The organism is Streptomyces sp. NPDC002057, assembly GCF_040296665.1.
In the GTDB taxonomy this organism is placed as follows: domain Bacteria; phylum Actinomycetota; class Actinomycetes; order Streptomycetales; family Streptomycetaceae; genus Streptomyces.
Genome location: NZ_JBEOXR010000006.1, coordinates 111,962 through 167,579 on the forward strand (window position 1 = coordinate 111,962; position 55,618 = coordinate 167,579).

54 protein-coding genes and 1 riboswitch (2 of these 55 cut by a window edge) are annotated in these 55,618 nt (G+C 73.1%); of the genes, 33 read left to right on the forward strand and 21 right to left on the reverse strand.

The annotated features are described in order from the left end of the window. Both ABT129_RS07600 and ABT129_RS07605 read left to right on the forward strand, forming a co-directional pair. Positions 1-584: the final stretch of an LLM class flavin-dependent oxidoreductase gene (locus ABT129_RS07600; RefSeq protein WP_351897822.1), read on the forward strand. The gene continues 628 nt to the left of window position 1, outside the view; 584 of the gene's 1,212 nt are visible here — the last part of the coding sequence; the start codon falls outside the window, past its left edge; the stop codon is at positions 582-584. Positions 585-717: 133 nt separating this feature from the next. Then, complete coding sequence (locus ABT129_RS07605; protein WP_502981689.1) at positions 718-1,836, forward strand: NAD(P)-binding domain-containing protein; 1,119 nt, start codon at positions 718-720, stop codon at positions 1,834-1,836. A 69-nt stretch (positions 1,837-1,905) separates the two neighbouring features. Here the strand turns inward: ABT129_RS07605 and mltG are convergent, their stop codons facing one another. Both mltG and ABT129_RS07615 read right to left on the reverse strand, forming a co-directional pair. After that, a complete protein-coding gene (gene mltG / locus ABT129_RS07610) occupies positions 1,906-2,796 on the reverse strand; it encodes an endolytic transglycosylase MltG (protein WP_351897824.1) in 891 nt (296 codons plus the stop codon). 291 nt (positions 2,797-3,087) lie between these two features. After that, positions 3,088-4,965, reverse strand: coding sequence for an ABC transporter ATP-binding protein (locus ABT129_RS07615; protein ID WP_351897826.1), 1,878 nt, complete (start codon positions 4,963-4,965; stop codon positions 3,088-3,090). Positions 4,966-5,055: 90 nt separating this feature from the next. Between ABT129_RS07615 and ABT129_RS07620 the strand changes: the two genes are divergently transcribed. The 3 genes from ABT129_RS07620 (at position 5,056) to ABT129_RS07630 (ending at position 10,179) form a co-directional block, all read left to right on the forward strand. Beyond that, positions 5,056-5,535 carry a MarR family winged helix-turn-helix transcriptional regulator gene (locus tag ABT129_RS07620; protein ID WP_351897829.1) on the forward strand — a complete coding sequence of 160 codons (480 nt, stop codon included), beginning with the start codon at positions 5,056-5,058 and terminating at the stop codon, positions 5,533-5,535. Positions 5,536-5,574: 39 nt separating this feature from the next. After that, a complete protein-coding gene (locus ABT129_RS07625; protein WP_351897831.1) occupies positions 5,575-8,499 on the forward strand; it encodes an FAD-binding and (Fe-S)-binding domain-containing protein in 2,925 nt (974 codons plus the stop codon). A gap of 240 nt (positions 8,500-8,739) precedes the next feature. Next, positions 8,740-10,179, forward strand: a complete 1,440-nt coding sequence (locus ABT129_RS07630; protein WP_351897834.1) for a Gfo/Idh/MocA family protein — start codon at positions 8,740-8,742, stop codon at positions 10,177-10,179. A gap of 58 nt (positions 10,180-10,237) precedes the next feature. Here ABT129_RS07630 and ABT129_RS07635 read toward each other — a convergent pair whose 3' ends face one another. Further along, positions 10,238-11,854 carry a peptide-N4-asparagine amidase gene (locus ABT129_RS07635; protein ID WP_351897836.1) on the reverse strand — a complete coding sequence of 539 codons (1,617 nt, stop codon included), beginning with the start codon at positions 11,852-11,854 and terminating at the stop codon, positions 10,238-10,240. Between the two features lie 231 nt (positions 11,855-12,085). On the opposite strand from ABT129_RS07635, the gene ABT129_RS07640 reads away from it, so the two are divergent. Both ABT129_RS07640 and ABT129_RS07645 read left to right on the forward strand, forming a co-directional pair. Then, positions 12,086-13,891, forward strand: a complete 1,806-nt coding sequence (locus ABT129_RS07640) for an ABC transporter transmembrane domain-containing protein (protein ID WP_351897838.1) — start codon at positions 12,086-12,088, stop codon at positions 13,889-13,891. After that, the gene (locus ABT129_RS07645) at positions 13,888-15,669 is read left to right on the forward strand and encodes an ABC transporter ATP-binding protein (protein ID WP_351897839.1); all 1,782 of its coding nucleotides are present in this window, start codon (positions 13,888-13,890) and stop codon (positions 15,667-15,669) included. Before ABT129_RS07640 ends, ABT129_RS07645 begins: the two co-directional genes overlap by 4 nt. 178 nt (positions 15,670-15,847) lie before the next feature. Here the strand turns inward: ABT129_RS07645 and ABT129_RS07650 are convergent, their stop codons facing one another. Continuing rightward, positions 15,848-16,639 (reverse strand): metal-dependent hydrolase, encoded by a 792-nt coding sequence (locus ABT129_RS07650; protein WP_351897841.1) that lies wholly within the window; start codon positions 16,637-16,639, stop codon positions 15,848-15,850. Between the two features lie 86 nt (positions 16,640-16,725). On the opposite strand from ABT129_RS07650, the gene ABT129_RS07655 reads away from it, so the two are divergent. Then, positions 16,726-19,284: a DEAD/DEAH box helicase gene (locus ABT129_RS07655; RefSeq protein ID WP_351897843.1), complete on the forward strand. Its 2,559-nt coding sequence runs from the start codon at positions 16,726-16,728 to the stop codon at positions 19,282-19,284. Between the two features lie 21 nt (positions 19,285-19,305). Beyond that, positions 19,306-20,169 (forward strand): acyl-CoA thioesterase, encoded by an 864-nt coding sequence (locus tag ABT129_RS07660; RefSeq protein ID WP_351897846.1) that lies wholly within the window; start codon positions 19,306-19,308, stop codon positions 20,167-20,169. A 25-nt stretch (positions 20,170-20,194) separates the two neighbouring features. On the opposite strand, the gene ABT129_RS07665 is transcribed toward ABT129_RS07660, so the two are convergent. Further along, positions 20,195-21,265 carry an RNA ligase (ATP) gene (locus ABT129_RS07665; protein ID WP_351897848.1) on the reverse strand — a complete coding sequence of 357 codons (1,071 nt, stop codon included), beginning with the start codon at positions 21,263-21,265 and terminating at the stop codon, positions 20,195-20,197. Between the two features lie 127 nt (positions 21,266-21,392). After that, a complete protein-coding gene (locus ABT129_RS07670; protein ID WP_351897850.1) occupies positions 21,393-21,614 on the reverse strand; it encodes a DUF6011 domain-containing protein in 222 nt (73 codons plus the stop codon). 36 nt (positions 21,615-21,650) lie between these two features. Here ABT129_RS07670 and ABT129_RS07675 point away from each other — a divergent pair, with 36 nt between their 5' ends. Continuing rightward, the gene (locus ABT129_RS07675) at positions 21,651-22,133 is read left to right on the forward strand and encodes a glutathione peroxidase (protein WP_351897851.1); all 483 of its coding nucleotides are present in this window, start codon (positions 21,651-21,653) and stop codon (positions 22,131-22,133) included. Next, positions 22,126-22,902, forward strand: coding sequence for a putative protein N(5)-glutamine methyltransferase (locus ABT129_RS07680; protein ID WP_351897853.1), 777 nt, complete (start codon positions 22,126-22,128; stop codon positions 22,900-22,902). Before ABT129_RS07675 ends, ABT129_RS07680 begins: the two co-directional genes overlap by 8 nt. Before the next feature lie 20 nt (positions 22,903-22,922). On the opposite strand, the gene ABT129_RS07685 is transcribed toward ABT129_RS07680, so the two are convergent. Further along, complete coding sequence (locus ABT129_RS07685; RefSeq protein ID WP_351897856.1) at positions 22,923-24,296, reverse strand: cytochrome P450; 1,374 nt, start codon at positions 24,294-24,296, stop codon at positions 22,923-22,925. A 142-nt stretch (positions 24,297-24,438) separates the two neighbouring features. Between ABT129_RS07685 and ABT129_RS07690 the strand changes: the two genes are divergently transcribed. Both ABT129_RS07690 and ABT129_RS07695 read left to right on the forward strand, forming a co-directional pair. Then, positions 24,439-24,906 (forward strand): VOC family protein, encoded by a 468-nt coding sequence (locus ABT129_RS07690; protein ID WP_351897858.1) that lies wholly within the window; start codon positions 24,439-24,441, stop codon positions 24,904-24,906. A 118-nt stretch (positions 24,907-25,024) separates the two neighbouring features. Further along, a complete protein-coding gene (locus tag ABT129_RS07695; protein WP_351897861.1) occupies positions 25,025-25,210 on the forward strand; it encodes a hypothetical protein in 186 nt (61 codons plus the stop codon). 107 nt (positions 25,211-25,317) lie between these two features. Here the strand turns inward: ABT129_RS07695 and ABT129_RS07700 are convergent, their stop codons facing one another. Further along, a complete protein-coding gene (locus ABT129_RS07700) occupies positions 25,318-26,562 on the reverse strand; it encodes an acyl-CoA dehydrogenase family protein (protein ID WP_351897863.1) in 1,245 nt (414 codons plus the stop codon). 163 nt (positions 26,563-26,725) lie between these two features. On the opposite strand from ABT129_RS07700, the gene ABT129_RS07705 reads away from it, so the two are divergent. After that, the gene (locus ABT129_RS07705; protein WP_351897865.1) at positions 26,726-27,373 is read left to right on the forward strand and encodes a TetR/AcrR family transcriptional regulator; all 648 of its coding nucleotides are present in this window, start codon (positions 26,726-26,728) and stop codon (positions 27,371-27,373) included. Between the two features lie 39 nt (positions 27,374-27,412). Here the strand turns inward: ABT129_RS07705 and def are convergent, their stop codons facing one another. Continuing rightward, complete coding sequence (gene def / locus ABT129_RS07710; RefSeq protein ID WP_351897868.1) at positions 27,413-27,973, reverse strand: peptide deformylase; 561 nt, start codon at positions 27,971-27,973, stop codon at positions 27,413-27,415. Positions 27,974-28,099: 126 nt separating this feature from the next. On the opposite strand from def, the gene ABT129_RS07715 reads away from it, so the two are divergent. From ABT129_RS07715 to ABT129_RS07735, 5 genes are all read left to right on the forward strand, one after another. After that, positions 28,100-29,347 (forward strand): Mur ligase family protein, encoded by a 1,248-nt coding sequence (locus tag ABT129_RS07715; protein ID WP_073902087.1) that lies wholly within the window; start codon positions 28,100-28,102, stop codon positions 29,345-29,347. Positions 29,348-29,366: 19 nt separating this feature from the next. Next, positions 29,367-30,095, forward strand: coding sequence for a type 1 glutamine amidotransferase (locus ABT129_RS07720; RefSeq protein WP_351897870.1), 729 nt, complete (start codon positions 29,367-29,369; stop codon positions 30,093-30,095). Positions 30,096-30,253: 158 nt separating this feature from the next. After that, entirely contained in the window at positions 30,254-31,279 is a 1,026-nt protein-coding gene (locus ABT129_RS07725; protein ID WP_351897872.1) for a 6-phosphofructokinase, read from the forward strand. A gap of 104 nt (positions 31,280-31,383) precedes the next feature. Then, a complete protein-coding gene (locus tag ABT129_RS07730) occupies positions 31,384-32,334 on the forward strand; it encodes a cytochrome c oxidase assembly protein (RefSeq protein WP_351897874.1) in 951 nt (316 codons plus the stop codon). A 161-nt stretch (positions 32,335-32,495) separates the two neighbouring features. Then, complete coding sequence (locus tag ABT129_RS07735) at positions 32,496-32,708, forward strand: hypothetical protein (RefSeq protein ID WP_351898107.1); 213 nt, start codon at positions 32,496-32,498, stop codon at positions 32,706-32,708. 30 nt (positions 32,709-32,738) lie between these two features. On the opposite strand, the gene ABT129_RS07740 is transcribed toward ABT129_RS07735, so the two are convergent. After that, entirely contained in the window at positions 32,739-33,788 is a 1,050-nt protein-coding gene (locus ABT129_RS07740) for a DUF3048 domain-containing protein (RefSeq protein ID WP_351897877.1), read from the reverse strand. A 79-nt stretch (positions 33,789-33,867) separates the two neighbouring features. Between ABT129_RS07740 and ABT129_RS07745 the strand changes: the two genes are divergently transcribed. Then, positions 33,868-34,593 carry a lysophospholipid acyltransferase family protein gene (locus ABT129_RS07745; RefSeq protein WP_351898095.1) on the forward strand — a complete coding sequence of 242 codons (726 nt, stop codon included), beginning with the start codon at positions 33,868-33,870 and terminating at the stop codon, positions 34,591-34,593. A gap of 64 nt (positions 34,594-34,657) precedes the next feature. Then, entirely contained in the window at positions 34,658-35,692 is a 1,035-nt protein-coding gene (locus ABT129_RS07750; RefSeq protein WP_351897878.1) for an NAD-dependent epimerase/dehydratase family protein, read from the forward strand. Positions 35,693-35,746: 54 nt separating this feature from the next. Here ABT129_RS07750 and ABT129_RS07755 read toward each other — a convergent pair whose 3' ends face one another. The 8 genes from ABT129_RS07755 to ABT129_RS07790 form a co-directional block, all read right to left on the reverse strand. Further along, a complete protein-coding gene (locus ABT129_RS07755; protein ID WP_351897881.1) occupies positions 35,747-37,327 on the reverse strand; it encodes an alpha/beta hydrolase in 1,581 nt (526 codons plus the stop codon). Positions 37,328-37,508: 181 nt separating this feature from the next. Continuing rightward, positions 37,509-38,252, reverse strand: a complete 744-nt coding sequence (locus ABT129_RS07760) for an urease accessory protein UreD (protein ID WP_351898098.1) — start codon at positions 38,250-38,252, stop codon at positions 37,509-37,511. After that, a complete protein-coding gene (ureG, locus tag ABT129_RS07765; protein WP_351897883.1) occupies positions 38,249-38,926 on the reverse strand; it encodes an urease accessory protein UreG in 678 nt (225 codons plus the stop codon). Before ureG ends, ABT129_RS07760 begins: the two co-directional genes overlap by 4 nt. 36 nt (positions 38,927-38,962) lie before the next feature. Then, positions 38,963-39,625, reverse strand: coding sequence for an urease accessory protein UreF (locus ABT129_RS07770; protein ID WP_351897885.1), 663 nt, complete (start codon positions 39,623-39,625; stop codon positions 38,963-38,965). A gap of 13 nt (positions 39,626-39,638) precedes the next feature. Beyond that, on the reverse strand, positions 39,639-41,360 hold the full coding sequence (locus ABT129_RS07775; RefSeq protein WP_351897888.1) for an urease subunit alpha: 1,722 nt from the start codon (positions 41,358-41,360) through the stop codon (positions 39,639-39,641). Then, entirely contained in the window at positions 41,353-41,694 is a 342-nt protein-coding gene (locus ABT129_RS07780) for an urease subunit beta (RefSeq protein WP_351897890.1), read from the reverse strand. Before ABT129_RS07780 ends, ABT129_RS07775 begins: the two co-directional genes overlap by 8 nt. A gap of 14 nt (positions 41,695-41,708) precedes the next feature. Further along, positions 41,709-42,011 (reverse strand): urease subunit gamma, encoded by a 303-nt coding sequence (locus ABT129_RS07785; protein WP_351897893.1) that lies wholly within the window; start codon positions 42,009-42,011, stop codon positions 41,709-41,711. 163 nt (positions 42,012-42,174) lie between these two features. Next, the gene (locus tag ABT129_RS07790) at positions 42,175-42,795 is read right to left on the reverse strand and encodes a TetR/AcrR family transcriptional regulator (protein ID WP_351897895.1); all 621 of its coding nucleotides are present in this window, start codon (positions 42,793-42,795) and stop codon (positions 42,175-42,177) included. Positions 42,796-42,897: 102 nt separating this feature from the next. On the opposite strand from ABT129_RS07790, the gene ABT129_RS07795 reads away from it, so the two are divergent. Next, the gene (locus tag ABT129_RS07795; RefSeq protein ID WP_351897897.1) at positions 42,898-43,908 is read left to right on the forward strand and encodes an ABC transporter permease; all 1,011 of its coding nucleotides are present in this window, start codon (positions 42,898-42,900) and stop codon (positions 43,906-43,908) included. A gap of 239 nt (positions 43,909-44,147) precedes the next feature. Here the strand turns inward: ABT129_RS07795 and ABT129_RS07800 are convergent, their stop codons facing one another. Then, positions 44,148-44,426, reverse strand: coding sequence for a type II toxin-antitoxin system Phd/YefM family antitoxin (locus ABT129_RS07800; RefSeq protein ID WP_351897900.1), 279 nt, complete (start codon positions 44,424-44,426; stop codon positions 44,148-44,150). Positions 44,427-44,491: 65 nt separating this feature from the next. Here ABT129_RS07800 and ABT129_RS07805 point away from each other — a divergent pair, with 65 nt between their 5' ends. The 3 genes from ABT129_RS07805 (at position 44,492) to ABT129_RS07815 (ending at position 46,429) form a co-directional block, all read left to right on the forward strand. After that, positions 44,492-45,115 (forward strand): ClpP family protease, encoded by a 624-nt coding sequence (locus ABT129_RS07805; protein WP_351897903.1) that lies wholly within the window; start codon positions 44,492-44,494, stop codon positions 45,113-45,115. A gap of 7 nt (positions 45,116-45,122) precedes the next feature. Beyond that, complete coding sequence (locus ABT129_RS07810) at positions 45,123-45,428, forward strand: hypothetical protein (protein ID WP_351897906.1); 306 nt, start codon at positions 45,123-45,125, stop codon at positions 45,426-45,428. 390 nt (positions 45,429-45,818) lie between these two features. Further along, a riboswitch (cyclic di-AMP (ydaO/yuaA leader) is annotated at positions 45,819-45,949 on the forward strand. A gap of 3 nt (positions 45,950-45,952) precedes the next feature. Beyond that, positions 45,953-46,429 carry a C40 family peptidase gene (locus tag ABT129_RS07815; protein WP_351897909.1) on the forward strand — a complete coding sequence of 159 codons (477 nt, stop codon included), beginning with the start codon at positions 45,953-45,955 and terminating at the stop codon, positions 46,427-46,429. A 67-nt stretch (positions 46,430-46,496) separates the two neighbouring features. Here ABT129_RS07815 and ABT129_RS07820 read toward each other — a convergent pair whose 3' ends face one another. Next, complete coding sequence (locus ABT129_RS07820; protein ID WP_351897912.1) at positions 46,497-46,934, reverse strand: ATP-binding protein; 438 nt, start codon at positions 46,932-46,934, stop codon at positions 46,497-46,499. Positions 46,935-47,215: 281 nt separating this feature from the next. Continuing rightward, positions 47,216-48,403, reverse strand: a complete 1,188-nt coding sequence (locus tag ABT129_RS07825; RefSeq protein WP_351897915.1) for an 8-amino-7-oxononanoate synthase — start codon at positions 48,401-48,403, stop codon at positions 47,216-47,218. A 143-nt stretch (positions 48,404-48,546) separates the two neighbouring features. Here ABT129_RS07825 and bioB point away from each other — a divergent pair, with 143 nt between their 5' ends. The 8 genes from bioB to ABT129_RS07865 form a co-directional block, all read left to right on the forward strand. Beyond that, the gene (gene bioB, locus ABT129_RS07830; protein ID WP_351897918.1) at positions 48,547-49,809 is read left to right on the forward strand and encodes a biotin synthase BioB; all 1,263 of its coding nucleotides are present in this window, start codon (positions 48,547-48,549) and stop codon (positions 49,807-49,809) included. A 5-nt stretch (positions 49,810-49,814) separates the two neighbouring features. Then, positions 49,815-51,095: an adenosylmethionine--8-amino-7-oxononanoate transaminase gene (locus ABT129_RS07835; RefSeq protein WP_351897920.1), complete on the forward strand. Its 1,281-nt coding sequence runs from the start codon at positions 49,815-49,817 to the stop codon at positions 51,093-51,095. A gap of 20 nt (positions 51,096-51,115) precedes the next feature. Continuing rightward, positions 51,116-51,868 carry a dethiobiotin synthase gene (gene bioD, locus ABT129_RS07840; protein ID WP_351897923.1) on the forward strand — a complete coding sequence of 251 codons (753 nt, stop codon included), beginning with the start codon at positions 51,116-51,118 and terminating at the stop codon, positions 51,866-51,868. Between the two features lie 153 nt (positions 51,869-52,021). Further along, on the forward strand, positions 52,022-52,366 hold the full coding sequence (locus ABT129_RS07845; protein WP_351897925.1) for a VOC family protein: 345 nt from the start codon (positions 52,022-52,024) through the stop codon (positions 52,364-52,366). Between the two features lie 11 nt (positions 52,367-52,377). Further along, complete coding sequence (locus ABT129_RS07850) at positions 52,378-53,049, forward strand: class I SAM-dependent methyltransferase (protein WP_351897928.1); 672 nt, start codon at positions 52,378-52,380, stop codon at positions 53,047-53,049. A 79-nt stretch (positions 53,050-53,128) separates the two neighbouring features. Further along, positions 53,129-53,554: a GNAT family N-acetyltransferase gene (locus ABT129_RS07855; RefSeq protein WP_351897930.1), complete on the forward strand. Its 426-nt coding sequence runs from the start codon at positions 53,129-53,131 to the stop codon at positions 53,552-53,554. Between the two features lie 286 nt (positions 53,555-53,840). Further along, complete coding sequence (locus tag ABT129_RS07860; protein ID WP_351897932.1) at positions 53,841-55,184, forward strand: hemolysin family protein; 1,344 nt, start codon at positions 53,841-53,843, stop codon at positions 55,182-55,184. Then, a protein-coding gene (locus tag ABT129_RS07865; RefSeq protein WP_351897934.1) for a hemolysin family protein crosses the window boundary here: on the forward strand, positions 55,181-55,618 show its start. It continues 582 nt past the right edge of the window; 438 of the gene's 1,020 nt are visible here — the first part of the coding sequence; the start codon lies at positions 55,181-55,183; the stop codon falls past the right edge of the window. The genes ABT129_RS07860 and ABT129_RS07865 overlap by 4 nt, the downstream gene beginning before the upstream one ends.

Consider the following 55,618-nt stretch of genomic DNA (forward strand, 5'->3'; position numbering starts at 1 on the left):
GCGAGCCGCCGTGGCAGGTCAAGGAGAAAATCGACTGGATTCGCTCCCTCGCGGAGGAGCGCGGCCGGACGGTCCGCTTCGGGATCCGGCTGCACACGATCTCCCGCGACTCCTCCCGCGAGGCCTGGGCGACCGCCGACCGGCTGCTCTCCGACCTCGACCCCGAGACGGTGGCCGCCGCGCAGGCGCTGCTCGGCCGGAGCGAGTCGGTCGGCCAGCAGCGGATGCTGGCGCTGCACCAGGGCGGCTCCCTCGGCCGCGACCAGCTGGAGATCTCGCCGAACCTGTGGGCGGGGGTGGGGCTCGTACGGGGTGGGGCCGGTACCGCGCTGGTCGGCAGTCACGCCGATGTCGCGGACCGGATCGAGGAGTACCACGACCTGGGCGTGGAGCACTTCGTCCTGTCCGGCTACCCGCACCTGGAGGAGGCGTACTGGTTCGGCGAGGGCGTCCGGCCGGAGCTGGCGGCGCGCGGCCTGCTGCCGACGGCCCTGCCCTCCCCGCTGCTCGGCGTCCCCGCCGCGAACGGCCGCCCGGCCTCTGCCCCGGGAGGCGCGCCGCTGCTCGTCCCCGGCGGGCGGTAGGAGGCGGGCCGGTAGCAGGCCGACCGGTGGCAGGCAGGCGGGCCGGTGGGGGCGCGGGAAGATCCGCGCCCCCGCCCCTGTTGGTAGAACCGTGAACGAATTCGGGGTCGAAACGGTGGCGGGGGTCGAGGCCGTGGCAGCGGACGCGCGGCGGCCCAGGACGGTGGACGTGGTGGTCGTCGGCGCCGGACAGGCGGGCCTCTCGGCCGCCTTCCACCTGCGCCGGGCCGGCCTGGAGCCCGACCGGGACTTCGTCGTCCTCGACCACGCCCCGCGGGCGGGCGGCGCCTGGCAGTTCCGCTGGCCCTCCCTCACGTACGGCAAGGTCCACGGGATGCACGCGCTGCCCGGCATGGAGCTGACCGGCGCCGACCCCGCCCGCCCCTCGTCGGAGGTGATCGGCACGTACTTCGACACCTACGAGCAGACCTTCGACCTGCGGATCCACCGCCCCGTCGACGTCACCGCCGTCCGGGAGGGCGAAGCCGGTCGGCTGCTCGTGGAGACCTCCGAGGGTCCCTACGCCACCCGCGCCCTGATCAACGCCACCGGCACCTGGGACCGCCCCTTCTGGCCGCGCTACCCCGGCCAGGAGACCTTCCGGGGCAGCCAGCTGCACACCGCCGGCTATCCGGGCCCGGAGGGGTTCGCGGGGAAGCGGGTGCTCGTCGTAGGCGGCGGGGCCTCCGGCACGCAGCACCTCATGGAGATCGCGGACGTCGCCGCCGAGACCTTCTGGGTGACGCGGCGCGAGCCCGTCTTCCGCGAGGGCCCCTTCGGCGAGGCGGAGGGCCGGGCGGCCGTGGCGCTCGTCGAGGAGCGCGTACGGCTCGGGCTGCCTCCCCAGAGCGTCGTCTCGGTCACCGGGCTCCCCGTCAACGACGCGATCCGCGCGGCACGCGCGCGCGGGATCCTGGACCGGCTGCCGATGTTCGACCGGATCACCCCGACCGGTGTGGCCTGGGACGACGGCGGGACCGTCGACGTGGACGTGATCCTCTGGGCGACGGGCTTCCGGGCGGCGATCGACCATCTGACCCCGCTGCGGCTGCGCGAACCGGGCGGCGGCATCCGGGTCGAGGGGACGCGCGCGGTCCGGGACGAGCGCGTCCACCTCGTCGGCTACGGCCCCTCGGCGTCGACGATCGGCGCCAACCGGGCGGGCCGCGCGGCCGTCGCCGACATCCGCCGCCTGCTCCGCCGCGACCCGGCCACCGGCACTCCGGCGGCCACCCCGGTCGTCACGGCCTGACTCCGGCCGTACCTGAGGCCCCGGGTTCCGGGGCCTCAGGTACGGCCCCCGGGTTCCGAGGCCCCGGCCTCAGCGCTTCTCGGCGCTCCGGTTGGCGTTGAACTCGGCCACGTTCACCTGGTGGGCCGCGTAGTCGGCGGTGAAGCGGGTGTCCCCCGGGGCCACCGTGACGAAGTAGAGCCAGTCGCCGTCCGCCGGGCGGATCACCGCATCCACCGCCTCGTCCCCCGGATTCCCGATCGGGGTCGGCGGCAGGCCCTTCCGCTCGTAGGTGTTGTACGGGCTCCGCAGCCGGGTGTCCTCGTACGTGGTGTCGACGGTGCTGCGGCCGAGGGCGTAGTTGAGCGTCGAGTCCATCTGGAGGGCCATGCCCCGTTCGAGCCGATTGTGGACGACCCGGGCGACCTTCGCCATGTCCTCCGGGTTGTCGGCCTCGGCCTGGACGATGCTGGCCGCGATCACGGTCTGGTGGACGCTCAGTCCGTGCGCCTTCGCCCCCTCGACCACCCGGGCGGTCCCGAAGCGCCTGCCCGCCGTGTCGACCATGAACCGGAGCAGCCCCTCGGGGGTGGTGGCCCGGAGCACGGGATAGGTCGCGGGGAAGAGGTAGCCCTCGGGGTTGCCGCCGGCCTCGGCGGGCAGCGGGAGCCCGGTGCCGGGGGCGGTCGCGGTCCTCCGGGTGGTCCCCTCGGCCAGGCCGAGCGCCCGGTCGACGGCCGTGTAGACCTGGCCGGCCCGCCGGCCCTCGGGGACGAGCAGCGTGCGGGGCTGTTCGACGACCGGCTCGTCCCGGAGGAGCAGCAGGGGGACGGCGATCGCCACGGCCGCGGCGAGGACGGCTCCGAGCAGGAGCGCGGTCCGGCCGCGCCGGGTGAGCCGGGGGCGGCGGGGCGGCCGGGGCAGGGAGAGGCGGCGGGAACGGCGCGGGGGTGCGTACGGGGACGGCGGCCGGTACGTCATGGCCGCACGCTAACCCCACCTCCGCGTGAATCCCGGGACCCCGCGCACGCGGCGGCGCCGCCGGTCCCCTGGGACGGGGGACCGACGGCGCCGGGGCACTGCGATCGTCAGACGAGCCAGCCCAGGAAGTGGAGGACGCCGGCGAGCAGATCGGTGATGACGTTCATGGTGGTGCTTCTCCTCGTACAGGTACATCGGTGTGGGACGACGCGGTCACGGTCTGCAGCCCGTCGATCGCGCACCGCAATCATCCGACGCCGTACGGGAGTTGGGCAACGGATCCCGGAACGATCACACGTTCTGGGGAACAACCGCTCCCACGTTCGTTTGTTCGGTACCGCCGACGGCACCCCCGGCGCCCGTCACGCTCTGGGCGTCCCGCCGGAGCAGGGCCGCGTACCGCCCGTCCCGGGCGAGCAGCTCGTCGTGGGTGCCCCGCTCCGCGATCCGCCCCGCCTCCAGGACGACGATCTGGTCGGCGTCGCGCACGGTGGAGAGCCGGTGGGCGATGGTGAGGGTGGTGCGGCCGGCCGACAGGGCGTCGATGGCCTGCTGCACGGCATGCTCCGTACGGGTGTCGAGGGCGCTGGTCGCCTCGTCGAGGATCAGTACGGGCGGGTCGCGCAGGATGGTGCGGGCGATGGCCAGGCGCTGCTTCTCGCCGCCCGAGAAGCGGTAGCCGCGCTCGCCCACCAGGGTGTCGTACCCGTCGGGGAGCGAGGCGATGTGGTCGTGGATCTGGGCGGCGCGGGCCGCGGCCTCGATCTCCTCGTCGGTGGCGTCCGGCTTGGCGAAGCGGAGGTTGTCGGCGACGGAGGCGTGGAAGAGGTACGTCTCCTGGGAGACGACGCCGACCGCGCGGGCGAGGGTGTCGAAGTCCAGGTCGCGCACGTCGACCCCGTCGAGGGTGACGCGGCCGCCGGTGACGTCGTACAGCCGGGGCACGAGGTAGCTGAGGGTGGACTTGCCGGAACCGGTGGGGCCGACGACGGCCAGGCTGCCCCCGGCGGGGACGGTCAGGTCGACGGAGTCCAGGGTCGGGCGGCCCGGGGCCTCGGGGTCGTAGCGGAACTCGACCTTCTCCAGGACGACCTCGCCGCGGACCACGGGGAGCCGGACGGGCTCGGCGGGCTCGGTGATGTCGACCGGCAGGTCGAGGTACTCGAAGATGCGCTGGAAGAGCGCGAGGGACGTCTGCATCTGCACGCCGGTGGAGAGCAGGCTGACGGCGGGCCGGAAGAGGCCCTGCTGGAGCGAGACGAAGGCGACGAGCGTGCCGAGCGAGATCGCGGCCCCGCCCGCGCCGAGGGCGACGCCGGCGGCCCAGTAGATCAGGGCGGGCATGGCGGCCATGACGATGCCGATGGTGGACATCCGCCACCGTCCGGCCATGGAGGAGCGCACTTCGAGGTCGACGAGGCGCTCGGACTCCGCGGCGAAGGACCTGGTCAGCGAGTCGGAGCGGCCCATGGTGCGGCCCAGCAGGATGCCGCTGACCGAGAGGGACTCGGTGACGGTCGCGGCCATGGCGGCCATCTGCTTCTGGCGCTGGGTGGTGATCCGCTTGCGCTCGTTGCCGACGCGCCGGCTGATCCAGACGAAGACCGGCAGCAGGAGCAGCGAGACGAGGGTGAGGCGCCAGTCGAGGGCGAGCATGGCGGCGACGGTCGCGACGACGGCGGTGAGGTTGGAGACGAGCGAGGTGGCCGTGGAGGTCACGGTCGCCTGCATGCCGCCGATGTCGTTGGCGATGCGGGACTGGACCTCGCCGGTGCGGGTGCGGGTGAAGAAGGCGAGGGGCATCCGCTGGAGCTGCTCGTACACCCCGGTGCGCAGGTCGTGCATGACGCGCTGGCCGACGGTGGTGGAGATCAGGGTCTGGAGCACGCCGAAGACGCTGGTCAGGACGGCGGTGGCGATCATGCCGAGGGCGAGCAGGCTGAGCAGCCCGGTGCGGCCCTGCGGGATCGCGGTGTCCAGGATCTCCCTGAGCAGGAAGGGGGAGGCGACCGTGACGAGCGAGGCGGCGCCGACCAGGAGGCCGACGAGCACCAGGCGGGCGCGGTAGGGGCGGAAGAGCCGCAGGATGCGCCGCACCTGCGCGGGCTCCTTGGGCTGGCCGGGGTCGCGCGGTGGGGGCGTCCAGTCGGACTGGTCGTGGGGGCGCATGGGCTCCTTCGAGGGTTCGGTGATGTCGATGAGAGCTTAGCTCATTGTTACCTATACTCACAATGAACAGGGTCCTGATATTGTTCCCGTATGAGCACCTCCGCCGTCCCGACCGGATCCGACCGTCCGGGTGGACCCGACGCCGACGGCCTCCTCGCCGAGCAGCTGCTGCGGCTCACCCGGCGCCTGCACCGCATCCAGAAGCGCCACCTCGAGCCGGTCGGGATCACCCCCGCCCAGTCACGCCTGCTGCGCACGGTCGCGCACTTCGGGGAGCCGCCCCGGATGGCCGATCTCGCGGCCCGCCTGGAGGTCGTCCCCCGCGCCGTGACCAGTCTCGTCGACGGTCTGGAGGCCGTCGACCGGGTGCGCCGGGTGCCCGATCCGAACAACCGGCGGGTGGTGCGGATCGAGCTGACCGACGCGGGCCGCGCCACGCTGCGGGAGCTGCGCAGCGCGCGCCGGGCGGCCGCAGAGGACATCCTTGCTCCATTGACCGCCGCACAGCGCGAGGTGCTCGGGGGTCTGCTGACCGCCCTGGTCGACCCCGGCCCGGAGGGCGGCTGCTGACCCCTCCGGAGCGCGGACGCGCCGAAGGGGAGCCGTGACATGCCGCTGTTCGAGCCGAACCCGCAGGCCCTTCGCCCCGGCACGAAGCGGACCCCGGCTCCCGACCGCGTGCCGGAGCTCCACGCCCGGGGCACGCCGAGACGGCTGCGCGAGGAGCTGACCGAGCTCCTCGGTCCGGGCAAGGTCCTCTCCACGATCTCCGACCTGGTGCGGTACGCCTCGGACGCCAGCCCGTACCGCTTCGTCCCGCAGGTCGTCGTGGTCGCCGAGGACATCGACGACATCTCCGCGATCCTGTCGTACGCGCACGGCAAGGGCCGCGAGGTCGTCTTCCGGGCCGCCGGGACCAGCCTCAACGGACAGGCGCAGGGCGAGGACATCCTGGTCGACGTGCGCCGCCACTGGACGGGCGTCGAGGTCCTGGACGGCGGCGCGCGGGCCCGGATCCGCCCCGGCACCACCGTCGTGCGGGCCAACGCCGCCCTCGCCCCGCACGGGCGGGTCCTGGGGCCCGATCCGGCCAGCGCCATCGCCTGCACGATCGGCGGGGTCGTCGCCAACAACGCCTCGGGGATGACGGCCGGGACGACCAGGAACTCGTACCGGACCGTCTCCTCGCTCACCTTCGTCCTGCCGAGCGGCACCGTCGTCGACACCGCCGACCCGGACGCCGACGAGCAACTGGCGCACGCCGAGCCGCGACTGTGCGCGGAGCTGATGGCGCTCAAGGCGGAGATCGAGGCGGACACCGAGCTGACCGACCGGATCCGCGCCAAGTACGCCATCAAGAACACCAACGGCTACCGGCTCGACGCCTTCCTCGACGGCGACACCCCGGTCCGCATCCTGCGCGGGCTGATGGTCGGCTCCGAGGGCACCTTCGGGTTCATCTCCGAGGTCGTCTTCGACACCCTGCCGCTCGACCGCCAGGTCTCCACGGCCCTGCTCTTCTTCCCCTCCCTGCCGGCGGCCGCGGCCGCCGTGCCCGGGTTCAACGAGGCCGGTGCGCTGGCCGTCGAGCTGATGGACGGCAACACGCTGCGGGCCTCGGTGAGCGTGGCCGGCGTGCCCGCCGACTGGGCGGAGCTGCCCCGGGAGACGGCGGCGCTCCTGGTCGAGTTCCGGGCACCGGACGCGGCGGCCCTCCACGCGTACGAGCGGGCGGCGGACGAGGTGCTCGCCGGGCTCGACCTGGTGGCCCCGGTGGCCTCCGTGGAGAACACGTTCACCCGCGACCCGAAGCGGATCTCCGGCTACTGGAAGGCCCGCAAGGCCTTCGTGACGGCGGTCGGCGGCACACGCCCCTCGGGTACGACCCTGATCACCGAGGACTTCGCGGTGCCCCCGGCCCGGCTCGCCGAGGCCTGCGCCGACCTGCTCGACCTCCAGGCGCAGCACGGCTTCGACGCGGCCGTGGCCGGCCACGCGGCCCACGGCAACCTCCACTTCCTCCTCGCCTTCGACGCGGCCGACCCCCGGGACGTCGGGCGGTACGCGGGCTTCATGGACGAGTTCTGCAAGCTGACCGTGGAGCGCTTCGACGGCTCGCTGAAGGCGGAGCACGCCACCGGCCGCAACATCGCTCCCTTCCTGGAGCTGGAGTGGGGGACGAAGGCGACCGACCTGATGTGGCGGATCAAGGAGGCCATCGACCCCGACGGGGTGCTCGCCCCCCGGATCGTCCTGGACCGCGACCCGCACGCCCATCTGCGGGGCCTCAAGACGATCCCGGCCGTGGAGCGGATCGCCGACCCGTGCATCGAGTGCGGATTCTGCGAACCGACCTGTCCCAGCCACGACCTGACGACCACTCCGCGCCAGCGGATCGTGCTGCGCCGGGAGATGATGCGGCAGAACGACGGCTCCCCCGTCGAGACGCGCCTCCTGGAGTCGTACGGCTACGACGCCGTCGACACCTGCGCCGGCGACTCCACCTGCAAGCTGGCCTGCCCGGTCGGCATCGACACGGGCGCGCTGATGAAGGAGTTCCGGCACCAGCGGCACACCGCGCGCGAGGAGCGGGTCGCCGCGCTCGCCGCGAAGAACTTCCGGGCGGCCGAGGCCTCCGCCCGCCTCGCGGTCGCCGCCGCCGACAGGATCGGCGACCGGGTCCTGGAGTCGGTGACAGGGCTGGCCCGCCGGGCGGTCAGCACCGACCTCGTACCGGAGTGGCTGCCGCAGATCCCGGGGGCGGCGGCGCGGCGGCTGCCCCGCACCCACCGTCCGGCGGCGGTCGCCGTCTACTACCCGGCCTGTGTGAACCGCATCTTCGGCAACCCGGACGGCACCCGCGGCCCCTCCCTCCCGGAGGCCGTGGTCGCGGTGTCGGCGCGGGCCGGGAAGCCGGTGTGGATCCCGGACGACGTGGCCGGAACGTGCTGCGCGACGATCTGGCACTCCAAGGGGTACGAGCGGGGCAACGAGGTGATGGCGAACCGGATCGTCGAGGCGGCCTGGGGGTGGACGGCGGGCGGGACGCTGCCGCTGGTGGTGGACGCCTCCTCGTGCACGCTCGGCATCGCGCACGAGGTGGTGCCGTACCTGACGGAGGAGAACCGGGCGCTCCACGCCGGGCTGCGGGTGGTCGACTCGCTGGTGTGGGCGGCGGACGAGCTGCTCCCCCGGCTCGACGTGCGCCGCCGGGTCGGCTCCGCCGTGGTCCATCCGACGTGCTCGATGCGGCACCTGGGCGACGAGGAGAAGCTGACGGAGCTGGCCCGCGCCTGCGCGGAGGAGGTCGTCGTCCCCGCCGACGCCGGCTGCTGCGCCTTCGCCGGCGACCGGGGGATGCTGCACCCGGAGCTGACAGCCTCGGCGACCGCCCGCGAGGCGGCCGAGGTGACGGCCCGGCCCTTCGACGCGCACTTCTCGGCCAATCGGATGTGCGAGATCGGGATGGACCGGGCGACCGGCCGGAGCTACGGGTCGGTGCTCCTCGCCCTGGAACACGCGACGCGTCCCTGACCCGTCGTCACACCCCGGTCACACCCGGTCGGAGGGCCCCTCACCCCGTGCGGTGAGGGGCCCTTCGCCTGTTCGGGTGATGGTCGGCGCCCGGTGATGCCCGGCACGAGATCCGGAACAGTAAAGTCCAACCACCCATGACGAGAGTCCTGTCGGCGCCCTTGCGGACCGCCGGTCGCCGGGGCCAGGGTCCTGTGCGGGATTCATGAAACAGCCGTGCACGCAGCTCCGGGAGGTTCCATGAACGAGCAGACACCGCACACCCCGAGCCGTCGCAAGGTCCTCAGGACCACGGCGGCCGCGGCCGGGACGGGCATCGGTATCGGCGCCCTCGGCAGCCTGAACGCCCCGGCCGCCGCCGCGGCCGTCCCGGCGGCACCCGAGTCGGCCACCGCCGAGGCGCCGTCCGACGCCACGACCGCCCGCAAGCGCCTCGGGCCCACCATGGCCGGGGTCCCCTTCCCCGGCCGCTCCACCGTCCGCGTCGCCCTCGTCGGCCTGGGCAACCGCGGCAACGGCATGATCGGGCTCTACCTCGCGCTGCCCTGGGTGCGGGTGGTCGCCGTGTGCGACCCGGTGCGCGAGAAGGCCGAGCGGGCCTCGGCGAAGGTCGTCGCCGCCGGACAGCCCGCCCCCGCCGTCTACACCAAGGGCGAGGAGGACTACAAGAACCTCTGCGCCCGCTCCGACGTCGACTTCGTGCACGTGGCCACCCCCTGGGACAGCCACTACGCGATCGCCCGCGCGGCGATGCTGGCCGGCAAGCACGTCGGCGTGGAGTGTCCGGTCGCGATGACGCTCGACGAACTGTGGGGGCTCGTCGACGTCTCGGAGCAGACCCGCCGCCACTGCATGCAGCTGGAGAACTGCTGCTACGGCCGGAACGAGATGCGGGTGCTCCGGATGGCGCACGCGGGCAAGTTCGGCACGCTCCTGCACGGCGCGGGGGCGTACAACCACGACCTGCGCGCGCTGATGTTCTCGCCCACGTACTACGAGGGCCCCTGGCGCCGGCTCTGGCACACCAGGCTGAGGGGCGACCTCTACCCGAACCACGGCTTCGGGCCCGTCGCCAACTACATGGACATCAACCGGGGCGACCGGGCGGTGAGCATCAGCAGCTTCGGCACACCGGCCCTCGGCCTCGCCGAGTACCGCGAGGAGAACATGCCGGCCGGCGACCCGAGCTTCAAGGAGACGTACATCGGGAGCGACCGGACGATCAGCCTGGTCCAGACGGCCAAGGGCCGGGTGATCCGTCTGGAGCACGACGTCTCCACCCCGCACCCGTACAGCAGGGTGAACAGCCTGGGCGGGACCCGCGGCGTCTTCGAGGACTATCCGGCCCGGGTCTACATCGAGCCGGACCACAAGGACGACCAGTGGGGCGACTTCGCCGCGTACGCGGGCGAGTTCGACCACTGGCTCTGGAAGGAGCACGCCAACCCGCCGGGCGGTCACGGCGGCATGGACTACATCATGGTCTACCGCCTGATGCAGTGCATGCGGCTCGGTCTGCCGCCGGACTTCGACGTGTACGACGCCGCCACCTGGACGGCGCCGGTGCCGCTCAGCCACGCCTCGATCAGGGCGAAGGGCGCGCCGCAGGAGATCCCCGACTTCACGCGGGGCGAGTGGCGCAAGGCGCGTTCGGGCGTGGACTCGGTGAAGCCCGCCTGATACCGCGTGGTGCCCGGCCCGCTCCGCGACGGCGGCTGCGGGCCGGGCACCGCGGTGCTCAGCAGCGCCGCAGGTCCCGGGTGACGGTGCCCTGAACGGTCGTCAGGCTGCGGTCGTGACAGCCGTCGGAGCCGTACAGCCGGTAGCGCGCGTGCGTGGTGCCGACCGCGTGCCGCTGGTCGCGCGGGACGCCGGTGGTGTACGTCGCGTCCCCGGTGTACGTGTCGTCGAGCCGCGACCAGGAGAGGCGCCGTCCGTCGCGCAGGACGCTCGTGTCGGCGCGGTCCGCGAGGGTGAGGACCGTGCGCAGCCGGTCGCCCGCGCCGATCGTCGTCTCGCCGTCCATGGTGTACGTCCGGTCGGCGCGGGTGACGGTCCGGCCGCTGGTCACGGTCTCGCGGTCGGTCCAGCGCGCGGTGAACGCGTCCGGGTTCTCGCCCTCGCCCCAGCGGTGGACGGAGGTGTGGGCGACGGTCCGGTCGACGGTGGTGGCGACGCGGCCGTGCGAGGTGTTCAGATGCCCGGCGACGGTGAGCCGGTGGCCGGCGTCCGTGTCGAGCCGGTGGAGGGTGTCCGCGGTGCCCGCCGTGTGGACGGAGGAGTTGCGCGGGGCGGTCTCCTCGTGGCGGTCGAGGCCGCCGGTGACGACCCTGCTGCCCTCGTCCTGCCAGAGCAGCACGTTGGTGGGGGTGGACCAGCCCGTCTGCCCGGCGGGGACCCCGGCGACGGTGACCTCCACGCGGTGGGCGCGGCCGTCGTTGAGGAGGGCCGCGAAGGGGGTCAGGTCGTAGACGACCGGCTGGACGTCGAAGGCGCGCGGCGCGGGGGTGACGTACCAGAGGAAGGGGTTGGACCAGCCGCCGGTCCAGACGGTGGGGAAGGGGGCGGCGATGCCGGCGAGGCGTCCGTCGACGGAGACCCGGACCTCCCGGTGCGGGCCGTCGCCGGCCCGGCAGGAGTAGGGGGCGGCGTCCGGGACGGAGAGGTACCAGTACTCCTCGCAGCCGCCTCCGGAGCCGGTGGCGTACACCTCGGCGAGGACGCGTTCGGTGTTGCGCGGGGTGGTGAGGGTGGCGCCGGTGAGCGGGAGGACCCGGTCGGGGGTGCCGGCGGCGGGCTTCACGCGTCCCCGCGCGGTGTGGAAGGTGAGGGTGACGCGGACGTCGAGGACGCCGGTGTACGTCTCGTTCACGACATTGCCGATGAGCATCTCGACGGGGCCGGGGCGGCTGAGGGTGTCGCGGTAGCGGGTGACGTCCTTCTCGACCGACCAGGTGATGCCGTCGGGCGAGGGCTGCGGGGTGGAGGTGCGGAGGATCTCGACGCCGCCGACGCTGAGGTGACCGAGGCGGTCGTACTGGCGGCCCTTCACGCTGCCTTCGAGGCGGAGGACGACCTTGTTCCAGCCGGTGCCGCACTCCTTCGGCGGGGTGTAGTTCCCCTGGTAGGGGGTGAAGTCGCGGAACCGGGCGGCGGCGAGGGTGACCTCGCAGCTGCGGGTGCCGGGGGTCTCGACGGGAGGGGCGGCGGTGACCGGGTCGTGCCAGTCGGTGGTGAACTCGGCGGGCGGGGTCGGACCGTCCCGGCCCTCGGCGGCGGCCGGGTGGGCGGTGAGGAGCGCGCCCGCGGCGAGAATCAGACCGCTGAGCATGCTCATGATCTTGAGTGATCTCATGGGGCGGAAGTGAAGCGCGGTCGGTCCCGTGCGGTCCAGAGGACGATGATCGGATATGGCGCGATCTGTTCCCTCGTGGGGAAAATCGATTGCCGCTCCGCGAGGAAAAAGCGAACCTTGCACGGTTTCCCCACCGTCGCCCATCCCGCCGTCGCATCCCGCCGTCGCCCACCCCCGGCGCGCGTTCCCGCAGACCAGACCGCAGACAAGACCCGGAGACCCTGGGACGCCATGCAGATTCGAGATCTTCCCTACGCCGACCCAGGGGTCCCCGATGTCCGCTCGGGCACCCGGTTCCTCGTCTGGCTCGGCCGCCAACAGCTCGCCGGGCAGGTGAAGTCCATGCTCTGGGGGCTCCTGCACCACCTGGGCATCGCCGGGCTGCCCCTCGGCATCGGGCTCGCCGTACAGGCCGTCGTGGACCGCGAGGGCGGACGGCTCGCCCTCGCGGGAGGGCTGCTCGTCGTCATGGGCGCCGCGATCTCCCTCGGCGACGTGATGCTGCACCGCACCGCCGTCACCAACTGGATCACGGCGGCCGCCCGGGTCCAGCAGCTCCTCTCGCGCAAGACCGCCGAACTCGGCTCCGTGCTGACCCGGCGGGTCGCCGCGGGCGAGGTCGTCGCCGTCTCCACCGCGGACGTCGAGAAGATCGGCTGGTTCGTCGAGGCCCTCTCGCGGTTCGCCGCCGGCGCCGTCACCCTGGTGATCATCTGCGTCGGCCTGACCGTCTACCAGCCGGCCCTCGGCGTCGTCGTCGCCGTCGGCATCCCCGTCCTCGCCCTGGCCGTGCTGCCGCTCCTCCCCCGTGCCACCGCCCGCGCGGACGTCCAGCGCGAGAAGGCGGGCAAGGCCACCGAGCTGGCCTCCGACACCGTCGCCGGACTCCGTGTGCTGCGCGGCATCGGCGGCGAGGAGCTGTTCCTCGACCGCTACCGGGCCGCCTCCCAGGAGGTCCGCAGGGCCGCCGTGCGCAGCGCGCGCATGTGGGCCCTCATCTCCGCCGTCCAGGTCGTGCTGCCGGGCGTCCTGCTCATCGTCGTGGCCGTACACGGGGCACGGCTCGCGCTCGCCGGCCGGATCACCGTCGGCGAGCTGGTCACCGTCTACAGCGCGGTGGCCCTGACCTACCACCCGCTGCGGAACTTCGAGGAGATCGCCATGGCCTTCTCCTTCTCCCGGCCGTCCGCGAAGCGGGCCGCCCGGGTGCTCGCGCTGACCCGAACGACCACGACCACCGCGGGGGACGAGGACCGCAAGGCCACCGGCGACCTGTACGACCCGCTCACCGGGCTGCTCGCTCCCGCCGGCCGCTTCACCGCGGTCGTCTGCGGCGACCCGGACGTGGCGGGGCGGCTCGCCGACCGGCTCGGCGGCCATCCGACCGAACCGGACCCGGACCACACCTCGGTGCTCCTCGGCGGGGTCCCGCTCGACGAACTGCCGCTGGAGACCGCCCGGACGGTCGTCCTCGTCCAGGACAAGGACCCGGTCCTGCTCTCGGGCACGCTGGACGAGCTGCTCGACGTGCCCCGCTCCGGCGAGGTCCTCCCGGGGCGGGCCCTGGCCGCCGCCCGCTGCGACGACGTCCTCGACGCGCTGGCGCAGGCGTCCGTGGACTCCGACGGCGATCCGATGCGCACCCGCATCACCGAGCGGGGCCGGTCGCTCTCCGGCGGCCAGCGCCAGCGGCTCGCGCTCGCCCGGTCCCTGGTCACCGACCCGGAGGTGCTCGTCCTCGACGAGCCGACCTCGGCCGTCGACGCGCACACCGAGGCCCGGGTCGCCGAGGGCGTCGGCGAGCTGCGCGAGGGCAGGACCACCGTGGTCCTCGCCTCCTCGCCGCTGCTCCTGGACCGCGCCGACCGGGTCGTCCTGGTCCACGAGGGCCAGGCGGTCGCCGTCGGCACCCACCGCGAGCTGCTCGCCCGGGAGCCCCGCTACCGCGCGGTCGTCACCCGTGAGACCGACGAGGAGCTCGCCGCCCCGGCGCCCCGCGTCGGCGAACTCGAAGCACTGGAAGGGGAAACGGCATGATCGGCCTGGCGCCACCGGAGTACGACCCGGCGGCCCCGAAGACGGCGACGACGCTCCCCGTCGCCGCCCACACGACCGTCCGCACCTACGTACGCGAGCTGCTGCGCCGCCACCGCCGGGCGTTCGCGCTGCTCGTCGGGGTGAACGCGGTCGCCGTGATCGCCTCGATGGCCGGCCCGTACCTGCTCGGCTCGATGGTGGACGAGCTGGCCACCGGGGCGCGCGAGCTGCGTCTGGAGCGGACGGTCGCGCTGTTCGCGGTCGCGCTGCTGATCCAGACGGTGTTCACGCGGCTCGTCCGGCTGCGCGGGGCGATGCTCGGTGAGGAGATGCTCGCCGACCTGCGGGAGGACTTCCTCGTCCGCGCGGTCGGTCTGCCGCCCGGCGTGCTGGAACGGGCCGGCACCGGCGACCTGCTCTCCCGGATCACGACGGACGTCGACCGGCTCTCCAACGCGATGCGCGAGGCCGTGCCGCAGCTGGCGATCGGCGTCGTGTGGGCGGGGCTGCTGCTCGGCGGCCTCGCGGTGACGGCCCCGCCGCTGGCGCTCGCCGCCCTGATCGCGGCGCCGCTGCTGATCGTCGGCTGCCGCTGGTACTTCAGGCGGGCGCCGGCCGCGTACCGCTCGGAGTCCGCGGGGTACGCGGCGGTGGCCGCCGCCCTCGCGGAGACGGTCGACGCGGGCCGCACGGTCGAGTCGCACCGGCTCGGCGCGCGCCGGATCGCCCTGTCGGACCGGCGGATCTCCGAGTGGGTCGCGTGGGAGCGGTACACGCTCTTCCTGCGCTCGGTGCTCTTCCCGGTCGTCAACGTCACCCATGTGACGGTCCTCTGCTCCGTCCTGCTGCTCGGCGGGGTCTTCGTCCTCCAGGGCTGGATCGACGTGGGGCAGCTGACCACGGGTGCGCTGCTCTCGCAGATGCTGGTGGACCCGATCGGGATCGTGCTGCGCTGGTACGACGAGCTCCAGGTCGCGCAGGTGTCGCTGGCCCGGCTGGTCGGCGTCCGGGAGATCGAGCCGGAGGCGGGCGACGCGGAGGTGCGGCCCGAGGGCCGGGCGGTCCGCGCGGACGAGGTCCGGTTCGGCTACCGCGAGGGCGTCGACGTGCTGCACGAGGTGTCCCTGAAGGTGGCGCCCGGCACCCGGCTCGCCCTGGTCGGCCCGTCCGGCGCGGGCAAGTCCACCCTCGGCCGGCTCCTCGCGGGCATCTACGCGCCCCGGACCGGTTCGGTGACGCTCGGCGCCGCCGAGCTGGCGCGGATGCCCGCCGAGCGGATCCGGGAGCACGTGGCCCTGGTCAACCAGGAGCACCACGTCTTCGTGGGATCGCTCCGCGACAACCTGCTCCTGGCCAGGGCGGGGGCGAGCGACACCGATCTGTGGGCGGCGCTGACGGCGGTGGACGCGGAGGTCTGGGCCCGGGGCCTCGACGAGGGCCTGGACACGGAGGTCGGCTCGGGCGGCCGGTCCCTGACCCCGGCGCAGGCCCAGCAGATCGCGCTGGCCCGGCTGGTCCTCGCGGACCCGCACACCCTGGTCCTGGACGAGGCGACGTCGCTGCTCGACCCGCGGGCGGCCCGTCACCTGGAGCGCTCGCTCAGCCGGGTCCTGGACGGGCGTACGGTCGTGGCCATCGCGCACCGGCTGCACACCGCGCACGACGCCGATCTGATCGCGGTGGTCGAGTCGGGCCGGATCAGCGAGCTCGGCAGTCACGCGGAGCTGGTCGCGGCGGACGGGGCGTACGCGGCGCTGTGGAGGTCGTGGCACGGCTGACGGGACACGGGGAGGGGGGGGGGGGGGGGGCCCCCCCCCGCCGCCCCCCCCCCCCCCCCCCCCCAAACAAGCACGCCCCGGCGGGGGGGGGGGGGGGCGGGGCGTGGTTTGTCCCCGGCTGTGTGCCCGGGGGGGGGGGGCCCCCCCCCCCCCCGGGGGCCCCCCCCTCCCCGTACCGCTAGATGAAGCCGAGCGCGGAGGCCCCGCCCACCCCGCCCAGGACCATGAACACGGGCATCAGGACCTTCAGCTCGACCCAGCTGCCGGCCCGGAAGCGCATCGCCTTCGGCGGGCCGATCGGGTACCAGCGCTTACGGCCGATCGGGAGGGGCCAGAGGATGGGGCAGCCGGAGACGGTCAGGGCGTCGCCGATGTCGTGGACGAGGGCGCCGAGCAGGATCGGCAGGCCGAGCCACAGGTACTCCTGGCCGGGGCCGGTGAAGAACCAGTCCGAGCCGCTGCCGGGCTTGTCGAGGACGCCGGCCAGGATCCAGGCGCTGGTCGCGCCGAGCAGCCAGACCAGGACGTCGCTGGAGACCCGGGCGGCCCGCCACAGCAGGCCCTCCACGGCGAGGACGAGGTGGACGAAGAGGATCGCGAGGACCGCCCAGCGGCCGCCGGCGACCGCCGCCCAGGAGGCACCGCCGCCCATCAGGACCGCCCAGAGCCAGGTGTGGGTGAGGGTCCGGTGGCCGCCGGTCCTGCGCGGGTCGGCGGTGGAGCGGGTCGCCTTGTAGACGGCGTACGAGACCTTGTCGACGACCTCGCAGACGCCCTTGGAGACCGGTCCGAAGGCGCGCGAGATGGTCGCGGACTTGTGGTCGAGGTCGGGGGCGAGCGCCGCGCCCGCGCAGATGAGCGCGCCGACGACGAGAACCGGCCAGGGCATCGGGCGATCGTAGGCCGCCGCGAGCGCTCCGACCCCGAGCCAGGCCGCCGCTCCGGACAGCGAGTGTGCCGGTCCCATCATGGTTGGCCCGCCCCGTTTCTCCCCTGCCGGCGCTCAGTTGACGACCGGTCGACGGACGAGCCTATCGTCCGTGATCTTCGCCGCCGATGGCCGGTTCCCTCATCCGAACGGAATCCAGGCAAGATGGGGGCGTGACCCTTATCGATCAGCTGCCGCCGACCGCCGACCCCGACGCCCTCTTCGAGGCCTTCTCCTCCTGGGCCGAGGACCGGGGCATCACGCTCTACCCGGCCCAGGAAGAGGCGCTGATCGAGGTCGTCTCCGGGGCCAACGTGATCCTGTCCACCCCCACCGGCTCGGGAAAGTCGCTGGTCGCGGCGGCTGCGCACTTCGCCGCGCTCGCGAACGACCAGGTCACGTTCTACACCGCGCCGATCAAGGCGCTGGTGTCGGAGAAGTTCTTCGACCTGTGCAAGCTCTTCGGCACCGAGAACGTCGGCATGCTGACCGGCGACGCCTCCGTGAACGCGGACGCCCCGATCATCTGCTGTACGGCCGAGGTGCTGGCGTCGATCGCGCTGCGGGACGGCAGGTACGCGGACATCGGCCAGGTCGTCATGGACGAGTTCCACTTCTACGCCGAGCAGGACCGCGGCTGGGCCTGGCAGATCCCGATCCTGGAACTCCCCCAGGCACAGTTCGTCCTCATGTCGGCCACGCTCGGTGACGTGGCGATGTTCGAGAAGGACCTGACCCGGCGCACGGGCAAGCCGACCTCGGTGGTCCGCTCGGCGACCCGGCCGGTGCCCCTCTCCTACGAGTACGTGCTCACCCCGATCACCGAGACCCTGACGGAGCTCCTGGAGACCAGGCAGGCGCCGGTCTACATCGTCCACTTCACGCAGGCGCAGGCCGTGGAGCGCGCGCAGTCGCTGATGAGCATCAACATGTGCACGCGCGAGGAGAAGGACAGGATCGCCGAGCTGATCGGCAACTTCCGCTTCACCACCAAGTTCGGCCAGAACCTGTCGCGTTACGTCCGGCACGGCATCGGTGTGCACCACGCGGGCATGCTGCCGAAGTACCGGCGGCTCGTCGAGAAGCTGGCCCAGGCGGGCCTGCTCAAGGTGATCTGCGGGACGGACACGCTCGGCGTGGGCGTGAACGTGCCGATCCGGACGGTGCTCTTCACGGCCCTCACCAAGTACGACGGCAACCGGGTGCGCACGCTGCGTGCCCGTGAGTTCCACCAGATCGCGGGCCGGGCCGGCCGGGCCGGCTTCGACACCGCCGGTTACGTGGTCGCCCAGGCCCCCGAGCACGTCATCGAGAACGAGAAGGCGCTCGCCAAGGCCGGCGACGACCCGAAGAAGCGCCGCAAGGTGGTCCGCAAGAAGGCGCCCGAGGGCTTCGTCGCCTGGAGCGACACCACCTTCGAGCGGCTCATCGACGCCGAGCCGGAGCCGCTCACCTCCCGCTTCAAGGTCACCAACATCATGCTCCTCTCGGTGATCGCCCGGCCGGGCAACGCCTTCGAGGCGATGCGCAAGCTCCTGGAGGACAACCACGAGCCGCGCAAGGCCCAGCTGCGGCACATCCGCCGGGCCATCGCGATCTACCGTTCGCTGCTCGACGGCGGTGTGGTGGAGCAGCTCGCCGAGCCGGACGCCGAGGGCCGCACGATCCGCCTCACGGTCGACCTCCAGCAGGACTTCGCGCTCAACCAGCCCCTGTCGACGTTCGCGCTCGCCGCCTTCGACCTGCTGGACCCGGAGTCCCCCTCGTACGCCCTGGACATGGTCTCGGTCGTGGAGTCGACGCTCGACGACCCGCGCCAGATCCTCGCCGCCATGCAGAACAAGGCGCGCGGCGAGGCGGTCGGGCGGATGAAGGCGGACGGCGTCGAGTACGAGGAGCGGATGGAGCGGCTCCAGGAGATCTCGTACCCGAAGCCGCTGGAGGAGCTGCTCTGGCACGCGTACAACGTCTACCGGACCTCGCACCCGTGGGTCGGCGACCACCCGGTGTCGCCGAAGTCGGTCATCCGTGACATGTACGAACGGGCCCTGACCTTCACCGAGTTCACCTCCTGGTACGAGCTGGCGCGGACCGAGGGCATCGTGCTCCGCTACCTCGCGAGCGCGTACAAGGCGCTCGACCACACCATCCCGGACGACCTGAAGACCGAGGACCTGGAGGACCTGATCGCCTGGCTGGGCGAGATGGTGCGCCAGGTGGACTCCTCGCTGCTCGACGAGTGGGAGCAGCTGGCCAACCCGGAGATCCAGACGGCCGAGGAGGCCCAGGAGAAGGCCGACCAGGTCAAGCCGGTCACGGCGAACGCCCGCGCCTTCCGCGTCCTCGTGCGCAACGCGATGTTCCGCCGGGTGGAGCTGGCCGCGCTGGACAACGTGGCCGCGCTCGGCGAACTGGACGGCGAGTCCGGCTGGGACGCGGACGCGTGGGGCGAGGCGATGGACGCGTACTGGGACGAGTACGACGACCTCGGTACGGGTCCGGACGCGCGCGGCCCGAAGCTGCTGAACATCGAGGAGGACGCCGCCCACGGCCTGTGGCGCGTCCGCCAGACCTTCGCCGACCCGAACGGCGACCATGACTGGGGCATCGGCGCGGAGGTGGATCTCGCGGCCTCCGACGAGGAGGGCCGCGCGGTGCTCCGCGTGACGTCCGTCGGACAGCTGTAGAGACGTTCTGAGGAGACGAAGGTGACCAACCCCGCCGAGAGGCTCGTCGACCTGCTCGACCTGGAGCGGATCGAGGTCGACATCTTCCGCGGGCGCAGCCCGCAGGAGTCGCTGCAACGGGTCTTCGGCGGCCAGGTCGCCGGGCAGGCCCTGGTGGCGGCCGGCCGCACCACGGAGGGCGACCGGCCGGTGCACTCGCTGCACGCCTACTTCCTGCGGCCGGGCCGCCCGGGGGTGCCGATCGTGTACCAGGTGGAGCGGGTGCGCGACGGGCGCTCGTTCACGACCCGCCGGGTCACGGCGGTGCAGGAGGGGCGGACGATCTTCAATCTGACGGCCTCGTTCCACCTGCCGGAGGAGGCCGGGTTCGAGCACCAGCTGCCGCCGCGGCACATGACGGACCCGGAGAGCCTGCCGAAGCTCGCGGACGAGATCCGCGACCACCTCGGCGCGCTGCCGGAGGCGCTGGAGCGGATGGCCCGGCGGCAGCCGTTCGACATCCGGTACGTGGACCGGCTGCGGTGGAGCAAGGACGAGGTCGAGGACGCGGACCCGCGCAGCGCGGTGTGGATGCGGGCCGTGGGGCCGCTGGGCGACGACCCGCTGGTCCACACCTGCGCCCTGACGTACGCCTCGGACATGACGCTCCTGGACGCGGTGCGCATCCCGGTCGAGCCGCTGTGGGGCCCGCGCGGTTTCGACATGGCGTCGCTGGACCACGCGATGTGGTTCCACCGGCCGTTCCGGGCGGACGAGTGGTTCCTGTACGACCAGGAGTCCCCGATCGCGACGGGCGGCCGGGGACTGGCCCGGGGCAGGATCTACGACCGCGAGGGCCGGCTCCTGGTCTCGGTGGTCCAGGAGGGCCTGTTCCGGAAGCTGTGAGCCCCCGGGACGGTCCGCGGCCGGGTCACTCGAACTCGGTGCCGCCCTTGCGGGTCAGGTAGGCCGGGCTGACCGCCTTCGCGATGGCCCGGCCGCCGACGACCGGGCTGTACCGCTCGACCGCGGGCCTGATGACGACGCCCTCCCGCAGGTGGGCCTCCCGGCCGGAGACGGTCTCCCGGCCGCTCGCGTGCGCGAGGACGGTGTCGAGGTCGTACGGGCCGGAGTAGAGGCGCGGTACGAGCGGGACCTCGCCCGCCTCCAGGACCTCGGCCGGGTCCAGCCAGCGGACCTGGCCGTCGATCTCGGCCGACACGTCGAAGAGCGCGTACCCCACGGTCTCGGACCGGGCGTCGGCGCCGTAGGCGAGGTCCTGCACCCCGGAGCCGTACACCTCGCCGAAGAGCCCGACGCGGCGGGCGCCGAGACGTTTCGCCAGCCGCTCGGCGACGGCGGCCAGACCGTGGCCGTGGACGGCGCGCCAGTAGAGGTTGCGCGGGTCCTCCTGGAGGGCGAGGCCCTTCGACCCGAAACCCTTCGAGGAGACCTGGACCCGCCCGTCCTCGGCGCCGTAGGTCAGCAGACAGGCCGTGCCGTGGAGCTTCTCCGTCAGGACGACGGGCTCGCCGGGCTCGAAGATCCCCGGATAGCGCTGGAGGTTCTCGATGTCGACCCAGGGCAGCAGTTCGGGCGCGACCTCCACGTCCCCGCTCATCGTCGGCGGTATCGGCGGCACCCACTTGACGATCCCGAGCCTCTCCGCGAAGTCGGCCCCCTCGGCCGCCGCCCGCGCGAGGTCGACCTCGGCGAGGGCTCCCGGCCGGCACACGATCCCCTGCGACAGCTCGCCGCGCAGCCGCACCGCCTTGACCCGGTCCGACTTCCCTCCGGCGAGGCGCCCGGTCAGCCCCAGCTCCTCGATGAGCGCTGCGGGCAGCACGGACTGCTCGGGGATGTACACGGCGGCCTCACCGGTCCGGTAGGCCCCCTTGGCGACGACGGCCCGGTAGAGGCCGACCTGGGCCAGTTCCAGGGCGTCGGCGTTGGGATGCGGATGGACGGTCAGGACTTCGGCGGTGACGCGCAGGGTCGACACGGTTCAGGACTCCGGTTGCTCGGGTTTGCCTCTCATCGGCGTCGACTGTGCCGGAAGGGAAAGGGCTGGGCCATCGATTTGCGCGCTGGTAGCGTCTCCGGGTTCCGGACCGGCTCCCCCACCGCCCCTACGGGGCCTGGTCGATGCCCGGCAGGGTGTCCTGCTCGACCTCGTGGCGGCGGCTGCGGATGTCCGGGGCCGGCGGGTGCAGTTTGGCGTCGCAGGTCGGGCCGAGGCCGGTCCGGCGGGAGTCCGCGCCCGTCAGCGGGCGGCCGCAGAGGCGGCAGCGGACCAGGCGCGGTCCCGCCTCCGAGGAATCGATCGCGATTGCCAGTGGTTCGTCTCCCATGCTGAGATCAAACCCTATTCCGACGAGGAGCACTCCATGAGCCTGTACGACATTCCCCTGAAGACCCTGGCCGGCGAGCCGGTCTCCCTCGCCGACTACCGGGACGGCGCCGTCCTCGTGGTCAACGTCGCCTCCAAGTGCGGTCTGACCCCGCAGTACGAGGGTCTGGAGCGGCTGCAGAAGGAGTACGGCGAGCGCGGCCTCACCGTGCTCGGCGTGCCCTGCAACCAGTTCGCGGGCCAGGAGCCCGGCAGCGCGGAGGAGATCCGGACCTTCTGCGCGACGACGTACGGCGTGTCCTTCCCGCTCCTGGAGAAGACCGACGTCAACGGCGACGCCCGCCACCCGCTCTACGCGGAGCTGGTGAAGGTCGCCGACGCCGAGGGCGAGGCCGGTGACGTCCAGTGGAACTTCGAGAAGTTCCTGATCGGCCGCGACGGACAGGTCACCCGCTTCCGTCCGCGCACCGAGCCCGACGCCCCCGAGATCGTCGCGGCCATCGAGGCCCAGCTTGTCTGACTCGGGCGTCGTCGAACGGCTGCGGGCCGCCGGCTGCGTCTTCGCCGAGGAGGAGGCGGCGATGCTGCTCGCCTCGGCCGCCGGGCCCGCCGAACTGGACCTGATGGTCGAGCGGCGGGCCTCGGGCCTCCCCCTTGAGCACGTCGTGGGCTGGGCCGACTTCGCCGGGCTGCGGATCGAGGTCGACGGCGGGGTGTTCGTGCCCCGGCGGCGTACGGAGTTCCTCGTCGGGCACGCGGTGGGGCTGGCCCGGCCGGGAGCCGTCTGCGTCGACCTGTGCTGCGGCTCCGGCGCGGCCGGCGCGGTGCTGCTCGACCGGGTCGGGGGCGCGCGGGTGCACGCCTCGGACATCGAGCCGGCGGCGGTGCGGTGCGCCCGCCGGAACGTCGAGCCGCGCGGCGGCCGGGTGTACGAGGGCGACCTCTTCGCCCCGCTCCCCGGCGGGCTGCGGGGCCGGGTCGAGGTGCTCGTCGCCAACGTGCCGTACGTGCCGACCGGCGAGGTCGGCCTGCTGCCCTCCGAGGCGCGGGACCACGAGCCGCTCGTCACGCTCGACGGCGGCGTGGACGGTCTCGACGTGCTGCGGCGGGTCGCCGCCGAGGCGCCGGAGTGGCTGGCGCCGGGCGGTCACCTGCTCGTGGAGACGAGCGAGCGGCAGGCCGATCGGGCCGCGGCGGCCGTCGCGGAGGTCTCGGGAGGCCTGCTGGTCGCCGAGGTGCTGACCTCGGACGAGTGGTGGGCGACGGTGGTGGTGGCGACCCGGCGGTAGGGCCGCCGGGAGCCGACCCCCTAGACCGTCCTGGGCGTGAGCCGGCAGCGCGCCGGACCGGCCGCCTGGAGGGTGATCGCCGGTGCGACGGGCACCTCCTTGTCGACGGCCTCGACGTCGTACCGCTGGAGGATCATCGCCAGGGCGATCACCGACTCCAGCATCGAGAAGTGCTGGCCGATGCAGGCGCGCGGGCCGCCGCCGAAGGGGAACCAGGCGTAACGCGGCCGGGCGGCCTCCGCCTCGGGCGTGAAGCGCTCCGGGTCGAAGCGCTCGGCGTCCTCCCAGTAGGCGGGGTGGCGGTGGGTGACCCAGGGGGCGACGATGACGTCCGCGCCCGCCGGGATGGTCACGCCGCCGACCTCGGTGGCGGCGACGGCCCGGCGCCCGATGACCGGCGCGGCCGGGAAGAGCCGCATGGCCTCCTTGAGGACCCGGGTGACGTACGGCAGGGCGTCGAGGTCGGCGGCGCCGGGGGTACGGCCGGCGAGCACCCGGTCGACCTCCTCGTGGGCCCGCTTCCGCTGCTCCGGGTGGAGGGCCAGGAGGTGGAGGGCGAAGCCGAGGGACGTGGCGGTCGTCTCGTGGCCGGCGAGCAGGAAGACGAGCACCTGCTCCCGCAGCTCGGTCGCGTCGAAGCTGCCGTCCTCGGCGCTCTCCGCCTCGACGAGGAGGGTCAGGAGGTCCTGGCCGTCGCCGGGGGCGGCGCCGGAGCCGCGGCGCTCGGCAATGATGCGGTCGCAGACCTCGTACAGCGCCTGGTGGACGTTCGCGGCCCGGCGGTTGGCGGGGGTCGGCCAGTCGCGGGGGACGTTGAGCGGGGAGTAGCCGCGGCGCAGGACGTAGGCGCCGACCTCGGGGAAGTTCTCCTCCACGATCCTCACGGCGGCGTCGACGTCGGTGCCGAAGAGGATGCGGGCGACGGCGCGCAGGGCGAAGCGGGTCATCTCCTGGAGGACGTCGACGGATTCGGCGCCGGAGTCCCGCCACTCCTGGGTGAGGGTGGTGATCTCGGCGGCGACGGCGGAGGCGTAGCCGTCGACGCGGCGGCGGGTGAAGAGGGGCTGGACGAGCCGGCGCTGGCGGAGGTAGTCCTCGTCCTGGCTGGTGAGCAGGCCGTTGCCGAAGGACTCGCGGATCTCCTGGTAGAAGGCGTTGTCCTTGCGGAAGTTGGCCGATTCTCCGGCGAGGACCTGCTGAGCGCCCTCGGCGGAGAAGACGCCGTAGACGGTGGCGCGGATGCCGGGCGGTCCCGCCGTGATCCGTACGACGTCGCCGTGCTCGCGCCGGGCGCGCAGGAAGGTTCCCAGGGAGTCGCTCTTCAGGTCGAACATGGAGCCGAGCAGTGGGAGTCCCGCGAGTTCGGGCGCTTCGGTACCGGTGGTGATGGCCATGAACGGCTCCCCTCGATCGTCACCTGCCGGGTGATTGTCCCCCAGGTGGTGACTCACGGGTAGGGATGTCCGAACGGCGGTCCGAATCTGGCTCGTTGGCTCGAACCGGTCGACTGTCGGTGGCGTCTGGGAGGCTCGCCGCATGGAACGCCCCGAGCTCACGCTGCAACTGACCATCGACTGCGCCGACCCCCAACGCCTCGTGCCGTTCTGGCTGGTGGCCCTGCGGTACGTCCCCGATCCGCCGCCCGAGGGCCATGCCAGCTGGCGGGCGTACTGGGAGGCGATCGGCGTCCCCGAGGAGGAGCTCGGCGAGGACGCCGGGGAGCTGCCCGAGTCCATCGTGGACCCGAAGGGGGTGGGCCCCCGGGTCTGGTTCCAGCGCGTCCCGGAGCCGAAGACCGCCAAGAACCGCGTCCACCTCGACCTCAAGGTCGGCGGCGGCCGCGCGGTCCCTCTCGCGCTGCGCCGCGAGCGGGTGGACGGCGAGGTGGCCCGCCTGACGGCGCTCGGCGCGACGATCCTGTACGCGATGGACGAGCCGAACGGCATGGACTACTACGCGGTGGTCCTCCAGGACCCGGAGGGCAACGAGTTCTGCGTGGTGTGACAGTGGCCACAGCGTGGGGCGCCCGCGGCCCGGACGCCGGAGGCCGACGGGGTGGCGTGGCGGACCCCACGTCCGCGGGAGGCGGGGTCTGTCGTACCCAGCGCCTAGGCTGGGTGCCATGTCCGACACCGACCCGCACAGAGGGACCCCCGGCCCCACCGCCCTGAACGACGCGATCCGCACCCTGTGGGTGCGCGCCGGAGAGGAGCGGCGTCCGCTGACCGCGGACGAGCAGCGGATCTACCAGGTGCTCGTCGCCGCCTGGACCGACGCGGTGCAGGCCGAGCAGGAACTCGCCGCCTGAGCCGCGGACGCCGCCGAACCCGATCAGGCCCGCACCGTACCGTTGCGGGCCTCTTCCGTACCGTCCCGGCCGCGCTCCTCGCCGGCGCCCCGGCCCGACCGGCCGGACTACTTCGCGATCGCCCGGCTGATCACCATGCGCTGGATCTCGCTCGTGCCTTCGAAAATCGTGTAGATGGCCGCGTCGCGGTGCATGCGCTCCACCGGGTACTCGCGGGTGTAGCCGTTGCCGCCGAGGATCTGGATCGCCTGGGCCGTGACCTGCTTGGCCACCTCGCTCGCGTACAGCTTGGACATGGAGCCCTCCGCCGCGGTGAAGGGCTTGCCCGCCGTGGCCATCCAGGAGGCGCGCCAGACGAGGAGGCGGGCCGCGTCGATCTGGGTGGCCATGTCGGCGAGCTGGAAGGCGACGCCCTGGTTCTCGATGATCGGGCGGCCGAACTGGACGCGGGTCTTCGCGTAGTCGAGGGCGACCTCGTACGCGGCGCGGGCGGTGCCGACGGCCATGGCGCCGACCGCCGGGCGCGAGGCCTCGAAGGTGGCCATGGCCGCGTTCTTCCCGCTCCCCCAGCCTTCGGCCGGGGGTGCCCCCACGCCACCCCCCGCCCGGGCCTTCTCACGGCTGCGGGCCAGGCGCTCGTCGAGCTTCTCCTTGCCGCCGAGGAGGCAGTGGCCGGGTATCCGGACGTCCTCCAGGACGACCTCGGCGGTGTGGGAGGCGCGGATGCCGTGCTTCTGGAACTTCTGGCCCTGGGAGAGGCCGGGGGTGTTCGGCGGGACGATGAAGGAGGCGTGGCCCCTGGAGCCGAGCTCCGCGTCGACGACGGCGACGACGACGTGGACGTTGGCGATGCCGCCGTTGGTCGCCCAGGTCTTGGTGCCGTTGAGGACCCATTCGTCCGTGGCCCCGTCGTAGACGGCGCGGGTGCGCATGGAGGCGACGTCCGAGCCGGCGTCGGGCTCGGAGGAGCAGAACGCGGCGACCTTGACGTCGTTCGCGTCGCCGTACATCTGCGGGACCCAGGTGCCGATCTGCTCCTCGGTGCCGTTGGCGAGGACGCCGACGGCGGCGAGGCCGGTGCCGACGATGGAGAGGGCGATGCCGGCGTCGCCCCAGAAGAGCTCCTCCATCGCCATGGGGATGCCCAGGCCGGTCGGGTCGAAGAACTGCTGGGCGTAGAAGTCGAGGGAATAGATGCCGAGCTTGGCGGCTTCCTGGATGATCGGCCAGGGAGTCTCCTCACGCTCGTCCCATTCGGCGGCCGCGGGGCGCATCACATCGGCGGCGAAGCCGTGGAGCCAGTCGCGGACCTGCTTCTGGTCATCGTTGAGTTCGAGCGTGAACTCGCCCATTTTCCCTCCCAGCTGTACGTTACTTGCGGTAACAGCAGTCTGTTACCGGTGGGTACAGGCTGTCAACCTGCGGGGAAGCGGTTCGGCCCGACCGGCACCGGACACCGGCCGGGTGTTACGTTGCGACAGCCTCACGGAATCGCACGGGCGGGGAGACACGCTTATGGACATCGCACACCGGACCACCGACCAGCAGAAGCCCGCCGAGCAGCGGCGGCGCGAACTGCTGGAGGCGGCGGACCGGGTCGTGCTCCGTGACGGCCCCAAGGCGTCCATGAACGCGATCGCGGCCGAGGCCGGCATCACCAAGCCGATCCTCTACCGCCACTTCGGCGACAAGGGCGGTCTCTACCGCGCCCTCGCCATCCGGCACACCGACGCCCTCCTCGCCGCCCTGCGGGCCGCGCTCGACGCGCCCTCCGACCGGCGCCACCGCGTCGAGGCCACCCTCGACACCTACCTCGCCTCGATCGAGGCGATGCCCCAGGTCTACCGCTTCCTCATGCACCCCGCCGAGGAGTCGCACCAGAACGAGCAGGGCTTCGACGTCGGCCGCCACTCGGCCCCGCTGCTCCGCAGAATGGGCGAGGAGCTCGGCCAGGTCATCGCCGAACGCGTCGACCTGGGCCCCGCCGCCCAGGCGCAGGCCCGGATCTGGGGACACGGCATCGTCGGCATGATGCACGCGGCCGGCGACTGGTGGCTCGGCGAACGCCCCTGCTCCCGCGACGAACTCGTCCGGGCCCTGGCGGACCTCCTGTGGGGCCGGCTCGCCCAGGCCTCCGACCTCCCCGGCGGACCGGGGTTCTGACGCGCGTCCGCCCCCGGCCCGAGGGTCCGGAGGCGGCCCTCAGCCCTCCAGCACCCCGGCGCCACTCCCCCACGGCTGCTTGCGGATCGCGCGCATCAGACGTGACTTCCGCCACCCCGTGACCCGGTCCGCGTAGACCCGGCCCTCCAGATGGTCCGCCTCGTGCTGGAGGCAGCGGGCGAAGAAACCCGTGCCCTCGACCCGTACCGGAGTGCCGTCCGTCCGCACGCCCTCGACCACCGCGCGGTCGTACCGGGGCGTCGGCGCCTCCAGACCCGGCAGCGAGAGACAGCCCTCGGGGCCCCGGACCACGTCTCCGTCCGCCTCCACCAGGCGCGGGTTCACCACATGGCCCAGGTGACGGACCTCCTCGTCGTCCGGGCAGTCGTACACGAAGACGCGCAGGCCCACGCCCACCTGGTTGGCCGCCAGGCCCACACCGTTCGCCGCGTACATCGTGGCGAACATGTCCTCGACGAGCCGGGCCAGTTCGGGGCCGAAGTCGGTGACGGGCGCGCAGGGGCTGTGCAGCACGGGGTCGCCGAGCGGAGTCATCGCTCGGACGAGGCCGGAACTGCCGGGGATGGGGCGGTTTCGCATGGGCGTAAGGGTACGGTCCGCTGTGACCAGGCTGTTTCGCCCGACCGCTCGGCGGTGCCGCTGTTCGGGCTCCTGGCCGGATCTCGATAGGCTGAGCCCGGACCGACGCAAGGAGGAACAAGAACGATGTCAGGACACCCCGGTAATCCAGAGCCGCTGTCGCCGCGCGCCAAGCTGGCCGTGACGGCGGGCAGGGCCGCGGCCGCGGTGTCGCGGGCGGCGGGTCGCGGAAGCGGATCGGTGATCGGCGGCAAGGTGGCGCTGAAGCTCGACCCCGACCTGCTCGGCCGGCTCGCGCAGCATCTGGACGTCGTCCTGGTGTCGGCGACCAACGGCAAGACGACGACGACCCGGCTGATCGCGGAGGCCCTGCGCGCCGCCGGCCCCGTCGTCTCGAACGCGCTCGGCGCCAACATGCCCGCCGGCATCACCTCGGCGCTGGCCGGCGGCTCGGACTCCAAGTACGGCGTGATCGAGGTCGACGAGAAGTACCTCGCCGGAGTCGCCCGTGACACCACGCCCAAGGTCATCGCGCTGCTCAACCTCTCCCGCGACCAGCTCGACCGCGCCGCCGAGACCCGGATGCTCGCCGAGAAGTGGCGCGAGGGGCTCAACGGCACGAAGGCCGTCGTCGTCGCCAACGCCGACGACCCGCTCATCGTGTGGGCCGCCTCCTCCTCCCCCAACGTGGTGTGGGTGGCCGCCGGCCAGGAGTGGAAGGACGACGCCTGGTCGTGCCCCGCCTGCGGCGGTGTGATGCAGCGTCCGGGCGACGACTGGTTCTGCGGCGAGTGCGGCTTCCGCCGTCCCGCGCCGAGCTGGGCGCTCAGCGGCGACCACGTCCTCGACCCGCACGGCTCGGCCTGGCCGATCCGGCTCCAGCTGCCCGGCCGCGCCAACAAGGCGAACGCCGCCACCTCGGCCGCCGTCGCCGCCGTCTTCGGAGTGCCGCCGCAGGTGGCCCTGGAGCGCATGTACGCGGTGCAGGCCGTCGCCGGACGCTACGACGTGGTCTCCTTCCAGGGCCGTGAGCTGCGCCTGCTGCTCGCGAAGAACCCGGCCGGCTGGCTGGAGACGTTCTCCCTCATCGACGGGCCGCCCGCCCCGGTGATCCTCTCCGTCAACGCGCGCGGCGCCGACGGCACGGACACCTCCTGGCTGTGGGACGTGGACTACGGCCGGCTCGCCGGCCACCCGATCATGGTGATCGGCGACCGCCGGCTCGACCTCGCGGTCCGCCTGGAGGTCGCGGGTGTGGACTTCCGCGTCTGCGAGACGCTGGACGAGGCCGTCGCGATGGCCCCGCCCGGGCAGATCGAGCTGATCGCCAACTACACCGCCTTCCAGGACGTCCGCCGCCGCGTCGGCAACTGACCCGTAGAGGACATGCAGCATGAGTGACAGCAGCCTGCGCCTGGTCTGGGTCTACCCGGACCTGCTCAGCACCTACGGCGACCAGGGCAACGTCCTCGTCGTCGAGCGCCGCGCCACCCAGCGCGGACTCAACGTCGAGCGCGTCGACGTCCGCAGCGACCAGCCGATCCCCACCTCGGGCGACATCTACCTGATCGGTGGCGGTGAGGACCGTCCGCAGCGGCTCGCGGCCGAGCGGCTGCGGCGGGACGGCGGCCTGAGCCGCGCCGCCTCCAACGGCGCGATCATCTTCTCGGTCTGCGCCGGCTACCAGATCCTGGGCCACGAGTTCATCAACGACCTCGGCGAGCGGGAGGCCGGCCTCGGCCTCATCGACGTGATCTCGACCCGCGGCGAGGGCGAGCGGTGCGTCGGCGACGTCCTCGCGGACATCGACCCGCGGCTCGGCCTGCCCCAGCTGACGGGCTTCGAGAACCACCAGGGCATCACCCATCTCGGCCCGACGGCCCGGCCGTTCGCCCGGACCGTCCTCGGCAAAGGCAACGGCACCGGCGACGGCACCGAGGGCGCGTACAACGACACCGTCTTCGGTACGTACATGCACGGCCCCGTCATGGCCCGCAACCCGCAGATCGCGGACCTGCTCCTGAAGCTGGCCCTCGACGTGAACGCGCTGCCGCCGACCGACGACCGCTGGTACGAGGCGCTGCGCGCCGAGCGCATCGCGTCCGCCACGCAGCCCGCCTGAGGCAACACACGCACCGCCGTTGGTCCCTCGTACGAACGTACGTTGTCCACTGTGCGGACATCCGGTTCGGCCCCGCCACCCTGCACCGATAGGGTGGCGGGGATCCAGCCGGACGACGTGGTCCGGGAGTCGGCCCACGTTGCAAAGGTTTTTGGGCTATGCGCATTGGCGTGCTCACCTCCGGCGGAGACTGCCCCGGTCTGAACGCTGTCATCCGTTCCGTCGTGCACCGCGCCGTCGTCGACCACGGCGACGAGGTCATCGGCTTCCTCGACGGGTGGAAGGGCCTCCTGGAGTGCGACTACCGCAAGCTCGATCTCGAGGCGGTCGGCGGCATCCTGGCCCGGGGCGGCACCATCCTCGGCTCCTCGCGGGTCCAGCCCGCGCACCTGGTCGACGGCGTCGAGCGCGCCCGCGGCCACGTGGCCGACCTGGGACTCGACGCGATCATCCCGATCGGCGGCGAGGGCACCCTGAAGGCGGCGAACCTGCTCTCCGAGGCGGGTCTCCCGATCGTCGGCGTCCCGAAGACCATCGACAACGACATCGCCTCCACCGACGTCACCTTCGGCTTCGACACGGCCGTGACCGTCGCCACCGAGGCCCTCGACCGGCTGAAGACCACCGCCGAGTCCCACCAGCGGGTCCTCGTCGTCGAGGTCATGGGCCGTCACACCGGCTGGATAGCGCTGCACTCCGGCATGGCCGCCGGCGCGCACGCCGTCGTCGTCCCGGAGCGCCCCTTCGACATGGACGAGCTGACCGCCCGGGTCGGCGCCCGCTTCGAGGACGGCAAGCGCTTCGCGATCGTCGTGGTCGCCGAGGGCGCGAAGCCGCGCGAGGGCTCGATGGAGTTCAAGACCGCCGGCACCGACATCTACGGCCACGAGCGCTTCACCGGCGTCGCCAACCAGCTCTCCGTGGAGCTGGAGCGCCGGCTCGGCAAGGAGGCCCGCCCGGTCATCCTCGGCCACGTCCAGCGCGGCGGCACGCCGACCGCGTACGACCGCGTCCTCGCCACCCGCTTCGGCTGGCACGCGGTCGAGGCGGCGCACCGCGGCCAGTTCGGCATGCTGACGGCGCTGCGCGGCACGGACATCGAGATGGTCCCGCTGGCCGAGGCCGTGGAGACCCTCAAGACGGTCCCGGCCGACCGCTACGCCGAGGCCGAGTGCGTGCTCTGACGCACCCGGTCGCCTGACACCCGCCCCCGGTCGCGATCGCGGCCGGGGGCGGTTCTAGTCTGGTGCGGACAACAAGCGCGAATCGGGCTCCAGGAGTGCACACGATGGATCACAGCGGGCACGGCATGACCACGGATCTGCCGCCGTTCACGCTGGGGCGGGGTCTGGAGTTCTCTCCCGACCTCTTCTTCCTGATCGGCTGCCTCACGGCGCTCGGTCTCTACGGCTGGGGCGTGGCGCGGCTGCGGCGGCGCGGCGACGCGTGGCCGGTGAGCCGGACGGTGTTCTTCACGGTCGGCGTGCTGACCATCGCGCTCGTCATGTGCACCAAGCTCAACGACTACGGCATGGTCATGTTCAGCGTGCACATGGTGCAGCACATGGTGATCTCCATGCTGTCGCCGATCCTGCTGCTGCTCGGCGCGCCGATCACGCTGGCGCTGCGGGCGCTGCCGGTGGCGGGCCGGGGCTCGACCGGGCCGCGCGAGCTGCTCCTGAAGCTGCTGCACAGCCGGTACATGAAGGTGATCACGCACCCCGGCTTCACGATCCCGATGTTCATCGCGAGCCTGTACGCGCTCTACTTCACGCCGCTCTTCGACTTCCTGATGGGTTCGAAGCCCGGCCACATCGGGATGATGGTCCACTTCCTGATGGTGGGCGTCGTCTTCTTCTGGCCGATCATGGGGGTGGACCCGGGCCCGCACCGGCCGGGGTACGTGATGCGGATGCTGGAGCTGTTCGCGGGCATGCCGTTCCACGCCTTCTTCGGCATCGCCCTGATGATGGCGTCGGAGCCGATGGTGCAGACGTACGCGAACCCGCCGGCGTCGCTGGGGATCGACGCGCTCACCGATCAGAACGCGGCGGGCGGCATCGCCTGGGCGTTCAGCGAGATCCCGTCCGTGCTGGTGCTGATCGCGCTGGTCTACCAGTGGTACCACTCCGAGCAGCGGCAGGCGGTCCGCATGGACCGGGCCGCCGACCGGGACGGCGACAAGGAGCTGGAGGCGTACAACGCGTACCTGGCCTCGCTCCGCACCGGGAGCAGGTGACGCTCCACGCGCCCCTTCCGGGCCCCGCGCCGATCACGGCGCGGGGCCCGGTTCGCGTTCCGGCGCACGCCGGAGTGTCCTGGGAGTAGCGCGCGCCCCCCTCGGGGGGTCACGATGGGCTGGACGGCTTCCGCGAGGTCGGTCGGGAGGAGGGCGGACTGATGTCCGGTCCCACGAAGACGATGGCGGTGCTCACCTTCGCCGCGCTGGTGATGACGACGGCGTACACGGTGGCGCTCGGCAGCAGCGGCTGGCTCTGGTTCGGCTGGATCGTGCTCGGGGTGGTGACGATCGGCATGGCCGCCTCGGACAGCGCCGCCCCCGCCGGCCCGCGCCGCCGCCCACCGACGGGCCCGGGCGCCGCGCGCCCCTGAGCCCCGCACGGACCCGCCGGCGCCACGGCCCTAGGGCCGTGGCGCCAGCACCACCCAGACCTGCCCCGGCGCGAAGGCCAGCGGCGCTCCGCCCGGGGTCGTGAACGCGGTGCCCTCCTTCGCGGCCGGCCGGGACCAGCGCGCCTCGTGGGCGCGCCCGTCGCGCAGGACGACCGCGGTGCCGCTGCCGACGCTCTCGGTGTACGGCGAGACGCTGCCGAGGAAGTCGCGGAAGCGCGAGGAGCGGATGTCGACGTACTGGATCACGACGGTCGCGGGCTTCAGCGGCCCGGCGTCGGTGGTGCGGGCGGGCCGTCCGTCCATGGCGACCCGCCAGGCCTTGTCCGGGGCGGACCAGGTGAAGGCGTACCGGGCGGCGGGGTAGCGGACCGTGCGCTCACGGACCGGGACGCCGCCCTCGGGGGCGGGCCCGAAGCGGAAGCCGATGTCCTGGGCGGGTCCGGTGCCCGGGGCCGCCGCGAGGGCCCGTCCGGGGAGCAGGTACAGGTTGTGGGGCGCTGCGCGGGCGGCGCTGCGGACGAAGGCCCTGGGGGCGTCCTCCTGCGGCAGGGCGTGCAGGGGCGCCGCCCTGAGCAGCGGTTTCAGGGCGGTCTGGGAGCCGGAGTAGGCGAGCGCCGGGTCGCCGAACTGGGTGAGCAGCTCGATGTCGGACTCGCGGGCGCTGCGGACGGGTCCGACGCGATCCGGCAGCCGGGAGGAGTAGACGGCGAGGAGCCGGGTCTGGCCGGCCTCGACCTGTTCGACGTAGATCAGGTCGGCGGCGCCGAGGCCGGTGTGCGGCCGGGCGGGCCCCACGTTGTCGATCTTGACGGCGAGGACCGGCGCGGGGCGGGCGGGCAGCCCGGTGAAGGGCGAGCGCGCGGGAGGAGTGGGCGCGGGCGTCGTGGGCAGAGGGGTGGTGGGAACGGGAACGCTCGGGGTGGCGGGTGCGGGAGTCGGCGTCGGGGCCGGTTCCGGCCGGCCCGGGTCGGAGCAGCCGTACAACCCGGCCGCCGTCAGCGCGCACAACAGCGCGGTGAGGACGCGGCCGGGACGCCTGACTCCGCGCTCGCCGGTCATGATGACGCTCCCCCACCAGTGGACCACGGGCCCGCGCACGGATACAACGGGCTTGACGGACGACGAACGGGGGCCGCGGGTGTTCTACCACCTGATGAAGTACGTACTGCTCGGACCGCTCCTGAAGCTGCTGTTCCGGCCGCGGATCGAGGGTCTGGAGCACATCCCGGAGGAGGGCGCGGCGATCGTCGCGGGCAATCACCTCTCCTTCTCCGACCACTTCCTGATGCCGGTCGTGCTCGACCGGCGGATCACGTTCCTCGCGAAGCAGGAGTACTTCACCGGCCCCGGGATCAAGGGCCGGCTGACGGCCGCGTTCTTCCGGGCCGCCGGGCAGATCCCGGTCGACCGCTCGGGCAAGGAGGCCGGGAAGGCGGCGATCCGCGAGGGGCTCGGGGTGCTGTCGAAGGGCGAGCTGCTCGGCATCTACCCGGAGGGGACGCGGTCGCACGACGGCCGGCTCTACAAGGGGAAGGTGGGGGTGGCGGTGATGGCCCTGACGGCCGGGGTGCCGGTGGTGCCCTGCGCGATGGTGGGGACCTTCGAGATCCAGCCGCCCGGGAAGGTGGTGCCGAGGATCCGCCGGGTCACCATCCGGTTCGGGGCGCCGCTGGACTTCTCCCGGTTCGCGGGGTCGGCGGGCGAGCGGACGGTGGTCCGCGCGGTGACGGACGAGATCATGTACGAGATCCTGCGGCTCTCCGGGCAGGAGTACGTGGACGACTACGCGGCCGATGTGAAGGCCGCGGAGGCGGAGGGCGGGGACGGGGCACCCGAGCGGAAGTTCCCCCGACGGGAACGCTGAGGGCGGATCCGCGTACGGCGCAATCCCCTGGGACACGGGGCGGGAGCGCCGTAGCGTCGCGCCCATGACCAAGGGAAACGCGTTCGTGCTGGGTGCGTCGGGACAGGTGGGGCGGGCGGCCGTGAGGGCCCTCGTCGCGGACGGCTGGGAGGTGACGGCCGCCTCGCGGGGCGGCGGCAGGGACGGGAGGTGGCCGGACGGGGTCCGGTCGGTGGCGCTCGACCGGACCGAGGAGGGCGCGCTCGCGGCGGGGCTGGGCGACGGGTACGACGTGCTCGTCGACATCGTCGCGTACGACCGCGGGCACGGCAGGCAGCTGACCGGGCTCGCCTCCCGGATCGGTTCGGCGGTGGTGGTGTCGAGCGGCGCCGTCTACGAGGACGAGCGGGGGCGCAGCTTCGACACGCAGGACCGGCCGGACGGCTTCCCCGCCTACCCGGTGCCGATTCCGGAGGAGTGGCGGACGGTCGCGCCCGGCGACGGCACGTACGGCACGCGGAAGGTCGCGCTGGAGCGGGAGTTGCTCGCGGCAGGCGACGCGCTGCCGACGACCGTGCTGCGCGCGGGCGCGATCCACGGGCCGTACAGCCCGGGACCGCGCGAGCTGTGGTTCGTGAAGCGGGCCCTCGACGGGCGGCCGGTGCGCCTCCTCTCGTACGGCGGCGCCTCACGCTTCCATCCCGTGCACGTGGACAACCTCGCGGAGCTGGTCCGGCTCGCGGCGGCGAACCCGGGCAGCCGGGTGCTGAACGGGGGCGACCCGGAGGCGCCGACCGTGGCGGAGATCGGGGCGGCGATCGACGCGGTCCTGGGCGTGGAGAGCGAGACGGTGCTGCTCGACGGGGCGCCCGAGGGCACCGTGGGACTCACCCCGTGGACGGCGGCGCGTCCCGTCGTCTACGACATGACGGCGGCGGAGCGGGAGTTGGGGTACCGGCCGGTGGTCTCGTACGCGGAGTCGCTGCCGGAGACGGTCGCCTGGCTGGGCGAGCGGGCGGCGGGACGGGAGTGGCGGGAGTCCTTCCCGGGGCTCGCGAAGTACGGGGTGGACTTCTTCGACTACGCGGCGGAGGACGCCTGGCTGGCGTCACGGGTGTGACGTCCGGTGAGGGGAGGGGCGGTCGCCCCTCCCCTCACCGGGCCGCCGGCGCCGTTACGGCTGCGGCGTGGCGTGCGGGGCGCAGGTCTGGTCCCTGGCGTCCAGCTTCCCGGTCAGCAGGTAGGCCTCGACCTTGGTGTTGAGGCAGGGGTTGACCAGGTTGGTGATGCCGTGCGAACCGGCGTCCTTCTCCGTGATCAGGCGCGAGCCCTTGAACCGCTTGTGCAGTTCGACGGCTCCGGCGTACGGGGTGGCGGCGTCGCGCTCGGCCTGGGTGATGAGCACCGGCGGCAGGCCCTTGCCGGTCTTCACCTCGGTCGGACGCTGGCGCGGGGTGGACCAGGTGGCGCAGGGGAGGTTCATCCACGCGTTGGCCCAGGTCATGAAGGGGTACCGCTGGTGGAGCCGGCTGTTGTCCCGGTCCCACGTCTTCCAGCTGGTGGGCCAGGGGGCGTCGGCGCACTCGACGGCGGTGTAGACGGCGTTGCCGTTCTCCGAGGCGGCGTTGCCGGCCGTGTCGGTGGGGTCGGCGGCGGCCGAGTCGATCAGCGGCTGCGGGTCACCGGCGGCGTACGCGCTCCAGGCCTCGGCCACCGGGGCCCACATGGAGTCGTAGTAGGGGGCGTTCTGGAAGAAGCCGACGAGCTCGGCAGGGCCGACCTTGCCGCCGAGGGGTGCCTTCTTGGCGTCGGCGCGCAGGGTCGTCCACTGCTGGCGGACCTCCGCGTAGGTGTCGCCGAGGTGGTAGGTGGCGTCGTGCTCGGCGACCCAGGTCATCCAGTCCTTGAGGCGTCCCTCGAAGGCGATGTCCTGGTCGAGGTTGACCTCGTACCAGATCTTGCGCGTCGACGGGTTGACGACGCTGTCGAGGACCATGCGGCGGACGTGGGTCGGGAAGAGGGTGCCGTAGACCGCGCCGAGGTAGGTGCCGTAGGAGACGCCGACGAAGTTGAGCTTCTTCTCGCCGAGGGCGGCGCGGACGACGTCCAGGTCACGCGCGGTGTTGAGGGTGTTGATGTACGGCAGGACGTCGCCGCTCTTCTCGGCGCAGCCCTTGGCGTACTCGGCGGCGAGCTTGCGCTGCGCGCGCTTGTCGGCCTCGCTGTCGGGGACCGGGTCGGGCTTGGGGCCCTTGACGAACTCGGTCGGGTCGACGCAGGAGATGGGGGCGGACCTGCCGACGCCGCGCGGGTCGAAGCCCACGAAGTCGTAGGCCTTGGCGGCGCTCGCCCAGATCGCGTTGCCGGTGGTGACCCGGCGCGGGAAGCGCAGGCCGGAGCCGCCGGGGCCGCCCGGGTTGTAGAGGAGCGCGCCCTGGCGCTCGGCGGGGGTGCCGGTGGAGCCGATCCGGTCGACGGCGATCTTGATCTTCTTGCCGTGGGGCTTCGCGTAGTCGACGGGGACGGTGACCCAGCCGCACTGGATCGGCTTCTCCAGGCCCCAGTCGGCCGGACAGTCCTTCCAGTCGATGCCCGCCCGCGCGGCCCGCGCCGCGGCGACGGTGACGCCGATCGACTCGGCGTCGCGCAGGTGACGGGCGCTGTCGGCGTTCGCCGCCGGGGCCGCGAGCGCGCCCGCGACGAGCGTGCCCGCTATCAGAGTGCCGGCCGAGCCGAGCACTGCCGTACGTCTCACGTGTCCTACCCCCTGTGGGGGCGCCACCCCCCGTGGCGGCGCCGTGTGTTGGCTGTCCGGGAGATCCTTCCGTCACGGCGGCTTCCGACGAAAGGGCGTACACGTGTTTCTTTGCCGAACCAATAACCGGTGAACGGTGTACCGCTGAGCGGTGACCTCGTGGAGCGGTGCGGGTCCCGTCTCAGAACGGGGCGAGTTCGGCGAGGGCCGTGTCGAGCAGCCGTCGCACCGTGAGCGCGTCCGGGGCGACCACGGTGACGAGGGCCGCCGGTCCCGCGAGCGGGGTGAGGGCGGCGTGCTCGCCGAGCAGCCGCGTCTCCACCGGCTTCTCGGCGAACGCCGGTTCGACGACGAGGAGTTGACCGGTGGCCCGGTGCCCGCCGAGGACCGCGCCGCCGTCCCAGCCGCCGGGGGCGCCCGGCCCGAAGGCCAGCTCCTGGTCGAGGAGGGGGCGCCCGGCCCGGCGGACGGTGAGGCGGGTGGCGAGGGTGCCGGGCGGTTCGCCGTGCCGGCCGAGGATCTGCTCCTCGCGGAGGACAAGCCGCGCCGTGGCGGCGAGTTCGACGACCGTACGCATCCGCAGGTCCGAGCCGTGCACGGAGACCAGCTGTTCGGGCAGCCAGCGCAGCACGCCCTCCTCGCCGACGGTGATCCGGACGTCGTACGCGGCGGGCTCGGCGCTCCTGCCCGGCAGGGCGAGGGTGGCTGCGGCCGAGTCGACCAGGAGCCGGGCCCCGTCCCGTACCTCCGTCTCGATCGCGAGCCGGTCACCGCCGAGCGGGGCGCTCATCGCCCCGACGACGGTGACCCGGGTGTACGGTCCCGCGGCCCTGGTGCGGCGCAGGGCGAGCGGCCCGTCGCTCACCAGGAGGGGCAGCCCGCCGTCGGCGTCGGCGGTGATCCGGGCAGTGGCGCGCAGGCTCACGCGGTCCATGCCCCGAGCTGGGCCCTGACCCAGTCGGCGACCGGGCCGACGCCGTTCTCGGCGCGCAGGGAGGTGAAGGCGACGGGCAGTTCGCCGCGCTGCTCCTTGGCGTCGCGGGCCATCCGCTCCAGGTCAGAGCCCACGTAGGGGGCGAGGTCGGTCTTGTTGACGACGAGGAGGTCGGCGGTGGTGACGCCGGGGCCGCCCTTGCGGGGGATGTCGTCGCCGCCGGCCACGTCGATGACGAAGATCTGGGCGTCGACGAGCCCCTTGGAGAAGGTGGCGGTGAGGTTGTCGCCGCCGGACTCGACGAGGATGAGGTCGAGCGGGCCCACCGCGTCCTCCAGTTCCTCGACGGCTTCGAGGTTGGCGGAGATGTCGTCGCGGATGGCGGTGTGCGGGCAGGCGCCGGTCTCCACGGCCTGGATGCGCTCGGGCGGCAGGACGGCGTTGCGGAGCAGGAACTCGGCGTCCTCGCGGGTGTAGATGTCGTTGGTGACGACGGCGAGGGAGAGCGTGTCGCGCAGGACCCGGCAGAGGGCGGCGACGGTGGCGGTCTTGCCGGAGCCGACCGGTCCGCCGAGCCCGATGCGGAGCGCGCGGCGGGTCCCGTCGGGGCGGTGGGCGTCGGCGGAGACGGCGCCGTGGTGGTCGTGCTCGTGTCCGAGGTGCATGGAGTGGCTCCCGTGGTTCGTGGGGCGGAAGGGGGGTCAGGAGGCGAAGAGGCGGACCGGCCAGGCCGCGTGCTGCTCGGCCGTGAGGTCGAGGAGTGGTGCGGAGGCCGCGGGCAGGGCGTCGATGCCCTGCCGGGCCGCCGCCGCCGCACGCTCGGCCACCTGGTCCATCTCCGGTGCGAGGCGGGCGAGGACGGCGGTGGCGCGGTAGGGGTCGAGGCCGAGGAGCCGCACGACGGCGGTGGCGGGGCCGCCGACCGTCTCGTACGCGACGCAGTACGCGGCGTCCTCGGGGCCGAGGCCGGCGGCGAGGGCGGTGGTGCCGAGCACGACGGGCTGGTGGGCGCCGCGCGGGAACCGGGCGGCGAGCGCGTCGAGCCGGGGGTCCGGCCAGGTGGAGCGGGCCGCCCGCATCATCTGGCGGCCGAGCCTGCGGGCGGCGGCGCGCAGGGCGGGTGAGGGCGTGCGGGCGTCTGCGGCCGCGTCGAGATCGTCCGGGTCGAGTCCGCAGGCGGCTCCGGCGGCGAGCGCGGCGGAGGTGAGGCCGGTGGTGTGCAGCCGGCCCCGGCAGAAGGACTCGAGTCCGGCGGCGTCCTTGACGCGGCCGGCCCGGACGGCGGCCTCGGCGCCGCCGGAGTGGGCGTGCCCGCCGGCGGGGAAGCGCCCGTCGGCGAGCACGAGGAGTGCGGAGCGTGTCATCGGGGCGGCGCCGTCAGAAGAGGAAGTAGCGCTGGGCCATGGGCAGTTCGGCGGCCGGGGCGGGTTCGACCGCCTCGCCGTCGATGGTCACCGTGAAGGTGTCGGCGTCGACCTCGACCCGGGGCAGGGCGTCGTTCTCCCGCATGTCGGCCTTGGTGACGCGCCGGGTGGAGCCGATGGCGGCGAACTCCTTGTGCAGACCGAGTCTCGTCGGCAGGTCGTCCTCGATCGCCGCCCGCGCGACGAAGTTGACCGATCCGGCCGCCGCCGCCCTGCCGAGCGCGCCGAACATCGGCCGGGGAAGGACGGGTTGGGGGGTGGGGATGGAGGCGTTGGCGTCGCCCATCTGCGCGTACGCGATCTGGCCGCCCTTGAGGACGGTGAGCGGCTTGACCCCGAAGAAGGCGGGCTCCCAGAGGACCAGGTCCGCGAGCTTCCCCGGTTCGACGGAGCCGATGAGGTGGTCCATGCCCTGGGCGACGGCCGGGTTGATCGTGTACTTGGCGACGTAGCGGCGCGCGCGGTGGTTGTCGGCGCGGCCGTCCCCGGGCAGGGCGCCGCGTCTCTTCTTCATGACGTGGGCGGTCTGCCAGGTGCGCATGATCACCTCGCCGATCCGGCCCATGGCCTGGGAGTCGGAGGAGATGATCGAGATCGCGCCCAGGTCGTGGAGGACGTCCTCGGCGGCGATGGTGGAGGGCCGGATGCGGGACTCGGCGAAGGCGAGGTCCTCGGGGACGGCCGGGTTGAGGTGGTGGCAGACCATCAGCATGTCGAGGTGTTCCTCGATGGTGTTGACGGTGTGCGGCCGGGTCGGGTTGGTGGAGCTGGGCAGGATGTACGGCTCCGAGACCACCGTGATGATGTCGGGGGCGTGCCCGCCTCCGGCGCCCTCCGTGTGGTACGCGTGGACCGTGCGTCCGGCGATGGCCGCGAGGGTGTCGCCGACGAAGCCCGCCTCGTTCAGGGTGTCCGTGTGGATGGCGAGCTGGGCGCCGGTCTCCTCGCACACGCCCAGGCAGGCGTCGATGACGGCCGGGGTGGCGCCCCAGTCCTCATGGATCTTGAATCCGAGGGCTCCGCCGCGCAGTTGGGAGTGCATGGCCTCCCGGGACATCGTGTTGCCCTTGCCGAGCAGGCCGATGTTGACGGGGAAGGTGTCCAGGGCCTCGAACATCCGGGCCGTGTGCCAGGGGCCGGGGGTGACCGTGGTGGCCTTGGTGCCCTCGGCCGGCCCCGTACCTCCTCCGACGAGGGTGGTGACGCCGGTGGCGAGGGCCTGCTCGACGACGGTGGGCGAGATGAAGTGGACGTGGGCGTCGACGGCTCCGGCGGTGACGATCCGGCCGTTGCCCACGATGATCTCGGTCTCGGGGCCGATCACGAGGGCCGGGTGGACGCCGTCCATGGTGTCGGGGTTCCCGGCCTTGCCGAGGGCGGTGATGCGGCCGTCCCGGATGCCGATGTCGGCCTTGACGATCCCCCAGTGGTCGATGATCACGGCGCCGGTGATCACCGTGTCGGGGGCACCCTCGGCGCGGGTGGTGCGGGCCTGGCCCATGGACTCGCGGATGACCTTGCCGCCGCCGAAGACGGCCTCGTCGCCGGCGCGGCCGGGGCCGCCGCTGCGGTCCTCCTCGATCTCGACGAGGAGGTCGGTGTCGGCGAGCCGGACGCGGTCTCCGGTGGTGGGGCCGAACAGGTCGGCGTAGACGGCGCGGTGCAGCTCAGGCACGGGGGTCTCCGTTCACGTCCGGGGACCCGTCCAGCGGGCCCGACGTCTCGCCGCGCAGGCCGGGGACGACGCGGCGGCCGGCGAGCGGGACGAGTTCGACCTCGACGGGGATGCCGGGTTCGAAGCGGACGGCGGTGCCGGCCGCGATGTGCAGCCGCAGCCCGTGGGCGGCGGCGCGGTCGAACTCCAGGCCGGGGTTGACCTCGGCGAAGTGGTAGTGGGATCCGACCTGGACGGGCCGGTCGGCGGCGTTGAGCACGGTCAGGCGCGTGACGGGCCGCCCCTCGTTGAGGGCGACGGGGCCGTCCGCGTACAGGATCTCTCCGGGGATCATCGGCGGCGGCCCGCTCAGTGGATGGGCTCGTGGACGGTGACGAGCTTGGTGCCGTCCGGGAAGGTGGCCTCGACCTGGACGTCGTGGATCATCTCGGGGATGCCGTCCATGACCTCGTCGCGGGTGAGCACCTTGCGCCCGGAGGCCATCAGTTCGGCGACGGTCCGGCCGTCGCGGGCGCCTTCGAGGATGTGGGAGGTGAGGAGGGCGACGGCCTCGGGGTGGTTGAGCCTCAGACCCCGGGCCCGGCGCTTCTCGGCGACGTCCGCCGCCACATGGATGAGCAGGCGTTCCTGTTCGTGCGGGCTCAGTTGCACTCTTCCACCTCACAGTCGTCGACCGGGACGGCACCCGGACAGCTGCGGACCTTACCGACCGTCAACACTCTGCTGAGCGGTGGAGAAGCGGCGCGCGGCCAGACATTGCACGTTAGGGCGGAAGTTTTTCCGGCTCGTTAACTACGGCTTTGCGTTTACATGATCATCCGACCGGGTCGACGGACATGGACATCAGACCGCGGAGCCCGTCCTCCAGGACGTCCACGGCGACGTCGCCGAAGAGGGCCTGCTGGGCGATGAAGCCCTGCGCGACCGCGATCAGGGTGCGGGCCACGTGGTCGGCGGGGACGTCCGCGCGCAGCAGACCGCTCGCGCGGTAGGCCGTGACGAGGTCCGTCCAGGCGGCCCGCATCCCGTGGTAGCCCTCGGCGAGGGTCTTCGCCAGCTCCTCGTTCCGCAGGGTCTCGGTCCACACCTGGACGATCAGCCGCGCGAAGGCCTGCCGGTCGGCGCCCGCGATCCGCTCCTCCAGGAAGAGCCGGAGCACCGCGCCGAGGAGGACGTCGGGGGTGGGCGGCGGGGTGGCCCTGGACGCCTCCTCGAAGGCGCCCCGGATGCCGGCGAAGGCCTCGGCGGCGATGGCGCCGATGAGCTCGTCCTTGCCGCCGAAGTAGCGGTAGACCGCGCCGGCCGAGAGGCCCACCTCGGTCAGGACGTCCTGCATCGACGTGGCGTGGAAGCCGTTGCGGGCGAAGCAGCGCGCCGCGCCGTCGAGGATCTGGCGCCGTCGGGCGTCGAGGTGTTCCTGGGAGACACGAGCCATGGGACGAACCTAAAACGAATGTTCATTCTTGACAACTTCCGGGGCCCGAAGGAGAGTGGGATTCAGAAAAACGAACGATCCTTCTCTTTGAATCGAGGCCCCATGTCCGCCACCACCACCGCCCCCGCCGGAGGGTCCGGGCGCCGAACCATCGCGGTGATGGCGCTGATCCCGGTCGTCGTGACCCTCGCCCTCTGGGCCTTCGCCTGGCCCGCCGCCCGGACCGCCCCCCGCGACCTGCCGATCGGCGTCGCGGGCCCCGCCACGGCGGTCGCCGCCGTGGAACGGGGACTCACCCGCCACGAGGGGGCCTTCGAGGTCCACCGCTACGCGGACGCCACCGCGGCCCGCGCCGCGATAGCGGACCGCGATGTATACGGAGCGGTGGTCGTGACCCCGGGCGGCACGGAGCTCCTGACCGCCTCGGCGGCGAGCCCCGTGGTGGCCGGACTGCTGCGTGAGGCCGTGACCGCCCAGGCACCCGCGGGCACGACGGTCCGGGTCACGGATGTGGTCGCCGCCCCGGCGGGCGACCCCCGCGGAGCCGTGCTCGCCTCCAGCCTGCTGCCGCTCGCCATGGCGGGGGCCGCGGCGGGCGTGATCACCACCCTCCTCGGACTGCGCGGAGCCCGCGCGGCCGCCGCGCTCACCGGCGCCGCGGCGCTCGCGGGGCTCGTCGCCGCGACCTTCGCCCACACCTGGCTGGGCGCGCTCGAAGGGAACTGGTGGGCCGAGGCGGGAGTCCTGGGCCTGACCGTCCTGGCGATCGGGTCGACGTTCGCGGGGCTCGCCGCGCTCGTCGGCAGGCCGGGCCTCGGGCTCGGGGCGGTCCTGATGATCCTGATCGGCAACCCGTTCTCGGGGGTGTCGAGCGCGCCGGAGCTGCTGCCCCGCGCGGTGGGCGCCATCGGCGGGTGGCTGCCGCCGGGCGCCGGCGGCTCGGCCCTCCGCTCCGTCTCCTCGTTCGACGGCGCGGCGGCGGGCGGGCCGCTCCTCGTCCTCGGCCTCTGGGCGGCGGCGGGTCTCACCGCGATCCTGCTCGGCGGTCGCCGGCTTCGCACGGAGCCGACGACCGAGCCGGCCCCGGTCAAGGTTCCGGCCCCGGTGGGCTGAGCCCGACGCCGGACCGCCCGGGAACGACGGACGGACCCGACCGGGAGGCAGGACCCCCGGGCGGAAGGACGGACCACCCGGCACAGAAGACGGCCGCGTGCCCCCCGCTGTAGCGGACGGGGGCACGCGGCTCTTCCGTTTCCGGGGCGCTCGGGTTCCGCGAAGTCCGGGAGGCGACGGGGGCGCCGAGGTTCCGGAGGGCCCGGGAGTCGCCGGGGACGCTCGCGTTCCGCGGGGTCCTAGGAGGCGCCGGGGTCGCGGTGGTGGGCGGCGATGCCGAAACGGCGCTGTTCGCCCGTGGCGGAGTCGAGCGGATGGAGTCCGGAGACCGAGCTGATCACCTGCTCGTCGGCGGGCTTCTCCGCCGCTTCGAGTTCTTCCAGGTCAGCGGCGGAGACCAGGGCGACCAGCGGTTTCCCGTGGCGGGTGACGACGACGCGCTCACCGCCGTACACGACGCGGTTGATGAGGTCGGCGAGCTCAGCCCGCGCTTGCGTCACCGGGATCTCGTAGGTCATGCTCCCCATCTTACGGGCTGTACGTCCTGTACATTTTTTACAGATGACAGATGGAGGTACCCGCCATGGACGCTCGCTACGTCCTGCCCGAGTTCACCGAGCGGACCAGCTACGGAAGCCGGACCCTCGACCCCTACTCGAAGCTCCTCGAATCCCGGATCGTCTTCCTCGGCACCCCGGTCGACGAGACGTCGGCCAACGACGTCATCGCCCAACTCCTCTACCTGGACCACGCGGCACCGGACCAGGACATCGCGCTCTACCTCAACTCCCCCGGCGGCTCCGTCGACGCGATGACCGCGATCTACGACACGATGCGCTCGCTCCACTGCGACGTGGGGACCACCTGCCTGGGCCAGGCCGCGTCCACCGCCGCCGTCCTGCTCGCCGCCGGCACCCCCGGCAAGCGCATGATGCTGCCCGGCGCCCGCGTCACCCTCCAGCAGCCGTCCATGGACGAGCCGCTCCGGGGACAGCCCAGCGACCTCGACCTCCGGGCGCGCGAACTGCTCCGGCTCCGCTCGCTGGTGGCCCGGCTGCTCGCCGAGGACACGGGCCGGGACCGGGACCGGATCGACGCCGACCTCGACCGCCTCACGGTCCTGGACGCGCCGGCGGCCCGCGCGTACGGCCTGGTGGACCATGTGATCGCCGGCCGCGGCACGGCCGCCGACGGCCCGGCGCGGTGAGCGTGCCGTGGTCCCCGAGCTGCCGCCGCTGCCCGCCCTGACCCGGGCCGAGGGTGAACTCGTCGACGCCTACCTCGAAGTGGTCGACCTCCTTGGGAAGATCAATCCATCCAGGGGTGCGCATACCTATGGCGCCCTGCGCGCGGCCCAGGCCCTGGTGGGGCGTGCCGAGGCACTGCGCGAGGCCCTGACGCTCATGCATGAGCGGGGCGAGAGCGAGGTGCACGCGGACACGCTCGCGCGCGCCCTGCGGGTGCTCGACGGCGAGCGCAGAAGTGGCCGCGTCACCGTCCCGCGAGCCCGGGCGAGTTGACATTCCGGCGCGTCGTGTCCAGGTCCGGACGGCCGACGCGCACCGCAGAATCGCTCCCCCGTTCGGCGTAGTCGACGAGTCGACATATGTGCGGGGTGAGTTGCGCAACAGGTGTACACATCTAGCGGAATCGGGCGTTCCATCGCTGGTGCGGGGCTCGTCGGCCAAACCTCCGAAGATCACAAAGGCTGTCTGTCCACCTGAATGGATCAGTCGTGAGGAGCCTCACATATCGCCGTTTCAGCTCGGATTTCGACCCTGGTGTGGGTCAAGATCCCTGTCGACGACAAGCCCCCGCCACCGCGGCGGGGCGGTCCGGGCGGACGCCGAGTCCTGCCGCTGTCCCGGACGTCTGGTCGACAGGAGTGGATCGGCAGGAGTGGAGGACCCGATTTTTACGGGACGAACGCGCTGTTTCGGCGGCGGGTCCGTTCCTTGGGGTGAAGCCGCGTCAGCGGCCGGGCATCTTCGCCAGCCCGAACCCGACAGGTCATCCTTCGCAGGCGGCTGACGAAGGGTTGCGCATGACTGCGCAGATGCATGTCCCGTCCCTGCTGTCCCGGGCCGGAGCCGTCTCGGCTCTCACCCTCGCCGCCGTCGGCGGCACGCTGTTCGCACCCGGTGCGGCATCGGAGGCCCAGGCAGCGACCACACACGCGAACAAGGCACTGAGCGTCGCCGCGGCAAAGAAGGGAGCTCCGTACCGGTACGGGAGCACCGGACCCTCCAGGTTCGACTGCTCCGGTCTGACGCTCTACGCGTACAAGAAGGCGGGCAAGTCGCTGCCCCGCACCGCGCAGCAGCAGTACAACAAGACCCGGCACATCTCCGCCTCCAGCAGGCAGAAGGGGGACCTGGTCTTCTTCCACTCCGGTGGAAGCGTCTACCACGTGGGCATCTACGCCGGCAGCGGGAAGATCTGGCACTCGCCCAAGAGGGGATCCTGGGTGAAGCTCGACAAGATCTGGTCGTCGAAGGTCTACTACGGCCGCGTCCGCTGATCAGGCGGTAGCGGTCCGTTCGTGAGGGGTGCGGTGGCACCGCCGCACCCCCTCACGCGTCCCCCGGCTAACAGCTGGGGACCGGGGCCGCGCACCACGGGACCGTGATCCAGACCGTCTTGCCGCCGTCCTCGGTCGGCGTGACGGAGAGGCGGCCACCGGCCTCCGCCGCCAGGACACGGATGATGACCATGCCCCGGCCGTTGTCCTGCTGGACCGCCGCCGGAAGGCGTCGCGGCCTGCGGGGGTGGCTGTCGGTGACGCCGATGTGGAGCCGCTCCTCGCGCTCCAGACGGACCTCGACCGTGAACGTGGGCGACTGGCCGAGGGTGTGGAGCACGGCATTGGTGGCCAGTTCGGAGACCACCAGGCGGATCGAGTCCGCGAGGTCCGCGGCGTCGTCGAGGCCCCAGCCGGCCAGGACCTCCGCGACGAACCGCCGGGCCGTGGGGACCGAGGCGGGGTCGCTCGGCAGCGTGACGGATGCTTCCTGGTGATCTGCCATGGCGACGCTGTCCCTTTCCCGCCGGGGCGGCTGCCCCGGATTGCGCTTCGCGTCAGAGTGCCACCGATCGTGCCGCGCCGGGCGGCGTTCCACCAAGATATGTCCCTATCTGTCGCTCGAAGCGGTGAACTCTGCTGCCCGGGAACGCTCTTGGGCCGCACGGGACGATCGAGGGAGCGGGCGGGCCCGCGGGGCGTGCGCGCAGGGGTGGCCGTGCGGGCGGCCGCACAGGGGGCCGCGCGGGCGGACGTGCGGGGCGGTCAGTGACCGCCCCGTTCCCGTCATCCCCGCCGGGCGGCGGGCGCGGTGCGCAGGATCGTCTCCACCGCGTGCTCGATCTGCGCGTCCGTCAGGTCGGCACGCGCCGTCAGACGCAGCCGCGAGATGCCGTCGGGGACGGACGGCGGCCGGAAGCAGCCGACCACCAGACCCTGCTCCCTGCAGTCCGCCGCCCAGCGCAGGGCCGCCTCCGGGGAGGGGGCGCGCACCGAGACGACGGCCGCGTCGGGGCGGGCGGCGGTGAGGCCCGCCTCCGTGAGCAGCCGGTGGAGCGTGGTCGCGACGGTCCGGGCCCGCCCGGCGAGGCCCGGCTCGGCCACGAGCAGGCGCAGGCTCGCGAGCGCGCCGCCCGCGGCGGCCGGCGCGAGGCCGGTGTCGAAGATGAAGGTGCGGGCCGCGTTCACCAGGTGCTCGATCACCCGGGCGGGGCCGAGGACGGCGCCGCCCTGGCTGCCCAGGGACTTGGAGAGGGTCAGGGTGGCGACGACGTCCTCGTCGCCCGCGAGCCCGGCCTCGTGGAGGGCGCCCCGGCCCCCGTCGCCGAGGACGCCGAGGCCGTGGGCGTCGTCGACGACGAGTCCGGCGCCGTGCGCGCGGCAGGCGGCGGCGAGCTCGGGCAGCGGGGCCTTGTCGCCGTCGACGGAGAAGACGGAGTCGCTGACGACGAGGGCCCGCCGTCCGGGGTGCGCGTCGAGGGTCTTGCGCACGGCCTCGGGGTCGGTGTGCGGCACCACGGCGGTCTCGGCGCGCGCGAGGCGGCAGCCGTCGACGATGGAGGCGTGGTTGGAGGCGTCGGAGACGACGAGGGAGTCCCGGCCGCCGAGCGCGGTGAGCGCCGCCAGGTTGGCGGTGTAGCCGGAGGAGAAGACGAGGGCCGCCTCGAAACCGCAGAACTCGGCGAGTTCCCGCTCCAGGCGGGTGTGCAGCCGGGTGGTGCCGGTGACGAGCCGGGAGCCGGTGGAGCCGGCGCCCCAGCGCCTGGCCGCCTCGGCCGCCGCCTCGGTGACCTCCGTGCGGCGGGTGAGGCCGAGGTAGTCGTTGCTCGCCAGGTCGAGGAGCTCGGACTCGGCGGCCCGGGGGCGCAGCGTGCGGACGAGACCGGCGTCGGCCCGGCGGCGTGCCTCGGCGTCGGTCCAGTCGAACGCGGTACGGCGCGGGCCCGCGGCCCGCACGTCGTCGGCCTGTGGCATGCGGCGATCCTTTTGTAGGCAGCGCACAGACCCTAACCGGATGATGCCGAGGTCGGGATGTGGTCATCCACACACCTCCATCGGAGGCGTTTGTTCGGATCCTCCTTGGCCCGGGGGTGCGTGGTAGGCAAGGATCAGCGGTTATGGACCTGCTGAACACGCTCGTGGAGAAGGGGCTGCGGCGCGAGCTGCCGACCCGCGAAGAAGCGCTCGCCGTCCTGGCGACGTCCGACGACGAACTGCTCGATGTGGTGGCGGCGGCCGGCAAGGTGCGCCGTCAGTGGTTCGGGCGCCGGGTGAAGCTCAACTACCTGGTGAACCTGAAGTCGGGGCTGTGCCCCGAGGACTGCTCGTACTGCTCGCAGCGGCTCGGCTCCAAGGCCGAGATCCTCAAGTACACCTGGCTGAAGCCGGACGAGGCCTCCCAGGCCGCCGCGGCGGGTGTCGCGGGCGGGGCCAAGCGGGTCTGTCTGGTGGCGAGCGGCCGCGGTCCGACGGACCGGGACGTCGAGCGGGTCGGCAGGACCATCGAGGCCATCAAGGAGCAGAACGAGGGCGTCGAGGTCTGTGCCTGCCTGGGGCTGCTCTCGGACGGCCAGGCGGAGCGGCTGCGGGACGCCGGCGCCGACGCGTACAACCACAACCTGAACACGTCCGAGGCGACGTACGAGGGGATCACCAAGACCCACACGTACGCCGACCGGGTGGACACCGTGCAGAAGGCGCACGCCGCCGGTCTGTCGGCCTGCTCGGGCCTGATCGCGGGCATGGGCGAGACGGACGAGGACCTCGTCGACGTCGTCTACGCGCTGCGCGAGCTGGACTCCGACTCGGTGCCGGTCAACTTCCTCATCCCCTTCGAGGGGACGCCGCTCGCCAAGGAGTGGAACCTCACCCCGCAGCGCTGCCTGCGGATCCTGGCGATGGTGCGGTTCGTCTGCCCCGACGTCGAGGTCCGGATCGCCGGCGGCCGCGAGGTGCACCTGCGGTCGATGCAGCCGCTGGCGCTGAACATCGCGAACTCGATCTTCCTCGGCGACTACCTGACCAGCGAGGGCCAGGCCGGTCAGGCCGACCTGGACATGATCGCGGACGCGGGCTTCGAGGTGGAGGGCGCGGGCACGACCACGCTGCCGAAGCACCGCGCGGACGCGCTCGCCGCGGCCGGTGCGACGGGCGGCTGCGGCTCCGGTGCGACGGCGGGCTGCGGCTCGCACGGGTCGGACGAGGGCGCGGGCTGCGGTTCGCACGCGGAGGCCGGCGGGGGCTGCGGTCCCTGCGGCGGTCACGCGGTGCCCGCGCCGGCCGAGGCCCCGGAGGCCGAAGCCGGACCGAACCAGGCGCGTACGGACCTGGTCGCGGTGCGACGCCGGGGCGCCGGTACGGACCTGGCCCCCAACGCGTGACGGCCGTGCGCACCGACGAACTCATCGCCCTGGACCGGGCCCACGTCTGGCACCCGTACGGCCCCATGCCGGGCCGTACGGACCCGCTGGTCGTGGAGTCCGCCTCCGGTGTACGGCTCCGGCTCGCCGAACCCTCCGAGGGACAGGGTGAGTTGATCGACGGCATGTCCTCCTGGTGGTCGGCGGTCCACGGCTACAACCACCCGGTGCTCAACGAGGCGGTCCGCGATCAGCTGGGCCGGATGAGCCACGTCATGTTCGGCGGGCTCACCCACGAGCCCGCCGTGCGGCTCGCCGCCCGGCTCGTCGAGATCACCCCCGAGCCGCTCCGACACGTCTTCCTGAGCGACTCGGGCTCCGTCTCCGTCGAGGTCGCGGTCAAGATGTGCCTGCAGTACTGGCGCTCGCTCGGCCGCCCCGGGAAGCAGCGGATGTTCACCTGGCGCGGCGGGTACCACGGAGACACCTGGCAGCCGATGTCGGTGTGCGACCCGGACGGCGGGATGCACGAGCTGTGGGCGGGGGTGCTCCAGCCGCAGGTCTTCGTGGACGCCCCGCCGGCCACGTACGAGGAGTCCTACGCGGAGCTGCTGCGGAGCTCGATCGCGGAGCACGCGCACGAACTGGCCGCGGTGATCGTGGAGCCGGTGGTGCAGGGCGCGGGCGGCATGCGCTTCCACGCCCCGGAGTACCTGCGGGTGCTGCGCGAGGCCTGCGACGCGCACGACGTGCTGCTCGTGTTCGACGAGATCGCCACCGGATTCGGCCGTACGGGCACGCTGTTCGCCGCCGACCAGGCGGGCGTCTCCCCCGATGTGATGTGCCTGGGCAAGGCGCTGACGGGCGGCTACCTGTCGATGGCGGCGACGCTCTGCACGAGCCGGGTCGCCGACGGGATCTCGCGGGGCGAGGTCCCGGTGCTCGCGCACGGGCCGACCTTCATGGGCAACCCGCTGGCGTCGGCGGTGGCCTGCGCCTCGATCGACCTGCTGCTCTCGCAGGACTGGCAGGTCGAGGTCAAGCGGATCGAGGCGGGACTGCGGGAGGGTCTCGCCCCCGCCGCCGAACTGCCCGGCGTCCGCGAGGTGCGGGTGCTCGGCGCGATCGGTGTCGTCCAGCTCGACCACCCGGTCGACATGGCGGCGGCGACACGGGCCGCCGTCCGGGAGGGCGTGTGGGTACGCCCGTTCCGCGACCTCATCTACACGATGCCGCCGTACGTGACGGGCGACGAGGACCTGGCCCGGATCTGCGCCGCGGTACGCGCGGCGGCGGCCGCGGGCTGACCGGAAGAGCGAGGACAGCAGTGGGAATCATCGTCGTCAGCGGTACGGGCACGGAGATCGGCAAGACGGTCGTGACCGCGGCGGTGGCCGCCGTGGCCACGGCCGCGGGCCGGTCGGTCGCCGTGCTGAAGCCGGCGCAGACGGGTGTCGGCCCCGAGGAGCGCGGGGACGCGGACGAGGTCGTCCGGCTCTCGGGCGCGGCGGGCTCCGCCGAACTCGGCCGATTCCCGGAGCCGCTGGCCCCGGGCACGGCGGCCCGGCGGGCCGGGCTCGCCCCGGTCGGCCCCGGCGAGGTCGCCGAGGCGGCCAGGAAGCTGGCCGCCGCGTACGACCTGGTCCTCGTGGAGGGAGCGGGCGGGCTGCTCGTCCGCTTCGACGAGGAGGGCGGCACGCTCGCGGACGCGGCGGCGCTGCTCGGCGCGCCGGTCCTGGTGGTCGTCCCGGCCGGTCTGGGGACGCTCAACTCGACGACCCTGACGGCGGAGGCGCTGCGGGCGCGCGGGATCGAGCAGCTCGGTGTGGTGGTCGGCAGCTGGCCGGACGCGCCGGACCTGGCGATGCGCTGCAACCTGGCGGACCTGCCGGAGGCGGCGGGCGCGCCGCTCCTCGGGGCCGTACCGGAGGGGTCGGGGGCGCTGGACCCGGCGGAGTTCCGGGCGGCGGCGGGCGGCTGGCTGGGCCCGGCCCTGGGCGGCGACTGGGACGCGGAGGCGTTCGAGGAGCGGTACGCGGAGCGGTACGTCGCGCCTGCCGCGGCCGGCGTCACGGAGTAGGCCGGGCCCGTCACGGAGTGGGCCGCGCCCGTCGCGGACAGGGGCTCGCCCCTTCCGGACGGGGGCACGGACCGGGCCGCGGCTCTCACGGACGCGGCCACGGACGGGTCCGTCGAGCGGACTTCGGGGGCGGCGACTCCGTAGGCTGGGGGCATGCGCGCTCACGTTCAGGAGATCGTCCTCGACTGTGCCGATCCGGCCGCACTCGTCCGCTTCTGGGCCGGGCTCCTCGGGGGTACGCCGGTCGACCGGAGCGGTGACTGGTCGTACGTCGACCCGCCGGAGTTCGTCCGTATCGCCTTCCAGCGGGTGCCGGAGGGCAAGACGGTGAAGAACCGGGTCCACCTCGATCTGGCTGTGGCCGATCCGGACGCGGCCGCCGTGGAGGCGGTCGGTTCGGGCGCGGCCCGGGTCGGTGACGTGGTGACCGACGAGCAGGGCTCCTTCCAGGTCATGCGGGACCCGGAGGGCAACGAGTTCTGCTTCGTGACGGGGTGAGGTGGAGCACGATGACACCTTCGCGCCCGGGACGGCCGGAGCCCTCCTCGCCCCGTGTCCACCATCCGCTGTTCGCCCGCTTCTACGCCCGGTTCAGCGTGTCCGCCGACACCAGAGGCGGTCTCGGCGAGCTGCGCGAGGAGCTGCTCGCCGGGCTCTCCGGCCGGGTGCTGGAGATCGGGGCCGGGAACGGTCTGAACTTCTCGCACTACCCGGCCGGGGTCACCGAGGTGGTCGCCCTCGAACCCGAGGCCCGGCTGCGCCGGCTCGCCCGGGAGGCCGCCCCGGGAGCTCCCGTGCCGGTGGCCGTGCTGCCGGACACGGCCGAGGCGCTGCCGCTGGAGGACGCCTCCTTCGACGCGGCGGTGGCCTCGCTCGTGCTCTGTACGGTACGGAACCCGTCGCAGGCCCTCGCCGAGCTGCACCGCGTGCTGCGCCCCGGCGGCGAGCTGCGGTTCTTCGAGCACGGCCTGGCGCGGACCCCCGGTCTCGCGCGCGTGCAGCGGGGTCTCGACCGGACGGTGTGGCCGTTGCTCTTCGGCGGCTGCCACACCTCCCGCGCGCCGCTCGCGGCGATCGAGGCGGCCGGGTTCACCCTCGGCCCGTACCGCTCCTTCGACATCCCCGAGAAGGGGCCCCGGCTGCCGTCCTCCCCGTGTGTGCTGGGTGTGGCGCGGCGGTAGCCCGCGGCGGGCGGGGCGTCCGTTCCGGCACCTGGAACTCCATGGCACCGGCTCGGTCCCTCGTGATGGGATTCCGGCCATGACCGAGCTACGGATACGCGCCGCCTCCCCCGACGAGGCCGAGGCCGTTCTGGCCTTCTGGAAGGAGTCCGCCCAGGGGACGTCCGTCTCGGACGACGTGCACGGGGTGACCCGGCTCATCACACGTGACCCCGAGGCGCTCCTGCTCGCCGTCGCCGACGGTCTGATCGTGGGGTCCGTGATCGCGGGCTGGGACGGCTGGCGCGCCTGCCTCTACCGGCTCGCGGTCCTCCCCTCGTACCGGCGCCGGGGCATCTCGACCGCGCTCCTGCGGGCGGCCGAGGAACGGTTCGCCGCCCTCGGCGGGCGGCGGGCGGACGCGATGGTCCTGGAGGCGAACGAGAGCGGGCGGCGGCTGTGGACGGCCGCCGGGTACGAGCGCGAGGAGCGCTGGCGCCGGTGGGTGAAGCCGCTCACGGATTGATCCCCCATCACCGGGTACAACGGTCTCGGGGTGCTCCCCGGCGCCGGGTCCGACCGTCCCGGGGTTCCCCCACCGCGGGGTCCGACCGTCCCGGGGCGATCACCCGCCTCGGGGCAGAGCACCTCCGGGGCCGAGCAACACCCCGCTTTGCCCATCCTTTACCATGGTTCTCCATTCCGACGACCGAAAGGTGTGAGCGTCCGCCCATGGGCGAGCCTCCCAGTAGCACTGGTTCCAAGCGAGCGATCCTCTTCTCCCTGACTGATCATGGGACGGAGGTGAACCGATGACCGAAGTGCTTCTGCTCCTCCTGGCGCTCCTCCTCGCCGTGGCGTGCGGCGCCTTCGTCGCGGCCGAGTTCTCGCTGACCACGGTCGAGCGCGGCGAGCTCGAAGCCGCCGCGGACCGAGGCGAGCGCGGCGCGGCGGGAGCGCTCAAGGCGGTCAGGTCGCTGACCTTCCAGCTCTCCGGCGCGCAGCTCGGCATCACCGTCACCAACCTGGTCGTCGGCATGCTCTCCGAGCCGTCGATCGCCAAGCTGATCCGGGGCCCCCTGGAGGACCTCGGCATCTCCTCCTCGGTCGCCTCGTCGGTGGCCCTCGTCCTCGGCACCGCCCTGTCGACCGTCGTCCTGATGGTGGTCGGCGAGCTGGTCCCCAAGAACTGGGCGATCTCCTCGCCCCTCGCGGTCGCGAAGGTGGTCGCCACCCCGCAGCGGGTGTTCACCGCCGCCTTCAAGCCGCTGATCAGCCACCTCAACAACACCGCCAACCGGATCCTGCGCCGCCTCGGCATGGAGCCGACCGAGGAGCTCGCCTCCGCGCGCTCCCCGCAGGAACTGGTGGCGCTCGCCCGGCACTCCGCCAAGGAGGGCGCCCTGGAGGCGGACACGGCCGAGCTGTTCGTCCGTACCCTCAACCTGGCCGAGCTGACCGCGGAGAACGTGATGACGCCCCGCGTGCAGGTCACGGCCCTGGAGGTGCAGGCCACGGCCGAGGACGTCGCCAACGCGACCCGGGCGACCGGCCTGTCCCGCTTCCCCGTCTACCGGGGCAGCCTCGACGCGGTCGTCGGCATCGCCCACATCAAGGACGTCCTGGCCATACCGGCCCAGGAGCGGCCCCAACGACGGATCGCCGATCTGATGCGCGAGCCGCTGCTCGTCCCCGAGACGCTGACCGTGGACCGGCTCCTGGACCGGCTGTCCGGGAAGCAGACGATGGCCGTCGTCATCGACGAGTACGGCGGTACGGCCGGGGTCGCGACCCTGGAGGACATCGTCGAGGAGGTCGTCGGCGAGGTGCGCGACGAGCACGACCCGCACGAGACGCCGGACCTGGCGCGGGCGGGCGAGGACGCGGACGGGCGTGAGCTCTGGTCCGCAGACGGCGCGGCCCGTACCGACCAGGTGGAGGCGATCGGCCTGCGCGTGCCGGACGGACCGTACGAGACGCTGGCCGGGTTCGTCGCCCACGAGCTGGGCCGCATCCCGGCCGTCGGCGACAGCGTGGAGCCGGCCGGCTGGCGCCTGGACGTCGTGGACGCCTCGGGCCGCCGCGCCGCGCGCGTGCTGATGCACGCCCCCGTCGCCCAGCACGCGGAGCACGAGACCGGGGAGGCCGGCCGATGATCGCCGTCCAGTTGCTGATCGGTTTCCTCACCCTGGTCGTGAACGCCTTCTTCGTCGGCGCCGAGTTCGCCCTGATCTCGGTCCGCCGGAGCCAGATCGAGCCGCTGGCCGAGTCCGGCGACCGCCGGGCGCGCAGCGTCATATGGGGTCTGGAGCACGTCTCCGCGCTCCTCGCCGCGGCCCAGCTCGGCATCACGCTCTGCACCCTGGTGCTCGGCATCGTCGCCGAGCCCGCGATCGCGCACCTCCTGGAGCCGGTCTTCGACGCGGTGGGCGTGCCGCACGGCCTGGTCCACCCGATCTCGTTCGTGATCGCGCTGTCCGTCGCCACGTACCTGCACATGCTCCTCGGCGAGATGGTGCCGAAGAACATCGCACTCGCCGAGCCGACGCGCACCGCGCTGCTGCTCGGTCCGCCCCTGGTGACGATCGCG

Coding starts and splice junctions, on each gene's coding strand:
- mltG (WP_351897824.1), bottom strand. CDS start 2,796: ATGACGTACCGGCCGCCGTCCCCGTACGCACCCCCGCGCCGTTCCCGC.
- ABT129_RS07615 (WP_351897826.1), bottom strand. CDS start 4,965: ATGCGCCCCCACGACCAGTCCGACTGGACGCCCCCACCGCGCGACCCC.
- ABT129_RS07620 (WP_351897829.1), top strand. CDS start 5,056: ATGAGCACCTCCGCCGTCCCGACCGGATCCGACCGTCCGGGTGGACCC.
- ABT129_RS07625 (WP_351897831.1), top strand. CDS start 5,575: ATGCCGCTGTTCGAGCCGAACCCGCAGGCCCTTCGCCCCGGCACGAAG.
- ABT129_RS07630 (WP_351897834.1), top strand. CDS start 8,740: ATGAACGAGCAGACACCGCACACCCCGAGCCGTCGCAAGGTCCTCAGG.
- ABT129_RS07635 (WP_351897836.1), bottom strand. CDS start 11,854: ATGAGATCACTCAAGATCATGAGCATGCTCAGCGGTCTGATTCTCGCC.
- ABT129_RS07640 (WP_351897838.1), top strand. CDS start 12,086: ATGCAGATTCGAGATCTTCCCTACGCCGACCCAGGGGTCCCCGATGTC.
- ABT129_RS07645 (WP_351897839.1), top strand. CDS start 13,888: ATGATCGGCCTGGCGCCACCGGAGTACGACCCGGCGGCCCCGAAGACG.
- ABT129_RS07650 (WP_351897841.1), bottom strand. CDS start 16,639: ATGATGGGACCGGCACACTCGCTGTCCGGAGCGGCGGCCTGGCTCGGG.
- ABT129_RS07655 (WP_351897843.1), top strand. CDS start 16,726: ATGGCCGGTTCCCTCATCCGAACGGAATCCAGGCAAGATGGGGGCGTG.
- ABT129_RS07670 (WP_351897850.1), bottom strand. CDS start 21,614: ATGGGAGACGAACCACTGGCAATCGCGATCGATTCCTCGGAGGCGGGA.
- ABT129_RS07675 (WP_351897851.1), top strand. CDS start 21,651: ATGAGCCTGTACGACATTCCCCTGAAGACCCTGGCCGGCGAGCCGGTC.
- ABT129_RS07685 (WP_351897856.1), bottom strand. CDS start 24,296: ATGGCCATCACCACCGGTACCGAAGCGCCCGAACTCGCGGGACTCCCA.
- ABT129_RS07690 (WP_351897858.1), top strand. CDS start 24,439: ATGGAACGCCCCGAGCTCACGCTGCAACTGACCATCGACTGCGCCGAC.
- ABT129_RS07695 (WP_351897861.1), top strand. CDS start 25,025: ATGTCCGACACCGACCCGCACAGAGGGACCCCCGGCCCCACCGCCCTG.
- ABT129_RS07700 (WP_351897863.1), bottom strand. CDS start 26,562: ATGGGCGAGTTCACGCTCGAACTCAACGATGACCAGAAGCAGGTCCGC.
- ABT129_RS07705 (WP_351897865.1), top strand. CDS start 26,726: ATGGACATCGCACACCGGACCACCGACCAGCAGAAGCCCGCCGAGCAG.
- def (WP_351897868.1), bottom strand. CDS start 27,973: ATGCGAAACCGCCCCATCCCCGGCAGTTCCGGCCTCGTCCGAGCGATG.
- ABT129_RS07715 (WP_073902087.1), top strand. CDS start 28,100: ATGTCAGGACACCCCGGTAATCCAGAGCCGCTGTCGCCGCGCGCCAAG.
- ABT129_RS07720 (WP_351897870.1), top strand. CDS start 29,367: ATGAGTGACAGCAGCCTGCGCCTGGTCTGGGTCTACCCGGACCTGCTC.
- ABT129_RS07725 (WP_351897872.1), top strand. CDS start 30,254: ATGCGCATTGGCGTGCTCACCTCCGGCGGAGACTGCCCCGGTCTGAAC.
- ABT129_RS07730 (WP_351897874.1), top strand. CDS start 31,384: ATGGATCACAGCGGGCACGGCATGACCACGGATCTGCCGCCGTTCACG.
- ABT129_RS07735 (WP_351898107.1), top strand. CDS start 32,496: ATGTCCGGTCCCACGAAGACGATGGCGGTGCTCACCTTCGCCGCGCTG.
- ABT129_RS07740 (WP_351897877.1), bottom strand. CDS start 33,788: ATGACCGGCGAGCGCGGAGTCAGGCGTCCCGGCCGCGTCCTCACCGCG.
- ABT129_RS07750 (WP_351897878.1), top strand. CDS start 34,658: ATGACCAAGGGAAACGCGTTCGTGCTGGGTGCGTCGGGACAGGTGGGG.
- ureG (WP_351897883.1), bottom strand. CDS start 38,926: ATGCACCTCGGACACGAGCACGACCACCACGGCGCCGTCTCCGCCGAC.
- ABT129_RS07770 (WP_351897885.1), bottom strand. CDS start 39,625: ATGACACGCTCCGCACTCCTCGTGCTCGCCGACGGGCGCTTCCCCGCC.
- ABT129_RS07780 (WP_351897890.1), bottom strand. CDS start 41,694: ATGATCCCCGGAGAGATCCTGTACGCGGACGGCCCCGTCGCCCTCAAC.
- ABT129_RS07790 (WP_351897895.1), bottom strand. CDS start 42,795: ATGGCTCGTGTCTCCCAGGAACACCTCGACGCCCGACGGCGCCAGATC.
- ABT129_RS07795 (WP_351897897.1), top strand. CDS start 42,898: ATGTCCGCCACCACCACCGCCCCCGCCGGAGGGTCCGGGCGCCGAACC.
- ABT129_RS07800 (WP_351897900.1), bottom strand. CDS start 44,426: ATGACCTACGAGATCCCGGTGACGCAAGCGCGGGCTGAGCTCGCCGAC.
- ABT129_RS07805 (WP_351897903.1), top strand. CDS start 44,492: ATGGACGCTCGCTACGTCCTGCCCGAGTTCACCGAGCGGACCAGCTAC.
- ABT129_RS07815 (WP_351897909.1), top strand. CDS start 45,953: ATGACTGCGCAGATGCATGTCCCGTCCCTGCTGTCCCGGGCCGGAGCC.
- ABT129_RS07820 (WP_351897912.1), bottom strand. CDS start 46,934: ATGGCAGATCACCAGGAAGCATCCGTCACGCTGCCGAGCGACCCCGCC.
- ABT129_RS07825 (WP_351897915.1), bottom strand. CDS start 48,403: ATGCCACAGGCCGACGACGTGCGGGCCGCGGGCCCGCGCCGTACCGCG.
- bioB (WP_351897918.1), top strand. CDS start 48,547: ATGGACCTGCTGAACACGCTCGTGGAGAAGGGGCTGCGGCGCGAGCTG.
- ABT129_RS07845 (WP_351897925.1), top strand. CDS start 52,022: ATGCGCGCTCACGTTCAGGAGATCGTCCTCGACTGTGCCGATCCGGCC.
- ABT129_RS07850 (WP_351897928.1), top strand. CDS start 52,378: ATGACACCTTCGCGCCCGGGACGGCCGGAGCCCTCCTCGCCCCGTGTC.
- ABT129_RS07855 (WP_351897930.1), top strand. CDS start 53,129: ATGACCGAGCTACGGATACGCGCCGCCTCCCCCGACGAGGCCGAGGCC.
- ABT129_RS07860 (WP_351897932.1), top strand. CDS start 53,841: ATGACCGAAGTGCTTCTGCTCCTCCTGGCGCTCCTCCTCGCCGTGGCG.